Origin of the sequence: Saccharobesus litoralis (genome assembly GCF_003063625.1) — a bacterium.
GTDB classification, from domain to species: Bacteria; Pseudomonadota; Gammaproteobacteria; order Enterobacterales; family Alteromonadaceae; genus Saccharobesus; species Saccharobesus litoralis.
In genome coordinates this window covers 1-57,671 of the sequence record NZ_CP026605.1, presented here as the reverse complement: position 1 = coordinate 57,671, position 57,671 = coordinate 1, and the positions used below count along the sequence as shown (strand labels likewise).

The following is a 57,671-nucleotide window of genomic DNA, read 5'->3' as shown; positions in this document are numbered from 1 at the left end:
AATAAACTCAGGGTTGTTTATCAGATTGGCTATATTTTGAACAATTTTCTTGCGGGATAAGTGTCATTAGATCAACCGTTTTTTTCAAAAAAATCATCGAATTATTAAGTACTTATTTTACCATATTTTGGCTCCAAGCATTCACTTTTTCTTAAATTAACGTTGGTTAGCGCTGAGCTTGCGAAGCCCAACACAAGCCACGTTTTTGTTGGGCTTCATCCTTCAGCCCAACCTTCTATGAAGGACAGGAAGTCAATACCCAACCTTTAATTTATAAAAATCTCTTATGCTCTTTCTTCAAACCATAAGCTTTTTCCCATTTTTGAAGTTAATCAATTGCCCAGATTAATTTATTCGTGCTACTCAACATCAAGTGTGAGCGCAACCACCTTCTATCCGTTCCAGCCCTAAGCTGGCTACCTCAAACTGCATTCGTATGTGCAGTGAAATCTGGTTGAAGGTGCCCCTTCTACAAAAACGGTCAAGCTTGGCTTACCAAGGTTGGGCACGAGCACCTTCTCACAATCGTTAACGTTAATTCCTTATGTGTTTGTTGTCATTTGTGACTGCCTCTGTGCAATTAACCTTCCGTTAATTGTGCACCCTCGGGAATAACACCATGCTCAAGGTAACGCCACAGAGCCACTAATAATTTTCTCGCGAGCGCGACTATTCCCACTCTTCGCATCCGCTTGCTGCCTTTGTCAAAGCGCTCCTTAAACCATTGACTTAATTTGCTGCCTTTTTGGTAACGTAACCACAGCCAAGCAAACTCTATCATGACCTTGCGCACCCGCTTATTGCCTGCTTTACTTATTCCCTGTTCGCGTTGGCTGTCTCCGCTGTCATAAGGTGTTGGAGTTAATCCCGCACAACTCCCCACTTGCTTAGCGTTTTTGAAATCTCGCCAGCTAAAAAATTCTGCAACTAAGTACCAACTGGTTTGCCATCCTACGGCTTTGAGTTGCATCATTTGCTCTATCTGTTTTTCCATACTGCCGTCTTGGGCTTGGGTAACTCGCTCTTTTTGTAACGCTTCAAGTTCTTTCACTTGATTATCTACCATGACATAGCGCTCGTATTCGCGTTGTAATTCGTTCTTCGTATCAACTGGAATGTCATACCCCGTGACGGCGCCTTTAAGTTTAGGCAGTAATGTTTTTAAATCTTTTATGTTTGCTAGCCGTATGCCATGCAGAAAAAGTAAAGATTTTATCCTTGTTGAATGCGCCCCTCGCTCTTCGATTAATCGCCCTCGTTCGCGTTGTAATCGTCGTTTATCTTCTTGCTCAATAGTCGGGACTCTAACAGGCCTCATTGCCGTCAAATCACCTGAACAATAACGAATGAGTAGTCTGTTTAAGGCTTTTACGTCCACACCATCACTTTTGACTTGGCGTTGACGCCGATTCACTTCAATAGCGGCTGAGTCAATCACATAATTGGTGATATTTTCTTTTTCCAATGCTCTGTGTATCCAAAACCCATCTCGACCCGCTTCGTAACAGCTAAAAACCGGACAGTCTGGTGTGCATTTTAGTTTTTCTTTTGCCAGTTCAATTTCTGCAAGTAGGCTATTCCAATCACCAGCATCAATCGTTTTCTGTCTGAGCTTAACTTTATTACTAAATCCTAGCTTCCAGCTTTTTGCACTTAATTCAAAAGCAAGGTACAAAATATTTGAATTTGCGTTATCTTTATCTTGAAGGACAGTATTCATCTTTATTCACCTTTTTTGGTTTTGTCACCTTAAGGTTAGTCGATATACTGTCCTTCATAGTTTCTACCAAAAATCGTTAACTTAATGGCATTGGACTAAAGTCTCACCCACAAACCTAATCATCAAAATGAAACTGAAAGGCTTTCGCTTATTAATATTAAATTAGCGGGCTTCCTGCCCGCATTAAATAAGCTGTGCTATTTGGTTATTTAGTCCCCCAAACAGCTACCCCTTGGTTAGACAAAGCGCTAAAAGTCGGAACAAGCTGATTGCTCGTGGCGTTATATTGCCAACTGGCTACGCCATTAAAGCTGCCGAGCCCATTTAAGGAAATATGGAACTTGTTGCTGCTTTGCAACCACCAAGTGCCTGAGTGATTGCCTGACACAGTACCATCGGCATTGAGCTGTATATTGACCGATTGTTTTGCCGATGTATTGATATCCTTTTCATGATTAACAAATTTATAGCTGCCTACCATATCGTACAAATCAACGATATTTTCGCCGTTAAGTGCGGCGTATCTTTGTGGGGCGACAACAGGCCATCCATCTGAATTTATAAACATTTCGTGTACGCGGACTTGATGGAACTCGCCGCTATTTGGAAAACGAGTATGGAAAACTAAGAAATATTGACCAGTTTCTGGCTTGTAAACACTGGATTGGTGACCGGGTGCCAAATAGCCATAGTCACCAGCAAATTCAAAGCCACCCATTAATTTAACGCCATACGGGGCGATTGCAGAACGATCGCCTCGCACATTAGCCATGTTATTGCCTTGTGCGTCGTAATATGGGCCATTAGGCGATGTGGCGCGCGCAACACGAACGTTGTAACCGCCATCTGACGCTAAACCGCCAAAGGAAACAAACATATAATAATAGCCAGACTCAGGACTGTATTGGATAAACGCGCCTTCAATATGGCTATGATCACCGCCTAATAAGTGAGTTCCATACCCTTGGCCAGCATAAGGTTTACCTGTGGCCGGATTGGCTTCTAATATGAAAATACCCCCCGAATACGAGCCATAGACTAACCACATTTTGCCGTCTTTGTCATAAAAGGCATGAGGATCAACGGCATTAGGGTGAATGGTAGGATCGTAAATCTCTCCTGGGTTTTCACTTTCTTGGCCCCACATGCCAGATTTTAATATTAGGCCGGTATTGGAGTAGGCGCCTTCTATATTCCAACTGGTGGCGACACCCGTATAGCCGCGTGGTTCTGTCATTAAACTTTGGTTGTAATAGTAAGCAAATTGCCCCGTACTAAGCTGAACAACATCAGCGGCCCACAGTGCTGTGTTATCACCGGTCCAAGCAAAGCCTTCTGCGAGTTCATTAGTAATGTTGTAACCAAACAATGGGTTATTGTTATCCACCCCGTCAGATACTGATGTCCAATTCATCAGATCGTTAGATTTGGCAGATGCAGCAAAAGAGCCAAAAATATAATAGGTGGTTTGGCCATTAACATTATGTGCGAAGATTGACGGATCATGCACTGAGATGTCAGTAAATTGCGAGCTGGCTAACGTAGGATCAGCATAGCTTGCGGGCTCAAATGCCCATTGCTGTGGTGCACCAGCCCAATATGTCCACTGGCCAATGTTGGCTCCGTTATTGGCGTCAAAATTAAAGACTTCAGCTGCTTTACCTGAATATTGATTAATCAGGCCATAATAACCGTTATTCAAATCATCCAGTTGCCACAGTTGGGTGTCGCCACCCCAGTAAGCCCATTGCACAATATTGGCGCCGTCTGAGGCATCAAAATTAAATACCTCTAGTGCTTTGCCACTATGCACAGACACAATGGCGTAACGGTTGTTGCCGACATGGGTTACATCCCAAAGCTGGTTAGTACCGCCGGTTGGTTGATATTGAATAATATTGGCGCCATCTGCAGTTGAACGGCTAGCCACGTCCATCACTTTATTACTGAAGTTATTTTTTAGCACATAGGTACCATTACTCAGGGCTAAAGCAGTACTTGAGATTAAACCGCCACTGATCAGTGCTAGTTTAATTGATTGGCTTAAAAATGATCGCATAAAGACCTCTTTGAAATCTGTTAGTAATTTGTTGTTTTATTTGTGTTGAGTGATCCTAGATCACGCTTAAAGTCTATATAAAGTATTACTTTATGGTCAATTGCGATTTTTTAAATTATTTTTCACCTGACGGGATAATAGGGTTTGTTAATGAATGTAAGCAAAAGCTAGTATCTAATACGAGACTAGGTGTCAACTAATAAAAACCTTTAAAAACAGGTGTTTATGGTGTTTTTATGTTTTGTGGTGGTTAGTTTACGCTTATTTTTAGTTTGTTTTATTATTTAAAATTACAAAAATAGCCACAGCTAATAACATTTAATTTACTTTGGTTATTTTTTTGACATTATTTAAAAAGTATTATTAAATTACCGTATGCGTTAAATCAAAGTCTGGTTTATATGCAAAATTTCTTCTCAGCACTAAACTGTAAGTATTAAATTGCGAGGACACACATGAAGACAACAAAACTAGCGCTGGCTATATCAAGTTTGATTGCGTTAGCAAGCTGCGGTACGGGTGATGGCAACACACCTACCACCACCACAGCGCCTGAAATTACAAAAGAAGCCTCAACTCCAAGTGAAGTTAGCACCGTTGACTTTGCTAGCGTCGCCGATATTGGCGTTCATGATCCATCAGTCGTTAAAGATGGCGACACTTATTATATTTTCGGTTCACATTTAGCCGCGGCTAAATCAACCGATCTCATCAGCTGGGATTATATCTCTACGCTAAGTGCTAACCATTTAGTTGATGAAAGTAGCTTGTTTAATACCTATAGCAGTGAATTTGCAGAGGGTATTGCATGGACTGACGGCTTTACTGGTAACTGGGCTGCTAACGTTATTAAAGCGCCAAATGGTAAATATTGGTTTTATTACAACCATTGTGCGCAAGACAATCCAGATACGCCAGATGTAGTGGACGAAGTGTGTTGGAATCGCTCGTACTTAGGTTTAGCTGAAGCTGATAACATTGAAGGCCCTTATGTCGATAAAGGTGTGTTTTTACGTTCTGGTTATCGCAGTGAACAACAAAAAGTATTAGATGGTAACGGCGATCCAATTGCCATTGTTGATGCTGATGGTAACCCTGTGTTGGACGGCGACGGCCAACCGACTTATGAAATGCAAACGGTTTTCCCTGAATTTGCTGATTACCCATTAGATAACGGTCAAACTACTTGGCATGGTCATGTTGATCCTAATGCGATTGACCCTACGGCGTTTTATGATAAAGACGACAACTTATGGATGGTTTACGGTTCATACTCGGGCGGTATTTTTGTATTAGCCTTAGATGAAACCACAGGTAAGCCAGAGTCGGGACAAGGCTATGGTACTCACCTTGTTGGTGGCGATTTCCGTGCAATGGAAGGTGCTTTTGTTTTTTATAGCCCTGAAGCCGATTATTATTACCTAATGTGGTCAGTCGCCGGATTTGATGTTAACGGCGGCTACAACATGCGTGTCGCGCGTTCTAAAAATCCACAAGGGCCATACTATGATCCAGCAGGCGTTGATGTATCAACCGTAACTGGCACCTTAGAAGTGGGCGCAAAATTAATGGGCGGCTTTGAATATACTCAAGAATTAGGTGACGAGTTTGCCGCTTGGGGTTATCAAGCACCTGGCCATAACTCAGCAATGTATGACGAAGCTAGCGGCAAACATTTACTGGTTACCCATACGCGCTTCCCGCAAACTTCAACACCTTATGATCACCCTGAAGCGCATGCAGTGCGTACGCACGAAATGTTTATTACGCGTGACGGTTGGTTAGTGGCATCACCACAACGCTATGTGCCAACCACAGGTGACAATGTTGTGGCCAAGGATGATATTTATGGTTACTACAAATTTATTAACCAAGGTATCGGAGTTAACAATTTCGCAATACGCTCAACTCATATTGCGCTTAATACTGACCATACGGTAACCGGCAGCGATCCTGGGGCTTGGTATTTATTAGATCCAGAAAACATCAAACTAGAATTAGCTTCTGGCACCTATGTCGGTGTGGTTAAGTGGCAGTTTGATGGCGTGCGTAACAAAATGGTGCCTGTGATCAGTGCGATTGCTAACGACGGTGCAACAGTATTTGCAAGTCATGTTAACCCAATTACTGCAACGGCGACGACGTTGAGTGAAGTGCAAACAGCTCTGGTTTTACCTGCAGAACTGACAGTGTCTGATCTTGATTTTACATTGCCGGTGTTAGGTAAAGATGGTACGCAAATCAATTGGCAAAGCAGTGATGAATATTATATTGGCTCAGATGGTTCAGTATTTATTCCAACCCCCGATCGTGGTAACAAAACCATTAATTTAACGGCGACCTTGACGTTAAATGGCCAAAGTGTAACTAAAGATTTTGAGATCTTATTACAAGCTCGTCCTGCATTTAAAAATGCGGTAGCTCATTATCGTTTTGAAGATAACCTTAACGACAGTGTTGATAGCAGTAAAATGGCAACAGGCACTGGTGATCGTCCGTTTAATACCGGAACTGTTGGCTATGCTGATGGTAAAGCCGGTCGCGCCTTGTCGTTAGATGGTACAAATGGCATACGCTTCCCTAACAATTTGCTTAATAGTTACCAATATACGGTTTCATATTGGATGAAACCCAATGAGATCAATAACTTTACACCTTCATTCTTTGCGGCTGAAAACGATACCTATAATCGTTGGATTAATTTGTTGCCAGCAAACTGGGACGGACAAGTTCATTTTTGGAGCCACAATATTGTTCCTGAAGACAACATCGATGCTTGGTATGACGGCGCAACGGGTCGTACATTAACGCCAATGGAATGGGTACATGTTGCCTTTGCTGTGGATAATGGTGAAGTTGATGTGTACTTAAATGGTGAACAAGTTTCGAGTTTATCTGGATTACCAGATTATTTCTCTAACATCACTGATGAAGGCGTAATGGCATTTGGTGTTAACGCGTGGGATAAACCATTTATCGGGGAAGTGGATGAAGTATTGGTCTACGACTACGCCCTAACCGCATTAGATATTAACGCGGCGGCCATTAACAATTTGACCGATCCGGCGCAATTCTCAGCATTTGTTAAAGATGGCTTAATTTTACCAAACACAGATGCGGTAAGAGATAGCTTTGAACTACCACGTGTTGGTCCATTTGTGTCAGGCATTAGCTGGACATCCGATAACGAAGCTGTGATTAAAGTGGTTAATGGTATGGCTGAGGTCACTCAACCTGGCCCAACATCAGCAGATGCAACAGTGACTTTAACGGCAACTATCAACTTCCAAGGTAGTATTGATACAAAAACGTTTGAAGTGACAGTGAAATCAAAAGCACCGGCTGAATTTAGTTTTGATGGTGACTTAATGTCTGCCAACAACTTGTATGGCGAAGGCCAACCGACAGATGGCTTTATTGATGCATTAGGTGGCTCAGTTGAATATGTTGATGGTGTGATAGGGCAAGCGCTTAAATTAGATGGCACTAATGGTGTTCGTTTACCGGATAACCTAATCGGTACTTATCAATATTCTGTGTCTTTCTGGATCCGTCCGGATGCCTTCACTGGCTTTAGTACTTCATTCTTTGGTGCGGCTAATACGTCAAGTTGGGTCAGCTTTGTACCAGCATGGGGTGATGGCAATGTAACGCGCTTATGGTCTGGTACCGCTTGGTACGATGCGGATCCGGCTAGTGGCCAAATTCCAGCACAAGAATGGTCGCATATCACCTTTACGGTTGATAACGGAGCGGTCACGCTATACATCAATGGTCAAGTTGAGTTTAGCGGCGAAAACTATCCAAATGTATTTGGTGCAGGCCAAACAACCTACTTTGGTTTAGGTGTTAACCACTGGGATACACCGTTCAACGGTGCAATTGATGAACTTAAAATCTATAGCGATCCAATTGGCGCAGATTTAGTTCAAGCGTTATATGCCGCCGGTAGTGCGCAATAACCCTTAAGTGAGCGGGAGTGACTTAAGTCACTCCCAAACTTTGCCCAAATTTGGTTTAGCCCTGATAAGGCAACTTATCAGCGACAGAATTCAGGATCAAAATTATGTTTAAACGTTCATTAATTAATAGTGCCGTGGCGACGGCAATTGCTTTAGCCAGCCAACAAGCAATAGCAGCAGAAGCTGATGCTAGCGAGGCTGACGAAGAAGTCGAAGTGATTCAAATTTCAGGTATACGTGGCAGCTTAAACAAAGCCTTAAACAACAAGCGCTTTGCCGAGCAAATTGTCGATTCCATCGTGGCTGAAGATATAGGTAAGTTCCCAGATAACAACGTAGTTGAAGCACTACAACGGGTAACAGGTGTTCAGGTTACCGGTCGCGGCGGCGGTGAAATTAGCGAAATTTCAATTCGTGGTTTAAATGATGTTCATACCACAGTTAACGGTCGTGATGTATTTACAGGTTCAGGCCGAGCGGTTGCCTTACAAGACATTCCAGCCAGTTTATTGTCGACGGTTGATGTGTATAAAACCCGTTCAGCCAGTCAAAACGAGCGTGGTATTGCCGGTTCAATCGACGTTAAAACCCACAGACCCTTTAACTTTGATGGCTCTAAAGTGGTATTAGCCGCTCGTGGTACTTATGATGACCAAGCGGAAGATATCGACACCAATTTAAGTGCATTAACCAGTAACCGCTGGGAAACTGACTTTGGTGAATTTGGTGCCTTGGTTAACCTTTCTTATGTTGAAAAGGTTTTTCGAGATGACGATATTATTGCGGGTGCGGCATTTCCATTTTTTACGGCTAACCCACCATCAAATCATCAACCTTATAAAATTATGAACTTCGGTTCAGCATTAGGTTACTGGACCTCGGGTTTAACCGAAGGTTTACCTTCTGCTGCTGGCTCAACATTAACTGTGGGTGACGAGCAAGTTGAATATTTGTTAGGGCGCGATGCGGCTTTCGGTCGTGTTGGTGAAGCCACTCGTGAGCGTACCGGTGCCAGTGTGTCATTACAGTTTGCGCCAAGTGACGAGTTAGAGTTTTTACTTGAAGGTTTTTATACGGGTTATCGTCAAGAGCTTCAAAACTCAATGTGGTTTACCAACACTTTTGAAAGTGATGGTAACAACGGTAATGTGAAAATTGACACACCGACTGTATTTGCAGGCACTAACATTGTTAAAGAGCGTCAAGTGTACGCGCCAAATGGCTTCCAATCAGGTGATGCATCGACAGGTAAAACCGATAGCTATTTAGTGGCGTTTGGGACTAAATGGGCACCTAGTGATGAGTTAGTGGTTAAAGCTGAGTTGATCCATCAAACCAGTGAATTTCATAGCGAGTTTTTTGCACAACGCTTTGATCGCCAGGCTTATGGTTTAGATATTGATTTTAACGACAAAGATGGTGTGGTCGGTATTTCATTTTGGGATGACCCATCGACAAGTGTTGACGAATCTGACCTCGCTGAGTTTGCTAACTGGAATGCGGGTACGCTTTACGACAATAGCGGCGGTAATAAAGGTGATGCATTAACGTTTACGTTAGATACAGAGTGGACACCGGATTTCGATAATATTGAATATATTAAATTCGGTATTAAAGCAGAGCAACGTGGTGCGCAAAACTATGGCCGTGAGCAAAGTGCAACGCCAAGTGCGATGACAGCGGTTGAGTTTGCTGAAGCATTAGTTGATGCCGGTGCTAATGGCACAGTATCTGACTACTTTTATCGTGTAGACAATTATATGTTTGGTCGAGCCGATACGTTTGACAGCTTTGTTTCTGCGAATGGTTTATACATGTTGGATAATGCTGATCGTGTTCGCAATATTTTAGGTTATGAGCGTGAAGCTGAAATTACGACCATGGATATTGATGAAACGGCTTCAGCGGCCTATGCCACGGTTAAATACCGTTTGGGTGATGACATTACCGGTGAAATTGGCGCACGTTATGTGAGCTATGAGCAAGATATGCAATTCTGGAACTTCGAAGGTGAATATGCAACAGGTCAGGCAGAAGCGAAAGAGTTTATGCCTAGCTTCTCATTAAACTGGAATGTGACTGCCGATGTTCAAGCGCGTGTCGCTTATACCGAAACGTTACGTATGCCGAATTATGCTGACTTAAGCCCACTGCAGTTTTGGTTTGAGCCGTTAACTGAGGGTGTATCATACGGTACTGGTAATGGTGGTAACCCTGATCTACAACCGACGACATCGTCTAACTATGACGTATCCTTAGAGTGGTACTTTTCCGAGGGAAGTTCACTATACGGTGCGGTATTCAAACGTGAAGTTGAAGGCTTAGTTATTGGCGGTTCAAAAACGGTTCGCAGGTATAGTGAAACCCGTGAAGAAGAAATTGATTTCATCTTAGGTGCGCCAGTTAATGCATCAAATGGTGAGTTATCAGGTGTCGAGGTCGGGTTAATTTACTTCCCAACTGATTTACCCGATGTATTAGATGGGTTAGGCGTACAAGCTAGCTACACTGCATTAGAATCTTCGCAACAAACGAAAGACTTTAACGCAGATGGCTCTGTTGCACGCGTCATTGAAACCAATATGTCAGGTGTTTCAGATAGCTCGTACAGCGTTGTGGGTATTTACGATAAAGGTAACTTTGATGTGCGTTTATCTTATGTTTGGCGTGAAGAGTTTTTCTCTGGACTTGAAGGGGCATCGTTTGCTAACCCAAGACAGTTTTGGAAGCGACCTGAGCAAAGTTTAGATTTTCAATTTAACTATGATGTTAATGAAAACCTATCTATCTCAATTGATGCGCGAAACATATTAGACGACAAATACCAAGATTATTATGGTGAAGGTAACGAGAATACCTTTAACTTTGGTTCAGCTGTTTATTCACGCTTATTTGGTTTTGGTATGAAATACTCATTCTAATCCTGAGTAACATTTAAACCTGTTGAAAAAGCCGATCCTAGATCGGCTTTTTTGTGTTTAGCGTTTAACGATCAGTTATCACAGTTTGTGTTCGTATCTTGTAGGCAGGGTTTTACACCCGCAAATCGAGTGCCAGTTTAATACACAGGGTTAGCTAGCATGGAGTCATTTCTACAAGACAATCCATGAGTAACTAAATTGCTATCATTGTAGCAAAAGTGTCGATTTATAACCTTGATATGCTATTATTGTAGCAATTATATAGAGGTGGCTATGTTAGATATTTATACCCCTTTTGACTTACAACTAGAGCTAAGTCAGTTTATTCGGCAGATGCGTAAGCAAAAAAAATTGAGTGTGAAGGCTTTGGTCGACAAGTCTGGCGTACCAGATAGCACCATCCGTAAGTTTGAAGCGACAGGCGAAATATCTCTTAGGCAGTTTCTCATGTTATATGCGGCAGTGGCGCAACTCAAAAAAGTGAAATTGCTCACTGAATTGGAAGTATCACCCAAGAGTATTGATGAGGTTTTAAAGTCACATGCTAAACCATAAGCTTTTAGTAAAACGACGTCTATCTGATGGCTCATCGATTAATATTGGTGAGCTCGCAGAAAATAACCAAGGTATCTTTTTTCAATACAATGAACATTACCTTGAGCACTATGCCACTTCTATTGCGCCTTTTACTCTTGAATTTAATGACGGCCTTCAAAAAGCACCACTAACACCGCATAAGAAATTACATGGCGTGTTTGCCGATAGCTTACCCGACGGCTGGGGCTTGTACTTGATGGATCGGATTTTTCGTAAAAACGACATCAATCCGAAGACTGTGTCTCAGTTGGAGCGTTTGTCATACATTGGAAGTAATTGTTTAGGCGCGCTTTACTATGAGCCTGAACTTCATCTTACAGAGCAAGAGTTTGAACAAAGTTATACGATCCAAAAACTCGGTCAACAAGCGGTAGAAGAATTTGAAGGTGTTGAAACGGAATTTGTTGAGCATCTAATGAATGCCGGTGGCTCTGGTGGTGCCAGACCAAAAATAAACGCGACAATACTGGCGGATGGAACTTATACCACTAAAAGAGACGCTGTTGGCAAGCATTGCATTATCAAGCTGACTTCTGAAAAATTCGATTTGAAGCACGAGGAAAGCCTTGTTGAATTCTGTTGCATGCAATTAGCCAATGCCTGTGGCATCGAAACACCTGTATTTGACTTGTTTGATGCAGGGAGCGGCCGATATTGGTTGCGTCAAGATAGGTTTGATTGTGTTGGAAGTAATAGCAATGGCCGACTTCACATGATTTCTGCAAGTGGCCTGTTAGATGCACCTTTTCGAGAACCTTCGCTCGACTATGTCGACTTGGTAAAAGCGACACAAGTGATGTGCGGCGCTAAAGAGGCTGAAAAGTTAATTAAACGTGCGCTATTTAATTACCTTATTAGTAACCAAGATGATCACGCAAAGAATTTTGCGTTTTTATGTTCAGACAACGGCGATTGGACACTATCTCCATTTTATGACGTTATCTATTCACCTTCACCATATGGACAACATATGACTTCGTTTGACGGTAACGGTGTAGTACCTTCGAAAAACAGCTTGGATGTCATGGCAAGACATGCCGGAATTAAATTAAAAGCTGTGCGACAAATGGCTGATGAGATATTAGCTGTTCTGAGCAATGCTCAGGCAATTTTTTCTAATGCTGGGCTTACAAAATCGACAGCAAACGAGATATTGAAGGTATTTGAGCAACGTAAAAAGCAGCTTGATATCTAAAGCTGTGTACTTTGTAGGGAAGGTTTTATACCCGTAATTCGAGCGCTAATTTAATACACTGGATTAGCTAGCATAAAGCCAGCCCTATTATACAACCCTATTTTGGTGGCAGGGTTTTACATCCGCAAATCGAGTGTAAGTTTAATAGATTATGTTAACGGGTGAGCGGTTGCTAATTAAAACAAAGGTATTTAAATTGCCTTTTAGGGTAATTTTGTTACCCTGTGTTTTTGTTATCGATGGGTGTTGATATGTTAACCAAGTTGCTGCGTATTATTTTACGGTTTCATTTTTTATTGATTATTGGATCTTGTCCTTTGCTGGCAAGCCAACCGCTTAATGTCGATTGGCGTTTTCAACTCGGCGATAATCCGGCATTTGCTTTAGCTAATTTTGACGACAGTCAATGGCGACAATTATCTATTCCTCATGATTGGTCGATTGAAGACATACCCGGTACGACCAGCCCATTCTCAGCGCAATCACAAGATAAATACGATACGGGTTACAGTGTTGGGGGAGTTGGTTGGTACCGTAAGCACCTGCCACCATTGAATGCCGAACAGCAGTATTTTGTGCACTTTGATGGGGTGTATATGCAACCGCAAGTGTTTGTGAATGGTCAATTAGCTTATCAACAAACCTATGGTTATACGGGGTTTTCTGTCGATATTACGCCTTATATTGTTGCAAATAAAAACAATGTGTTGGCGGTAAGGGTGCATAACCCAGAGAAAAATAGCCGTTGGTATAGTGGTTCAGGGATCTATCGCCAAGTGACATTAAGCCAACATGGTCATGTTTATTTTGTACCGAATACGGCTACCGTGGTTACTCAACAAGCTGATAGTCATCGAGCAACATTGCACATAGCTAACGAGTTGGCGTGGTCAAGGCAGGCTGAAGCGCATTTTCGTCATAATAATGATCTAGCCAAATCGATAAGCTTGAAAAGTCAGATTTACATTGGTGAACGGTTAATAGCGAGCGAGCAGCGCAATATTGCGTTAGATAAAGCAAAAACGACTCAACTGACCAAGACTGTGCAGATTGATAAACCGCAGCGCTGGCAGCCAAGTGATCCTCATCTGTACCAATTAAAGCAAACGCTATACTTAGGCAAGAAGCCAGTTGACAGCTTAACCACGACCTTCGGTATTCGGACTTTAGACTTTAATAGCCAAACAGGCTTTTTGTTAAACAAGCAGCCCATGCTGCTAAAAGGTATGAATATTCATCATGATAATTATCTACTTGGCGCAGCCGCGCATCCTGTGGCGGAAGAACGCAAGGTTAAGCGTATATTAGCTGCAGGTTACAATGCAGTTCGCAGTGCGCATAACCCGCCGTCTAGTGCTTTTCTTGATGCGGCGGATCGGCATGGATTGTTAGTGATCAATGAGGTATTTGATAGCTGGAATGAAAAAAAGTGGGATCACGTAAATGGCTATGCTGCCGTGTTCCAACAAGAATGGCAGCACGATCTTAAACGCTTTGTGCAGCGTGATCGTAATCATCCGAGTGTCATCATGTGGAGTTTAGGTAATGAAATTCCCGAGCAGTGGAATGAGTTAGGGCGTGATACCGCCGCTAAATTGATTGCCTATGCTAAACGTTTCGATACGTCGCGTCCTTTTACGATTGGCGCTAATATTTCGGGTGATGCGGGTAAAATGTTATTGCCGCAGTTTGATGTGGTTGGCTACAACTATCAGCCACATAATTATCAACATGATTTTGCTAAAGGTTATAGTCAAATCATGTATGGCTCTGAAACTTATCCTAATCAAGCTTATGAATACTGGCAGTTTGTTAAAGATAAGCCATTTGTAATTGGCGACTTTGTCTGGACAGGCTGGGATTATTTAGGGGAAGCTTCTATCGGCTGGACAGGTTACGCGCCCGAATGGCAAGGGCTAGCAGATTACCCTTGGACACTGGCATATTGCGGTGATATTGATGCGCTAGGCAACAAACGCCCCGCCGCATACTATCGAGATGTGTTGTGGCAAACCGGTCAACATTCTATATCAATGTTTGTTGAGTCGCCGACCTTATCTTTACAGCCTGAGCCTAAAGCGGATTGGTACTTAAATTGGACCTATGCCGATATTCATCCAAATTGGACATGGCCTGGTTTTGAGGGCAAAAAGCTTAACGTGTCAGTTTTTACACAGCATCCGTACGTTGAATTAGTGTTGAATAATCAAGTGATAGCGTCAAAATATTTAACTGAACACGATCAGCTAACAGCAAAATTCGCTGTTACTTATCAACCTGGGCAATTAGTGGCGAAAGGGTACGACAAGGATAAAAAACTGCAGGCAACTTGGACGTTAACCAGCAGTGAAAAGCCACAACAAATTGCCATTTCACCTGAACCTAAAGCATTAAAGGCGGATGGCTATGATATTAGCTATGTGCCAATTCAATTGTTAGATCAGTCGGGCAATCCTGTCTATTTTTGGCAATATGACCAAACATTGACGGTAAGTGTAACTGGCGGAGCTAAGTTACTGGCATTAGGCAATGCCGATCCCCGTTCGAATGAGAGTTTTAAGCAAAATAAACGCCGGACTTTTCGTGGTAAATTACTGGCTGTTATCCAATCGAACCAATCCAGTTCTGCCGTCAACATTCGTGTAACCGGCCAAGGGTTAAAGCCAGCAACATTGAGTTATTATCCAATTACTGAATAACATAATAATAACAAAGTAATCACAGACTAAAAAAACAGGGGCGTGAGATCGCCCCTGTTTAATATCAAACGGTTTGTTTACTGGCGGGTTAATTCAAACATTTGATTTTCTGCGCCTGAAATACAAGTCCATTGATGCAAGTTAGCACCGGCATTGGCTGAGTTTCCAGCAACATCTAAACATAACTCACTATTGCGGTTGATGATGCGCCATTTACCTGAACCCGCGCTTTGGAATCTAAATTGTTGATTCGCGCCGCCCCAGTAGTCCCAAAGCATAATGTTCGCGCCGGCACTAGTCGATAACGAGTCAACATCAAAGCCTAAAGTTGGTGCTACAACGGGTGAAATACGGTGCCATATACCATCCACAGATGAGATATTGAATTTTTGACAATCGTTATTTAACCAACCCCACTGGTGAATGTTGGTGCCGTTGGTATTGCCACAATAATCCACGTCTAGCGCGCTGCCACTGTGCACAGGGGTGATACGGTAAGTGCCATTCACTGTACCATTGTTTGAACTGCCTGAACCGTCGTTACCGCCACCAGTAGTACCGCAACTACCGTCAGATGTTAATAGTCCCTTGTTAGCGCCCGCTGTGGCGGCAACAATGTTAGGTACGCAGGATGCGTTATCTAAACTATAGCTGTAAGGAATGCTAACCGAAGTGGTTGAAGTTGGGTTAGGGCCTGCTGGGTGATTTTTGCTAGCGTCGTCTGTCCATGTAATATTGTCCCAAATATTGCCTGAAACTTGCCAGTAGCCCATATCATTGGTGTAAAACGTACCTAGCACGTCTTTAGAATCTTCAAAGTAATTATTTTCGGCACGCATCTCGCCGCCAATTCTAGGGTTCATGCCAGACTCATTAATACTGACATAATGGTTGTTATAAGCATGAGCGGTGGCATGACGCAGTAATGGGGTACGAGAGTCAATGTTCTGATATAAGTTGTGGTGGAAAGTCACTGGGCCATTGCTGTCGTCGCTGTCGCTAGAGCCGACTAAACCGCCGCGTCCTGAATTACGTAAAATACTGTAAGACAGGGTTACGTATTTTGTATTGGCTTTCATGTCAAATAGGGCATCGTAGCCAGCGCTTTCACCACCACTGGCTTCCAACGTTGCGTGATCAACCCATACATTAAAAACATCGCTTTCCATACCGATAGCATCGCCGCCATTAGAAATAGGCGAACCGGATTTTTTGACGTTTCGAACATGTACGTTTTGAATAATAATATTAGATGCTGCGCGTAAATGAATACCTAACTGATCGAATAAAGCACCGTTGCCCACCCCAATAATCGAAATATTACTGACTTCTTTAATTTCAATTTTATCGGCTGCGGTATTACAGCTATCGCCAGATACCTTGCTGGTATTGCCGTGGTTGATTGTGCCTTCAACGTGAATAATGATAGGTGTGTCACTCGAAGCGCGGTTACATAAGGCTTCATGGATTTGAGTACCGGTTGTGGCATAAACCACTTGGCCACCAGCGCCACCTGTTGTGCCACCATTTTGCGTGTGAAAGCCGCTAGCCATGGTAGAACTAGCGTAAAGTGCCGACATCATAACGCCGCTGAGTGTGGCTAACTTAAATAAATTTCTGGTTTTCATTATTGTTTCCTTTGAAATATTTATTGGTTTTTGATTGTGTTTTATTCGCTTTTTACTTTGTCTATGTTTCTATTTTTTTTATATTGCTATCGGTGGCAAATTTGTTTGATTTGTACCTTAAGTAACAACAAGGATGCTGATCGCTTTGACTATTGTTTAACAGCAATAAGCGTTGACATCGCAAATAAGTATATTTGTCTTTGCCAACTCGTCAATCCAATTAAACACTCATTTTTGTTGTTAATTAGCGATGACGAGTGGCAAACAGCCGTAATATCTGGGCTGGCGATAAAATAGCTTTTATTGTTATATGGTATGTATATTTATTGTTAAATTAGTTTTAAATCGCCTAATATAAGTCGTTTTACTTTATTTAGTAATACGATAATATCGCAAATGATCATCTCTGATTATTAAGCTGATCATTAGGTAAATAGCTTGGCTTTTGCTAGTGACGATCAAAAAGATGGGCGTCTTGTCCATTACATAACATGAAAGAAAAATAACTTATTTCAAAGGGAAAACTATGTTTAAAAAATTCATTACGCTGTTTCTAATTTTATATAGCTGTCAATCATTGGCGGCGCTATCGTCTGGGCGCTACGTTATTGTTTCTAAACACAATGGTAATGCGCTGGATGTTGAAAACTTCAGTACAGAAAATGGTGCTAATGTCATGACTTGGAATACCTTAGGTTATGGCAATCAACAATTTGATGTAACGGCGTTAGGTGACGGCACTTACTCAATTGTTAATGTAAACAGCGGTAAATCTCTGGATGTATGGGAGTGGAACGCTGGCGATGGCGCAGAGTTACGCCAATGGGATTACCTAGGTGGTGATAATCAAAGATGGTGGATCGATGATCGTGGTGACGGCCATTTTTCTATGATCTCTAAATTCAGTGGTAAAGCGATTGATCTATGGGGCATGAGTATGTATGCCGGAGCCGATGCTCGCCTGTATTCGTATTGGGGTGGGGCTGGTCAGCTTTGGTCTTTTTTACGGGTAGGCGATAGCAGCGAATGTTATGCGGGCGCATCGTTGCTGCATACTTTTGTTGATTGTGGTGGTAAGACTATAGGTTTGAGTTGTAGTGGAGATGACGAAAGCCAAGGCGCTGTGATCAGTTTGTATAATTCGTCAGTGCGTAATGTTAAGCTTTCTGCGTCAGGTGGTGCGGATGGTATTCATTGTAACGGTGGCAACTGCACATTAGCAGATGTGACATGGAATGATATATGTGAAGATGCTGCGACTAACAAGTCTGAAGGCGGAACGATGACCATAGTGGGCGGCTCGGCGTATAACTCGACCTCAGGTTATGGTGGCAACCCTGACAAAATTTTTCAGCACAACTCTAAAAATAGCACCACAATAGTGACTGGCGGTTTTACCGCTTATGGTCAACATGGCAAGCTATGGCGCTCATGCGGAAATTGCACAAATAACGGAGGCCCGCGCAATTTGATTATTGAAAACGTGAATATAGACGCAGATATAGGCTCAATTGCTGGAGTGAACAGTAACTATGGCGATAAAGCGACCATACGTAACTTACGTATTAAAAATTACGGTTCAGGTAATCCGCCGGTATGTGAAGAGTATCAAGGCGTGCAAAAAGGCAGTTCTTCAACTAAATATGGTGAAGCTTGGAATAGCCCAAGTTGCGATGTTTCGACAAGTGATGTGAGTGGGCTTTAAACACTCATAAAAAAGCCGTGCCGGTGGTGCAAATTTGCCACCGGTGGCTTTGGTTTTATTTCTAGTCATGAGGAGACAATAAAGCGGTTTTACTATCTCGAAAACTATTTTATAGTATTAAAATAATATTAAAAAGAGCTTTGTGTTACGGTAATCTTTTTTGTGAGGTGCATACCTGTACTTTAACCAGTAATGGCTGGCACCTTTCAAAATGGCAATTATGAGTAATACTTAAAAGACGATTAAAAGCTCAGTTCTTAAAGAGATACGCATGCACAACACAAACTGGCATCAGCTAGCGGCTGATTTTAACCCCAATACCACGGCTGTTATTGATGGCCATGCCTACCCTGTGACGTCTGCACGTCAAATTGAAAAAGTGAGTCCAGTCGATGGCCGTGCTTTGCCAAGTGTTGGTATAGGCAGCCAAGCGGATGTTGATCACGCGGTGAGTGTTGCCCGTGCTGCGTTTGAAGATAAGCGCTGGAGTGGTTTGGATTTTAGCCAGCGGCGTAAAATACTGTTGAAGTTTGCTGACTTAATTGATGCTGCGACCACCGAGCTTGCGCTGATGGACTGCTTAGAAATGGGCAAGTGCATTGAAAACTTAGTGAATGACGATATTCCAGTTTGTGCGGAAAGTATACGTTGGTACGCCCAAGCGTTAGATAAGGTGTTTGATTACAGCTCACCGGCACGCGATGGCGCTATGGGAACTGTGACGCATGAGCCATTGGGAGTGGTTACTTGTATTGTGCCGTTTAATTACCCCATGATAATGGCCGCGTGGAAAATTGGCCCCGCGTTGGCAATGGGTAATTCGGTGATATTAAAGCCAGGAGATCGTTCTTGTTACTCGGCGATTAAATTGGCTGAATTAGCGATTGAGGCAGGTATTCCACCTGGTGTGTTTAATGTGTTACCGGGTGACGGTAGTACAGGCCAAGCGTTGGCATTACATATGGATATTGATGGGATCTTTTTTACTGGCTCAACAGAAACCGGTAAAAAAATCATGCAGTACGCAGGCCAATCGAATATGAAACGTCTTGCTTTAGAGTGTGGCGGTAAAAGCCCATTTGTTGTGCTGAAAAGCTGTCGCCAGTTACCTTTTGCGGCGCAAACGTTGGCAAGGCATTTGTTTTTTAATCAAGGACAAATTTGCTCTGCGGCGTCGCGTTTGATTATTGATAGCGAAATTGCTGATGAGTTTATTCCACTGCTTCTTGAGCAAGCACAGATTTATCAACCGGCAGATCCATTAGATATTACCAGCCGAGTGGGTGCCTCACATAGCATTGCACACTTATCTCGGGTGCAAGCTTATGTGGATCAGGCAATAGAGCAAGGCGCAGAGTTACTGGTCGGCGGCAAAGTGTTAAATACCGTATCAGGTGGCGCTTATTATGCACCGACTATTCTGACCAATGTTAGCAATGATATGACAATTGCCCGCGAAGAAGTTTTCGGTCCGGTACTGTCCATTATTAAAGTGGCATCGGAACAGGAAGCAGTAGCTGTGGCTAACGATACAATATTTGGTTTAGCTGCGGGTGTCTGGAGCGATGATTTTTCAAGCGCGCATCGGGTTGCGCATCAACTCAAAGCCGGCAGCGTGCATGTTAATTCTTGGGGTGAAGATGATGCAACCGCCCCATTTGGCGGTATTAAACAGTCAGGTATGGGCAAAGACAAATCGATACTTGCTTTGCATCAATATGCCAACGTTAAGAATACTTGGTTTAAGTATTAGTTAAAAATGGTTTAGAGATAAAGGGTATTCACGTTAAAATTTTAATGTTTACTCTTATTAGGGCGTCAACACGCCCTAGACTTTCTTAAACCAAGGATTTGGCCTGATAGGGTCGAAGTACCCTACAATACAATTGGGATTAACAACACAAAGCTGAATGTGATTGCTATCTCTAAAACCAGCGCCAGAATACAATTCACCACCCTCAGGAAACATTCCACGAACTGAATCTATAAATTCTGGGTGATTTTGTACCTTTCTTAGGTTTTGGCCTTTTATGTCGGGTAGTTCAAGGTCTGATGCAATCGCTTCATTGTTTAGCTGTTGTAGCCTAAGAATAACTTTGCAATCTAGTTCCCTGACAAAACTAATATCACCCACGCGAACTTTGTTTTTCGGTAACTTTTGGCCAAGAGCATCGAATTCAAGGCAAAGAATTTCATAAGTATCTTTAACTTTTGATAAGTCTTCTGTATCTAGCAGGTCAATACAGTTGCCAAGCTTAATAAATGCCCCTATTACGGCAGGGTCTTGTATTTTGTCGCTTGATTTTGCCCAAGTAAGCGCTCGTTCGTAACTTCCTTCCCAGAAATACTTACCATGTCCGAGGCAATCATAGGTATTCTCGCTGGATTCTAGATGACCACCTTCTTTGACAACAGAGTTAAAGATCTTTCTGTCACAGCCGTGAAAACCTACGACAAGATTCGGTGAAACATACATTCAGGTTTCAAGCAACTTTAACTAAAGTTACAACTTGCCCTTTTGCATTTAGAATGCCAGCAGATTTTAGAGAAGTTCTAATTGAATCTTTTGTAATTTCAGGCTGCTGGATAGAACCTGACTTTAGTTTTGATTTCTTTAATGCAATTTTACGAGCAGTTAATGTAGCTTTGATATCAACCATAATGACTCCAAAACGTCTTAGGACGTGATAATTGTTATTTTATGCACTAATAATCTTAAGGTCAATTTTGAGAAGTGGTGTCGTAAAAGAATGTAAAGTCATACCAATAATTACCTCTGTAGGTGCAGATTTATCTGCATAACACCGATGTTTGCGCTAACACGGACTTAACCAGCGCAAACCTTTGTTGGAATGTTACACGGGTTGTTCTTGTCTGTTTATCTCACAGGCTTGAACATGACGTAATAATAGGCAAATACCAACCCAACAATTGATACGCCCGATAAGGCAGGTTTAGCTGTGTTGTTTAGCGTACCCATTGGCCTAAAGGCGCAACCTACAAAGGTTTTTATTGTGGTTTTGTTAAACAGGCATAGGGGCAGCTTTATCCCTGTAGGTGCTGATTTATCTGCATAACACCGATGTTTGCGCTAACACGGACTTAACCAGCGCAAACCTTGATTCGAATGTAACGCGGGTTGTATTTGTCTGTGTATCTTTAAGGTGTTTGAAACATGAGGTAATAATAGGCAAATACCAACCCAACAATTGATACGCCCGATAAGGCAAGTTTAACTGAGTCGTATAGCGTACCCATTGGCCTAAAGGCGCAACCTACAAAGGTTTTTATTGGGGTTCAGATGAAGTGCTGAGGAGAAACTAGCTATACCAAATATTAGCTTTACGAATTAAAAAAGGCTTGCATCAAATTACATGCAAGCCTTGTTGGTCAGGTTACCAGTAAAAAATTATTTTGCTGGCTCGGTTACGCCTTCGGTAGTCATATGAATGCGCTGAATTGACCCGTCTGGGTTGTAGTGCATTTCTTCTACTGCAACAGAGCGGCGGAAACGGCCGCCGGCTTCTTGGCCAGGTTTAGGGGGTAATGAGCCAGTGTGGTAGAAAAAGTAGTCTTTTCCTTTAAAGCTAATGACCGATTGGTGATTAGTTTCACTGTTGCCAGCTAATTCGTTCAATATTCCTTTATACACCCATGGGCCATGAATGCTTTTACTCATTGAATAACAGATTTTTTCTGGGAATTCACAAGCATAGGTTACATAGTAGTTATCGTCTTTTTTATGTACCCATAATGCTTCGGTAAAGTTTGGTAGGTCGATAGTTTTTATTTCACCATCTAGCTCAATCATATTGTCTTTAAGCTTGACGTATTTCGGCATTAAGTTACCAAAAAACATATAAACGTCGCCATTCTCTTCAATATGGATCGCCGGATCAATATCATCCCAGTCGTTTGGCGTGTGCTTGGTCATATCATCTGTAATTAACGCGCTGCCTCGGGCGTCTTTAAACGGGCCATATGGGGTATCAGCAACCGCTACACCAACCGCAAAGCCAGGTTTGTCGTCTTTATGGCGCACTGTCGTGTAAAAGTAAAATTTGCCATTGCGCTCAACCATATGCGCTGCCCAAGCATCGCCTTTGGCCCATTTAAAATCATCGGCGCGCATAATAGGGCCATGCTGTTGCCAGTTGACCATGTCTTCACTGGTGAATAGTAGCCAGTCATGCATTTGGAAAAATACATTGTTGCTAGGCGATTCGTCGTGACCGGTATAAAGGTAAACTTTGCCATCGTGCACCATGGCTGCGGGATCGGCCGTAAAGACATTGTCAAATAATGGATTTTTGGCACTGACGACACTAGTAAATGCGAGTGCAGCTATTAGGGATGCTTTTTTAAGTAGTTTCATAATCAAACTCAACTGTTTTGCTAAAAATATCGGTTATTAGTAATACTATATGTATTTATAGATTCGGAGTTTGCATATGTAAACTATTTTTTCTAAAAAACCGCTATTTTTAAACAAATAATTTAAAAAGTATTACGATATGTTTAAATTGTTAAAAGGGTATGTTATCTTAATCAATATGGCGATCTGTCAATTTTAGATTAGTTTTAAAAGTGGTGGTTTCTTCTTAAGGACAATCATCGTGTGTGCTGATGGCAAGGACGCATTTTTTAGGTGAAAAGAGAGTAATAATGAGCTCAATTAAATTAACCAAGTTAGAAAAAATCGGCTTTGGTGCCGGAGACATGTCGGTCAATGTGGTGATTTCGTCCATGTTTTTGATCATGACCTTTTTCTACACAGATGTATTTGGCTTAAAGCCTGAAGACTTAGCCACCATGCTATTAGTGGTGCGATTGCTTGATGCGGTTACTGATCCTTTAATGGGGCTGGCTACCGATCATACTAAAACCCGTTGGGGGCGCTATCGTCCGTATTTCTTATTTTTGTCGGTGCCATTTGGCCTGTCAGTATTTTTGACTTTTAGCACACCAGATTTCGATTACAACATGAAATTAGTCTGGGCTTATGCGACCTATATTTTCGTTACCATTATGTTTACTGGGGTCACAATTCCTTATATTTCATTAATTGGCGTGTTAACGGATGATCCGAAAGAGCGCCTGTCGGCCAATGGCTATCGTTTGTTTTGTGCGAAAATTGCTGCCTTTTTAGTGACCATTGTTGTGCCGCTATTAGCCAATGCTGAGTTTTGGCAGGGTGATACCGCAGCCGGTTATCAAGCCGCTATGGGGTTAATGGCCTTTATTGGTACGGCGCTGTTGTTGTTTTGTTTTGCAACGACTAAAGAGCGTATTGCTCATCAGGTTGATAACCGTAGCTTGTTGCAACAAATCAAAATACTTATGCGCAATGATCAGTGGCTGATTTTAGCCAGTGTTTGTTTGTTAGGCACCATAGGTTACGCGGTACGCTCGGCCGTTGCCTTGTATTACGCCAAGTATTATTTAGGTGGCGATGCGCAATTCCAGTCGTTGTTTTTATCTATTTCAGTTGGGGCAGCTATTTTAGCTATGGTTGCTTCTACCTATATTACTAAGTCTTACTGCAAGGTTAAATTGTTCCGCTTTAGCCAAATAGCCGTTGGCGCAATCAGTGTGCTGATGTTTTTTGCCGTGCAACCTGGAGACTTTGTTTTAGCGCTTATTTTGTATTTTGCTTTGTCGTTTGTGGTTGATTTACATGCCCCTGTGTTTTGGTCGGCTATCGCCGAAGCGGTTGACTATGGCGAGGTCAAAAATAACAACCGAGTTTCAGGTATTGCCTATGGCGGTATTACGTTTTTTCAAAAAGCCGGAATGGGGATCGCAGGTTGGTTAGTTGGCACTTTATTAGCTTTTTATGGCTACCAAGCTGACCAACAACAAACCGCGCAAGCCTTGTATGGCATTGCCTTAATGTTGTGTGTGATCCCAGGTGCTTTCCATACTTTGGTTGGTTTCATTATGTATAAATATGTGATCACAGATGACTACTATGAAGGCTTAAAGCCGGAATTAAAAACTTTATCGAATCAATCACCAGCTTAACAAGCGCGAGATTATTTAGTTTATCGCGTGATTTTTGGAGTATTTATGAGTTTAGTTAAGCCACTTATCGAACAACGTGCTGATCCTTTCATTTTCAAGCACAGTGATGGCTATTATTATTTTACGGCGTCTGTGCCTGCTTATGATTGTATTGAGATCCGCAAAGCGCGCTCAATTGCTGAATTAAAACACGCCGAGCCGAGTATTGCTTGGTGTAAGCCAGATACAGGTGAGTATTCAGAGTTGATCTGGGCGCCTGAATTACATTTTGTTGACGGCAGTTGGTACGTTTATTTTGCAGCAGCTCCTAGCCGCGAGATTGTCGATGGCTTGTTCCAACATCGTATGTATGTGTTGCGTTGCGACGATGCAGATCCGACAACTGGCGATTGGCAGTTTGTTGGAAAAATCGATACAGGTATCGATTCTTTCTGCTTAGATGCCACGGTTTTTTATCATAAAGGTATACTATATTACTTATGGGCGCAAAAAGAGAACGAGATCACAGGTAATTCAAACTTGTATATTGCACCTATGGCTTCGCCTACTGAAATTAGCGGTAAACCTGTTTTGATCAGTAAACCTGAATTCGATTGGGAAATCCGTGGTTTTTGGGTGAATGAAGGGCCTGCAGTACTGAAAGGCAATGGTAAAATTTTTGTTAGCTACTCCGCCAGCGCGACAGATGAAAACTACTGCATGGGTTTATTGAGCATAGATGAGAATGCCGATTTACTTGAACCCGCTAACTGGGTAAAAACTGAGTCGCCTGTATTTAAAACGGTTAGCGAGGCGAAAATGTTCGGTCCTGGGCATAACAGTTTTACTAAATCTGAATGTGGTCAGCACGATATGTTGGTGTTTCATGCGCGTAATTACACCGAAATTGAAGGTGATCCGCTATGGAATCCAGATCGTCATACTTTTGTTAAAAAGATCACTTGGAATGCCCAAGGTGAGCCTGTATTTGGCACACCGGCTGATCTTGAAGATTTAGTGAGCGGGTAGGTTAATATGAAGCAAGTCAGTTTATTGTGTTTGCTGATCGTCGCGCTTGCTATCACGCCAGCGTGGGCAAGTCGTTTAACGACGTTACCTTTGCATAAAGTACAGCTAACCGGCGGTGATTTTCATCATGCGCAAACCACTAACCTCGATTACTTATTGGCGTTAGAGCCCGATAAACTACTTGCGCCTTATTTACGCGAAGCCGGGTTACCCATTAAAACGGCTAGTTACGGTAATTGGGAAAACACAGGTTTAGATGGCCATATTGGTGGCCATTATTTAACGGCCTTAAGTTTGGCTTATGCCGCGACAAGTGATGCGCGTATGCTTGAGCGCTTGCATTATATGCTGCAGCAATTAGAGCGCGCGCAACGTGCTAATGGCAACGGTTATTTGGGCGGTATTCCTGACGGCGCAGCCATGTGGCAACAAGTGGCAAAAGGCGATATTCAAGCCGACTTGTTCTCCATGAACAAACGCTGGGTTCCTTGGTATAACTTGCACAAAATGTTTGCCGGTTTACGCGATGCCTATCAAATTGCGGGTTTGGCAAAAGCGAAAACCTTGTTGATTAATTATGGCCAGTGGTTAAAAGATTTAACCCAAAACTTGTCAGAAGCGCAAATTCAAACCATGTTGATCACCGAATACGGCGGCATGAACGAGGTGCTAGTCGATATGTATGCGATCAGTGGTGATAAGGCTTACTTGCGTTTAGCTAAATCCTTTTCGCAGCGCAGTATTTTAGATCCTTTACTCAAACAACAAGACAAGTTGTCGGGCTTACATGCCAACACGCAAATCCCGAAAATTATTGGTTTTCAACGCGTGGCAGAAATGACCGGAAATACAGAGTGGCAGCAAGCTGCTGAGTTTTTTTGGGATAGGGTTGTTAATCACAGAAGTACCGCCATTGGCGGTAATAGTGTTAAAGAGCACTTCCATGGCTTGGATGATTTTCATGCCATGGTAACGGATGCCGAAGGTCCTGAAACCTGCAATACTTACAACATGCTTAAGCTTTCTAAAATGTTGTTTTTACAAACCCAAGAACAACGTTATTTAGACTACTACGAGCGGGCAATGTATAACCATATTTTGGCTTCGCAACACCCTGAACATGGTGGCTTGGTGTATTTTACCTCTATGCGCCCTGGCCACTATCGAGTTTATTCTGACGTGCATCAAGCTATGTGGTGCTGTGTTGGGTCGGGTATCGAAAATCACAGTAAATATGCTGAACTAGTATTCGCGCTAGGTAGTAACAATGATGTGTTGGTTAACTTGTTTGTGCCAGCAAAAGCACAGTTTGATACGCTAGGGGTGAGTATTGAACAGATCACGGCGTTTCCTCAGCAAGATTCATCGTCATTAAAAATTAACGGTAGTGGGCAATTTACCTTAAAAATTCGCCAGCCAACGTGGTTAAAAGGCAATCTTTTACAAGTTAAGGTTAATGGCAAAAGTGTTCAGTCAATTGCGCTAACTAAAGGTTATGTGACAATTGAGCGCCATTGGCATAATGGCGATGTAGTTGATTTTGCTTTGCCTATGCAAACCAAAGCTGAGCCAATGCCGGGCAATGTTGACCATTACGCTATTGTTCATGGCCCTTTGGTGTTAGCTGCTAAGGTTAATCCGTTCCCTAATGAGCAATTAAACTTTGTGGCTGATGACAGTCGCATGGGGCATATCGCCAATGGCCAAATGTGTCCGCCTGAGGCGTTACCTGTTATTTTGGATGATGCTCAAGGTTTTGTAGAACAATTAAAACCGGTAGCGGGGCAACCATTGACCTTTTTAGCGGAACAGCAATTATCTAATCCGCTAAATGATCCTTTGTATTTAATCCCTTTTTATCAATTGCATGATGCGCGCTATCAAGTGTATTGGCCAAATACCAGCAAGCAAGACTTAGCCTTGTTTAGGGATCGTGCCGCACGTGAAGCGGCAAAGCAAGCCCAGCTTGATGCCATCACTATTGATAAAGTTGCACCGGGTGAACAGCAACCAGAATCAGACCACTTTTATCAAGGTGAACATTCAGAAGCGGGTGTGCATATGGGGCGTCATTGGCGACATGCGCACAAATGGTTTAGCTATTTACTTAATGATAAACAGCAACAAGCAAAAGTATTACGAATTAGTTATTTTGGTTTAGACAATCATCGTAATTTCTCGATTTGGTTGAACGATATCAAAATTGCCAGCGTCGCGCTTAAGGGTGACAAGGGCAATAAATTTGTTGATGTTGATTACCCTATTCCAAGTGCTTTAGTGGCGAATAGCCAAGGGCAGTACCGGTTAATGTTTAAAGCCGATGCCGGTTCAGTGGCCGGTGGAATTTATGGTGTGCGCTTGTTACGCCAATAGCGGTTTATTGCCTTTTTGTGTGGGTGTGGGGTTTACCCCCACCAAAGCGCTGTTCCTATGTTGTAGGGTGGGGTTTATCCCCACTAACTCGATCTCATTTGATATACCCATTGGGCAGTATAAAACCGCCCCGCAATTTTTATCATTATTATAAAAATTAATTCGTAAAAATTACGTGACTGTTTATACTTTAAAAAGTAATATCATTTTATTATTGTGATTTGTAATATCAGGAGGCGCAGCGAAAATATGAAAGTCGAACACGGCTCGTCTGCTGGCGAATTGCAAACCCGCGAAAAAATCGGCTATGGGGCTGGCGATTTTGCTATTAATGTCGCATACGCCTCCATGATGTTGTTGATCACCTACTTTTATACGGATATCTATCAACTTGATCCTGTCGATTTAGGCTTTATGTTTGTTGCAGTGCGAATTGTTGACGCCTTGCTAACACCTATTATGGGTTTTTTAACTGATAACTGGCAAACGCGTTGGGGACGTTATCGTCATTACTTTGTACTGTTAGCCATTCCGTTTGCTATATCTATTGTCCTGACCTTTACCACGCCTGATTTGTCTTACACGGGTAAGCTGATTTGGGCTTACGCGAGTTATGGCTTTTTCTCGTTAATGTTTACCGCGATCACGATTCCTTATATTTCCATTTTAGGTGTGATGACAGCAGATAGAAACGAGCGCTTATCAGCCAGTGGCTTTCGTTTATTTTTAGCGAAATTAGCGGCATTAATTGTTGTGATATGTGTGCCCATTATTACCACGTCTAGTTGGATGCAGGGTAATTTACAGTCCGGTTATCAGTGGGTGATGGCGTTTATGGCGTGTGTCGCCGCTTTGTGTTTATGTTTTTGCTTTGCAACGGTTAAAGAGCGCATTAGCTTTGCCAATATTCAAATTAATCTTTTGCAGCAGTTTAAACTTGTCGTACGTAACCGTTTATTAATGTTACTGGCAATGAGCTGTGTGGTTAGCACCATGGGCTTTATGATGCGCGGTGCTATGGCAATTTATTTTGCTAAATACTATTTAGATTTATCTTCTTTAGGCCAATCTTTGTTTTTGGTGACCAATGTGAGTGCGTCCATTTTGGCTATGATGGCGTCAACTTGGATCACTAAACGTTATTCAAAAATTAAACTGTTTTATAAAAGTCAGCTGTTAGCCGGTTTGGTGAGTTTAGCCATGTTCGTTTTAGTATCACCTGAATGGGTGTGGTTGGCATTTGTTCTGTTTTTTATCTTGAGTTTTGTGGTGGATCTACATGCTCCGGTTTTTTGGGCTGCAATAGCCGATGCGGTTGATTATGGCGAACAAGTGCAAGGCACACGCATTGTTGGTGCGTCGTATTGTTTAATTTCCATGAGTCAGAAGATAGCCATTGGCTTATCAGGTGCCTTAGTGGGTTTAGGATTAGGCTATTTTGGTTATCAATCGGCTGATGTTGGATTGCAACCGGCAACGACCCAAGGCATTTTAATTCTATTTGCCATAGTACCTGCGGTATTTCATATTATGGTAGGCATGATCATGAAGCGTTATCGCCTATTACAAAGGCACGAAAGTCGCTTAGCTAAGGCGCTAGTTAAAAAGCGCCTTGTCGTTTGAAACGTTAATTGAGTCTTAATTAAAACGTTTGTTTCGCCCCTTCATCTGTCACGTTTAACAGTGACATCATTTCAAAATGTGCGCGTTCAGGGCTGCGGGCTTTAATACCAAGATAAACCGCTTTGTGCATAGGCAACGATGCTTGCCAGTATTCTTCACCACGGTGCGTGGTTATATCAAATGAACGATATAAGGCTTCCGCTAACATAGTGCCAAACGAATCCATTAGTGTATTACCAGATGCCGTTAGAATCGATTGATGAAATTCAACGTCGGACAGTAAGGTTTCATTTGTGCCGTATTGTGCTTTTTCCATGCGATTGTAAGCGGCTTCAATTTTATCAATGGCTTCTTGCGAACCATTTTTAGCAGCTAGCATGGCGGCACGCGGCTCAATGGCTTGGCGTAATTGGAATAAGTCTTCTAATACTTGTTTGCCACCACTGGTTTCAAAACACCAATTTAGTACATCGGCATCCAGCATGTTCCAGTATTTTTTTAAACTGACTTTAGTACCGGTTTTCGGTTTAGATTCGATTAGGCCTTTAGCTGAAAGCAGTTTAAACGCTTCACGCAAAGCGGTGCGCGAAATACTGAACTCTTCCATTATTTTGGCTTCTTGTGGTAGATTGGTGCCTTGGGCGTAATGTCCGCTGACAATCCGCTCGCCTAAGGTAACTGCTACCTGACCGTATAAACTGCGCTTATTGACTGTTCTTTTATTGTCTAACATAGATGTCGAAAACCCTGACTTGATTTTCTCTTATGATAGTATTTTTTTAGATACGAAGCAAAGAATGCGTATGAGTGCAGCGGGGTATTTTGAATGTGGCTGGGATCCACTCCCAGCAAAAATGTATATTTGTCTGTAGGGTGGGGTTCACCCTCACCAAAACGTATATTTATTTGTAGGGTGGGGTTCACCCCCACCAAATACGTATATTTGTTTGTAGGGTGGGGTTCACCCCCACCAAAATGTAAATTTGTTTGTAGGGTGGGGTTCACCCCCACCAAATACGTATATTTGTTTGTAGGGTGGGGTTCATCCCCAGCAAAACGTATATCTGTTTATAGGGTGGGGTTCATCCCCAGCAAATACGTATATTTGTTTGTAGGGTGGGGTTCACCCCCACCAAAACGTAAATTTGTCTGTAGGGTGGGGTTCACCCCCACCAAAACGTAAATTTGCCTGTAGGGTGGGGTTCACCCCCACCAAAACGTAAATTTGTCTGTAGGGTGGGGTTCACCCCCACCAAAACGTAAATTTGTTTGTAGGGTGGAGTCCACCCCCAGCAAAATCATTATTTAATCGTCTAAATCCTGACCAAAATCAGGGAATCCATTTTCATCCCACGTGATTTTTCTGATACGTGCATGACGGTTAGGATCAGACAAAGGATCACCAATTAAGTCACGATACGAACGCGCATGGTAAATTAATAAATCTGTTTTGCCATCTTCAGCAACCGTAAAGCCATTATGGCCTGGGCCATAGCGTTTTAATGACTCGTTGGTGCTAAACACAGGTTTTGGTGATTTATTCCACGAAGCTGGATCCATTAAATCCGCATTTTCATCGGCCCATAATAACCCTATTGCGTAATTATGATCGGTGGCACTGGCAGAATAAGTGACAAATACTTTGCCATTGCGAATAAGCACCGCAGGGCCTTCATTTACTTTATAGCCAATGGTTTCCCAGTCTAGCTCTGGCTCAGTTAATACAATAACGTTAGATGTATCAATTGAAGTTGGGCTGGTCATTTCAGCCATCCATAATGCCGTGTTATAAGTGCGCTCTTTATTTGATTGCGCCCAAATCATATAGCGCTTGCCATTGTGGGCAAATTGAGTTGCATCCAGTGCGAAATTTTCCCAGCCGCTGTCAACTTGACCTTCTTCTTTCCATTCGCCTTCAAGCGGATTGGCTGAATCGTTTGATAATGCATACATGCTGATGTGCCAAATGTCTTCGGCGCGCGATGCGGCAAAATACACATACCATTTACCATCGATTTTATGTATTTCTGGTGCCCAAATATGCTTACTCATTGGGCCTGACTCATGCTTAGTCCAAATTACTTTTTCTGGTGCGCTGCTTAAACCGTTAATGCTGTCCGCGCCGCGCAGTACAATGCGATCAAACTCAGGTGCACTGCCAATAAAGTAATACATGTTGTCTGTATCTTTATGGATCCAAGGATCGGCTCGTTGTTCCACAAGCGGGTTATTGTACGTCATGCTGATTGCTTCCTCTTGTGTTTGATTATTGTTCATCATGTTACACCCTGCAAGTGTAGTGCTTAAGCCTAAAATGGCTATTCTGCTAGTGTGATAAAAACGCTGAAATAATGACTGAACACATCTCATAGTTGGCCTCGCTATTACCTTTGTTAAAAAAACTTTAAAAGTTATATCGTAATACTATAGCATTTCTTTCGAGTTGTGCTATTATTTTTAACAACAGATTAATACTTGCTGTTTGTTCACATACAAACAGGCGCTATAAACCGGCGTAGATAAAGAGTTGATGCGGAGTTTACGATGAAAACCAGTATGCAGTTTAGATGGCTATGGTCACTGTTATTGATTACTTTAGTCAGTGTGACAGCTCAGTCACAAGCGCAAGAAGTGATCGCTCATGATCCTGTGATGACGCAAGTGGGTGATAAGTATTATTTATTTACCACAGGCCCAGGTGTTAGCTTTTACGAATCAACTGATATGGTTAATTGGCAATCACACGGCGCCGTGTTTAAAACGGTGCCGACATGGACAAACCAAATGGTGCCTGAGTTTGATGGTCATATGTGGGCGCCGGACATTTATCAAGCCAATGGTCAATTTTATCTTTACTACTCTATCTCTGCGTTTGGCAAAAACACCTCAGCGATAGGTGTGGTGACCAACAAAACATTGGATCCTGCCTCGCAAGATTTTAAATGGGTTGATCACGGGCCGATTGTGCAATCAGTCCCGCACCGTGATTTATGGAACGCCATCGATCCCGCCATTATTGCCGATGAGCAAGGGGATACTTGGATGTCGTTCGGCTCTTTTTGGTCTGGTATTAAGTTAGTGAAGTTAGATGCTTCGTTAACTAAATTGGCAGAGCCGCAAATTTGGCACAGCACTGCTAAGCGCGATCGTTCTATTTATGTGGATGATGCCTTGGCCTACCCAGGTGCAATTGAAGCGCCATTCATTATTAAACGCGGTCAATATTACTACCAGTTTGTCTCATGGGACTTCTGTTGCCGTGGTGTTGAGAGTACTTACAAAGTGGTTGTTGGCCGCTCTAAAACACTAACCGGCCCTTATCTGGACAAATCCGGTAAATCCATGGCCGAAGGTGGCGGTAGCATAGTGTTACAAGGCGACGAAAATTGGTTTGGCTTGGGCCACAACAGCATTTATGAATTTGATGGTAAAACTAAGTTAGTTTTTCACGCTTACGACGCCAAAGATAACGGCGCGCCAAAACTGAAAATTGTTGATGTCACATGGAGTGACAAGGCATGGCCAGAGGTCGATAGCGCTGACATTGTTAAGTACAAAAGTCGGCTTAAATAACCTGTTGGTTTATTCAATAAATTAAACACACACTCTTACTCTTTTACCTGAATTAAAGGTGATTATATGTTTTCTATTTTCCAAAACTCGTATCAAGCAGTCGCTTGGCGTTGTCTAAAACAAGTTAAGCGAGTTAGCTTGCTAGCGCTAGTTTTAGCCTTTGTTGCTGGCTGTAATATGACCGCAAAACAAGCTAGCGTTGATGATAAATCGTTACAGATCGCGGCAGATACCTTTGCCAACCCACTTTTTAGAAATGGTGCCGATCCATGGATGCACTATTTTGAAGGTAACTATTACTTAACCACGACAACTTGGACATCGCAGCTAGTGATGCGTAAATCGCCGACTATCGCCGGTTTGGTTGATGCGCCAGCCCACTATATTTGGTCTGGCTCTGATCCATCGCGCGCGTTTAATTTTTGGGCGTTCGAATTTCATCCGCTGCAACGTCCGGAAGGTTTACGGTGGTACGTGATTATTACCTCAGGTGTTAAAGAACACTTTGGTGGCCAGCGTAACCATATACTAGAGAGCGAAGGCTCAGATCCTATGGGGCCTTATATTTATAAAGGCACGCCAATGCCGGACCATTGGAATATTGACGGTAGCTATTTTGAGCACAATGGCGAGCTATATTTTACTTGGTCTGAATGGGACGGCCCAGAGCAAGTTAACCTAGTGTCGAAAATGACTAACCCGTGGACGTTAGTTGGTGAGCGCAACATTATTACTCGTCCTAAATATGACTGGGAACGTTCAGGCTTGCCGGTTAATGAAGGTCCAGAAATTATTAAGCACAAAGGTCGAGTGTTTTTAACTCACTCTGCTAGCTTCTGTAATACTGAAGATTACAAACTGGCCGTGGTTGAATTGGTTGGCGATGATCCGGTTAAACCAGAATCGTGGAAAAAGTTTGATAAACCATTTTTTGAAAAAGCCAACGGCGTTTATGGCCCAGGTCACCATGGCTTCTTTACCTCGCCAGACGGCAGTGAAGAATGGTTGATTTACCACGGTAACTCATCGCCAACTGATGGCTGCAGCGGCACGCGTTCAGCTCGCGCTCAACCTTTCACTTGGACAGACGACGGATTACCTAATTTTGGTGAACCGCTTATGGACAGACAACAACTCCCCGTGCCAAGCGGTGAGCAAGGACCTTTAACTGCCAATGTTCAAGGCGTTAAATATAAAATTGTTAATCGCCAAGCTAACCTGTGTTTAGTGGCCAATGAAGCGGGTGAAGTCAGCGTTGCTGATTGTGATACTGCTAATAATACAGCAAATAACGAGTGGGTGGTTGACCCAGCCAATGACGGTACTTACCGTTTTGTAAACAGTGCATTTGGTACTTTTGTTTCTCAACAAAATTGTGCAACGGATTCACTCGCGGTTAAAACAGGGCCTTGGATCTCGTCTAATTGTCAGCGTTGGTTTGTTGATGCATCCGAGTTAGGTTGGTTCCGTTTTGCTAATGCCGAGTCGTTATCTCATTTACAAATTGCTGATTGTGGTAAAGAGGCAGGCAATGCCGTTACTACAGGTGGTGATCGTTTTAGCCAATGTACTGATTGGCGCTTAGAGCCGGTATCAACCTTAGCCATTGTCAATGCTAATAGTGGTCGCGTAGTGTCAGTTGATGACTGTTCTAAACAAGCTGATGCCAACCTAAGCCAACACGAATACCAAGATTTAGCCTGTCAAAAATGGCAAGCCAAACCAACCGAAAATGGCTTTTATACATTCCGTTCATTAAATACCGACAATCTATGTTTAGCGGTTAATGGTGTCAGTGACGGCTTGCAAGATATTGCCGACAACTTAGTACAAGCACCTTGTAACGAAAAAGACAGCGAATGGCGTTTTGAATTATTAGAAAACGGCGCGTTGCGTATGGTTTCGCACTATGGTCTTGCCATGAAAGTTGAAGGTTGTAGCTTGCAGAACGGCGACAATATGATGCAGTTAGTATGGAAAGATACTATTTGCCAGCACTTCTACTTTAGAGAAGTCGACTAAAAGTTTTCACCTATGTTGTGTGCATTTGCCCGCGTTAGCGGGCTTTTTTTCGCATTATAGTCTTCTCGCTCAGATTTTATGGTTCATTGTCAGCGCTTACTCGCCCCAATCACATAATAGAGCATATGCTCATGGGGTCTCGAAGCTTGACAGCTTCCCCTAAAACCCGATCGCTTTGACTATTTTAATCTCAACTCTGGTTAATAGTTGAGGTTTATTACTCAATTAACATGAGGAATGACCATGGCGTCACGTCAAGAACGCGCAAATGCAATTCGTGCTTTAAGCATGGATGGTGTGCAAAAAGCTAAATCAGGCCATCCAGGTGCCCCAATGGGTATGGCAGATATCGCCGAAGTATTATGGGGCGATTTTTTACAACACAACCCAGCAAATCCAGACTTTGTTAACCGCGACCGTTTTGTGTTATCAAATGGCCACGGTTCAATGCTTATTTACTCACTCCTTCACTTATCGGGTTACGACTTACCGATTGAAGAATTAAAGCAATTCCGTCAATTACATTCACAAACGCCAGGTCACCCAGAGTACGGTTACACCAAAGGTGTTGAGACAACCACAGGTCCATTAGGCGCGGGTATCTCAAACGCTGTGGGTATGGCGATTGCAGAAAAAACCTTAGCGGCGCAATTTAACCGTGACGGCCACGACATTGTTGACCATTTCACATACTGTTTCTTAGGCGACGGTTGTTTAATGGAAGGTATTTCGCACGAAGCTTGTTCATTAGCCGGTACGTTAGGCCTAGGCAAGTTAGTGGCGTTTTGGGATGACAACGGTATCTCAATCGACGGTCACGTAGAAGGTTGGTTCACTGAGAACGTACCAGCACGTTTTGAATCTTACGGCTGGCACGTGATTGCTGATGTAGATGGTCACAACCCAGAAGCGATTGCCGCAGCTATTGAAGAAGCTAAAGGCGTAACAGACAAGCCAACCATGATTTGTACTAAAACCATTATCGGTTTTGGTTCACCTAACAAATCAGGTAGCCATGATTGTCACGGCGCACCACTAGGTGATGAAGAAATCGCCGCGGCACGTGAATTCTTAAACTGGCCACATGCGCCGTTTGAAATCCCAGCAGACGTCTATGCCGAGTGGGATGGCAAGCCAAAAGGGGCAGAATTAGAAGCGGCGTGGAATGCTAAGTTTGACGCTTACGCAGCAGCTTACCCAGAATTAGCGGCTGAGTTTAAACGTCGTGTTATCGAAAAAGCCTTACCAGAAAACTTCTCAGCGCAAGCGGACGCCTTCATTGCTGCGACGCAAGAAAAAGCGGAAAACATTGCTTCACGTAAAGCCTCACAAAACACCATTGAAGCTTTCGGCGCGTTATTACCTGAAATGCTAGGTGGCTCAGCTGACTTAGCGGGTTCAAACCTAACTTTATGGTCTGGCTCAAAAGGTATTCAAGACGACGCTGCCGGTAACTACATCTTCTACGGTGTACGTGAATTTGGTATGAGCGGTATCATGAATGGTATCTCGTTACACGGTGGTTTCATCAACTACGGTGCCACTTTCATGATGTTCATGGAATACGCCCGTAACGCAGTGCGTATGTCAGCGTTAATGGGTATTCAAAACATCTTTGTTTACACCCATGATTCAATTGGCCAAGGTGAAGATGGTCCAACTCACCAACCGGTAGAGCAATTGGCTAACTTACGTATGACACCAAACATGTCGACATGGCGTCCGGCGGACGGTACTGAAGCAGCGACGGCTTGGAAACACGCAGTCGAACGTCGTAACGGTCCAACGTCGTTAATCTTCTCGCGTCAAGGTTTACCCGCGCAACCACGCAGTGCAGAGCAAGTACAAAACATCAAAAAAGGTGCGTACATCTTAGTTGATTGTGGTGACACACCAGAAGTGATTTTAATCGCGACAGGCTCAGAAGTGGCACTTGCAGTTGAATCAGCTAAAGCATTAGCAGCCGATGGCGTAAAAGTTAACGTGGTATCTATGCCTTCTACCGATGTGTTTGATGCACAAGATGCTGAATACAAAGAATCAGTCTTACCAAGTTCTGTGACTAAGCGCGTAGCGATTGAAGCGGCACACGTTGATTACTGGGCTAAGTATGTTGGTTTTGCCGGTGATGTTGTTGGTATGTCGACATTCGGTGAATCAGCACCAGGTGGTGAGTTATTTAAACACTTTGGTTTCACGGTTGACAATGTTGTAGCTAAAGTTAAGGCGCTATAGTGCAATTAAACAAGGTTAGCCGATAGTGGTTTACACACTATCGGCATATTTTTAGTACCCGTAATTTATCGCTATTCAATTTAATCTGCTTGTAATTGAATAGCGCCTCTGTAGGCCTCAAAGGATGCAACTCAATAAGGATTTCATTATGCAAAATTGTCGTAACTTTTTACTCTGCTTATTTATATTGCTTGGCGTTTGCCAATCGTGTTTTGCGGCGTTAAAAATACCGGATTTGGCTAGCTATGCCGCGCTGCCAGAAAACACCTTGGTGCGTTTATCGCCTAACGGCAAACAGATAGCGTTTCGTTACTACAATGGTGAGCGAGATATGTTAATTGTGCAAGATCTGCAAACTGGTGACATGGTGGCCGGTGCTGACTTGCAAAACATTGATGTCGAAAATATCTATTTTTTAGATGAAACGCGACTCATTATGGTGGCCGGCTCGGAGCAAAAGCTAGCTGGTTATCGTGGTCGTCATCAGGTTAGTAAAGCGTTCATTTTTAATCTAACCAATAAAAAAATGCGCCTACTTTTGAGCCCAGGTGAAGGTATTGATATTGGGCAAACAGATGTTGGCCGTATCGTTGGCTTATCAGCCGATGGTCAATATGCTTATATGCCTGCTTATAAGGGACGAGAAGAAATACGAGACAGTGATTCTCCTTTTGCCTTGGTTAAAGTCAAACTCGATAATAACCGTGATCCGCGGCGGGTAAAAAATGGCAAAGGCACAGCAGATACCATAGATTATTTTGTTAATGATAAAGATCAAATCATTGCGCGCGAGCGTTATAACAACACGACAAACGAGCATAGAGTACAAAGCCTACAAGATGGTAAGTGGGTGGACATTTTTAAACACACCACAGACTTTATGACCCACAGCTTTGTTGGGATCACTGCGGATTATCAATCGTTAGTGATGACAGCGCTCGGTGACAATGACAGACGTAATTACTATACACTATCGCTTAAAGACGGCAGCATACAAGACACGCAACTGAGTCGTGATGATGCAGATATAGAAGCTGTGATCACCAATATAAACCGCGTGGTATTTGGTGTGCAATATTCGGGTTTTAAACCCAGCTATCGTTTTTTTGATAGCAAAGTAGATAAAACAATGGCAGCCATTATTAAAGCCTTACCGAATGATGTTGTCGAGATCCATGATTGGTCAGCAGATTGGTCGAGTTTAATTTTACTATTAGAAGGTGAGAGTTCGACAGGCGACTATGTTTTATTTAAAAATGGTCAATTTCAGCCGATTGCTAGTCAGCGCCCTGCCATTAGTGTTGCACAAACCTATCCGGTTGAGATCAGCCAATTTTCTGCGCGTGATGGCTTAACTATTCCAACGTTAGTCACTTACCCTCATCAAGCCAAACAACAATTGCCAGCTATTGTTTTGCCACACGGCGGTCCAGAATCTTACGACAGGTTTGGCTTTGATTGGTTGAGCCAGTATTTTGCCAGCAAAGGCTTGTTAGTGATCCAACCGCAATTTCGTGGCTCGAAAGGCTTTGGTGCCGAGTTTTTGGTGAAAGGCCGTGGAGAGTGGGGGCGTAAAAGCCAGCAAGATATATCCGATGCCGTGCAGTACTATATTAAGCAAGGTTTAGTGGATAAAGATAAAGTGTGTATTGTCGGCGGTAGTTATGGCGGCTATGCAGCCTTGGCAGGTGTTACCCTAACGCCTGAATTGTATCAGTGTGCGGTATCGATAAATGGTTTATCTGATTTAAATGAAATGCTACAAAATGAGCGGGATGATCACGGCAGTAAAAGCCAAACTTATGCCTATTGGCAAAAAGTGATCCGTAACAATACGCTTAGCTCTCATGAATTAGAAGCGGTATCGCCGATTAAACAGCTGGCTAAGCTAAAAGTACCAGTGCTGCTGATCCATGCTAAAGATGACAAGCGAGTGCCATATGCACAATCAGAAGATTTTTACCAAGCGGCGCAAAAAGCGGGTAAAAACGTGCAATATATTGAGCTTAAACAAGCAGGCCATGTTATTGATAACAATGCCGCGCGTTTACAAACACTAACGGCTATTGATAAGTTTATTGAGCAATATTTATTGCAATAGTGGATAGAGAGAGTACACGTTTGAAAAGGTGGGTATACCCTTTGGAACACATCAATTAAATTAATTGTTATTTAAAAGTAATACGATATTAACAAAATACTTAACTTGATGTAGACTGCAGATAAACATTGGCAACGTCGTCATTTCATTTCGCTACTTGCCAATTGTAAAAGCTAAGCCTGAATGTCTGATGCTCAATAGCACAGAGTGGGATTAGCGTTTGTATCGCAGTTGAGTCCGGCACAATTATGCCGGCTTGTAACCGGAGTTATATGATGAAACTAGCAACACTCGATTTTTTCGTCTTTATTGGCTACGCCATAGGCCTGTTGTGTTTGGCACTTTGGATCTCCAGAAATGACAAGAAAGAGGGCACCAATACTGAAGATTACTTTTTAGCCAGCAAAGCCCTGCCATGGTGGGCGATTGGCGCGTCTTTGATCGCTTCAAATATCTCGGCAGAACAGATTATTGGTATGTCGGGTTCTGGCTTTGCTTTAGGTATGGGTATCGCCTCTTACGAGTTAATGGCGGCAATCACCTTAGTATTGGTTGGTAAATACTTATTACCTATCTTCTTAAAAAATAATATTTATACCATGCCGCAATACCTAGAGCAGCGTTTTGACAATAGAGTTAAAACCGTCATGGCGATATTTTGGTTGCTGGTTTACGTATTTGTAAACTTAACCTCGGTATTATGGTTAGGTGGTCTTGCCTTTGAAGCCGTAGCGGGTGTTGATGCCATGTTTGGCATGATCTTTTTAGCTATCTTCTCAATTGCCTATTCACTTTACGGTGGTCTTAAAGCCGTAGCTTACACAGATATTGTACAAGTGGTGCTATTGGTGTTTGGTGGTTTGTTGCTTACCTATTTAGCGCTAGATGCAGTGTCGGACGGTAATGGATTTTTTGCCGGTTTCAGCATTTTAACCCAAGAGTTACCGGGTCATTTCGATATGATTTTATCCAAAGATAACCCGCAATATATCAACTTACCGGGGATCTCAGTTTTAGTGGGTGGCTTATGGGTGACTAATATCGCGTACTGGGGCTTTAACCAATACATTATTCAACGTGCGTTAGCGGCTAAAGATTTAGGTGAAGCGCAAAAAGGTATTGTCTTTGCGGCTTATCTTAAATTATTAATGCCTATTATTGTGGTGTTACCCGGTATTGCTGCGGTTATTCTTTATCCGGAGATCCCGAAGAACGATTTAGCCTATCCGACGTTAATGGACTTAATGCCGGTTGGTATTAAAGGCTTAATTTTTGCGGCACTAGTGGCGGCGGTTGTTTCTTCATTAGCTTCGATGACCAATAGTATTTCAACCATCTTCACTATGGACATATACAGCCGAGCCGTTAAAGGTAAAAGCCAGCGTCATTATGTACACATTGGCCGTATAACTTCATTGGTGGCGCTGAGCATAGGTTTGATCACCGCCGAGCCACTTTTAGGTAAGTTTGATCAGGCTTTCCAATACATTCAGGAATTCACAGGCTTATTTACCCCAGGTATTGTGGTGATCTTTATTACCGGTATGTTCTGGCAACGCACTACCGCTAATGCCGCGTTACTAGCGGGTGTTGGCTCTGCGGTATTCTCAGTATTAATTAAAGTCCTGTTCCCTGAGTTCCCATTTATGGATCGCATGGGCGTAGTATTACTGTTGTGTTTTGGTCTGGCTATTGTTGTGTCTTTACTTAGCAAACAAGAGCAAACCAACACCAGTGCAAACTTAGATGACATCACCTTTAAAACCAGCAAAAGCTTTAACTTAGCGTCGCTAGGTGTGGTGATTATTCTTTGTGTAATTTACACCGTTTGGTGGTAATCGAGTTCGTTCAAACACCTTGAGGTGTCAAGGCGCTAACTGTCGTGTCGGTTAGCGCCTTTTTTGTTGATAAGGATAAAGGTTTAGCAAATAGGACAGCCATGTTTGTTCCATTTGTAGGTCGGGCCTTTAGGCCGATGGGTAAACCAAGTAACGCTTTTTAAAAAGACCCGCCATGGGCGAAAAATAATTTTTGTTCGCCTGTTAAACATAAAACCAACCAGAACCGAATAAACCTAATACCTCGTTTAGTTGCCATTACCTGTTATTTAAACCCGACAACGAGCGTATCCATTGGCCTTCTCCAAAGTTGATTTTATGCGACTATATATAGTTGCAGGTGTGCTGGTTGAAATATATACTTGTTTTATCTGGGTCTAAGAAGGCGAAATAATAGGAAAGCAAGAGAAGCTGCTGATCAAGCTTAGTGACGCAAGAAAGGTTTTTCCTTGGAATGAACTCGTCACACTGCTCTCTCAACTTGGATATGAGAAAAAGGAAATGGCAGGCTCAAGAGTCCGCTTTTATCACTATGGTAATGATGCGTTATTATTGTTGCATAAGCCTCATCCAGAAAATGAGCTTAAAGGTGGAGCTTTAAAATCAGTAAAATCTCACCTTAAACAAGAGGGTTGGTTATGACTTATCTACGTTATAAAAACTATTTAGGCACTATTGAACCAGAACTGGAAAGTAATACTCTTTTTGGTAAGTTAGCATTTATCCGAGACGTGGTTACTTATGAGGCAACAACCTTGCAGGAGCTAGAGCAAGAGTTTCAACGTTCAGTAGATGAGTATCTTATATCTTGTGAGGAGCTTGGGCGTACGCCTCAAATACCTTGTAAAGGCTCGTTCAATATTCGTACCGGTGAAGACTTGCATCGAGAGGCCGTGCTTGCAGCAGAAGGTCAAAGTTTAAATGCATTTGTGTGTGATGCGATCCGTGAAAAGATTGCAAGATCTCGCTCACAGTCATTAGCTTAACATTGGCTCAGTTTATGAAACGTTATTTAGGCAGCCACTTGTAGGTCGCCGTGCGCAGTTCCAGACGCTTAACGGTATTTCCTACATCCATGTAGGTCGTGCCTTTAGGCCGATGGGTAAACAAAGCAACGCTTTTTAAAAGGCCAGCCACGGGCGTAAAATAATTTTTGTTCGCCTGTTAAACATTAAAATTAACCTGCACCGCATAAGCCCAATAGATAAAAAAGACACCCAGCGATAAATTGCAATTCAAGACGCAACAGTGGAATTCTGGTTCCGAAATTGGTGGGAGTCGTACGACTCCAGCCACCCTACAAGAATGCATCAGACGTTACACGGACATCCACCTTTTCACGGCTTCCTTCTTTTCACGGCTAGATTTCACCTCTGACAAACTGCCTAACGTGCTGCATATAAAAGTCATTGAGCGCTTGATGTAATTCATTACTTAAAGGCGGTAAATCGGCAGCTGCCGCATTTTGTATAACTTGTTGCGCTGAGCTTGCGCCGGCGATCACTGTGGTGACTTGTGGGTGATCTAAAATCCAGCGTAAGGCCAATTGTGCAAGCGGCGCTGACGTTGGCATTATTTGCTTTAATTCGTTAACCAGTTTCAGTGCTTTATCAAAAGGCAAGCCAGAGAAGGTTTCACCGACATTAAACAAGGCACCGTCTTTATTGTAGTTACGGTGATCACTTGGGCTAAATTGACTATTACTGGAAAACTTGCCGCTTAATAAGCCACTGGCTAATGGCAAGCGTACAATTATTCCTACATCTTTGTTTGCGGCTTGTTGTAATAGAGCTTGCTTAGCATCTTGGCGGAATAAGTTAAATATTATTTGCAGTGAAGTCAGCCCAGGTTTATCCAAGCACAATTGCGCTTGTTCAATGGTTTCAACACTGGCACCGTAATGCTTAATTAAGCCTTCTGTACGAAAGTCTTCTAATATCTGCCATACCTCATCTTGTGCCATGTATGCTGGTGGAATACAGTGCAGTTGTGCTAAATCTAAACTAGACACCCGTAAGCGTGTGAGTGAAGCCTCAATACTGGCGCGCATAGTGTCGTAGTTATAGGTATTAGGATATAAACTGGCGTTGCGGCCAAGTTTGGTGGCTATTACCCTTGTTTGTTGATGGGCTTGTTGCCAGTCGCCAATACTTTGTTCGCTTTGGCCGTTACCGTAAACATCTGCCGTGTCCCAAAATTGAATTTGAGCGTTATCTGCTGCGTTTAGTATGTTTTGCCTATTATCGACACCTTGTTGGCCAAAATCGCCACCTAACTGCCAACAACCCAAACCAATGACTGAGGCGCTTAGGCCACTTTTACCTAATCTGCGTGTTTCCATAATCGTTTCCTATATTTAGTTGTGGTTATTGTATTCATCACGCGACTATTTATCTTTAGGTAAACAATGAATAAACTGTTTAAAAATACTTAACAATATTCTTATGATCAATTCTGATTTATTGGCTTTTATTACAGTGGTACAAACTGGCAGCTTTACGGCGGCGGCCGATAAATTGCAAAGCTCTAAAGCAAGAGTATCGCAGCAGGTGTCGAGTTTAGAAAAGCAACTTAATTGCCGTTTATTAAACCGCACGACACGCAAAATAGGATTAACCCAGGTAGGGGAAACATATTATCAAGAGTGTTGTCGGGCTTATCATATATTGCATAATGCGAAGCAGCAGATCAGCGAACAACAAGATAGCTTGGCTGGCCATATTCGGCTTAATTCGGTTGGCGGGATCTTTGCTGAACAATTACTCGGCCCAGCGTTAAGCCAATTTATGGCTCAATATCCGCAGATCAGTATTGAGCTGGATTTATCTAGCCAAAAGGTTGATGTGGTTAGTGAAAATTTTGATTTAGTGATACGTATGGGGCAGTTGGCCAATGCTTCTTTTGTGGCACGTCCCCTGATGACAATGGCAACGCATATTGTCGCCAGCCCAGCTTATTTAGCTCAGCCGTTAACTCACCCTAAGCAGTTAGTTAATTACAATTGTTTACATGGCAGCATTAAGTTGTGGCGTTTAGTTCATGCCTCAGGAGTTGAAGAGGAGGTCAGTGTTAATGGGCAATTACAGGTATCTAATGGCCATATGATTTGCCAAATGGTTGAGCAAGGGTTGGGGATAGCACGGCTTAATAGTTTATATACACTGCCTTTGTTAAAACAAGGGCGCTTGGTGCAGGTGTTTAAAGATTGGCAAGTACCGCAGCAACCAGTGTCGTTAATTTACCCGCAAGCGCGTTATCAGTCACGCCGCTTTAAGTTGTTAGTTGATTTTTTAGTCTCCTATTTTGAGGCAATGACTCGTGATGAAAAGTATGCAATACAGCCAAGCTAACTACTCAGGTGTATTGCATTGATATAGTCTTCTCGCTCAGGCCTTATGGTTCATTGTCAGCGCTTACTCGCCCCAATCACATAGTAGAGCATATGTTCATGGGGACTCGAAGCTTGACGGCTTCCCCTAAAACCTGATCGCTTTGACTATATTATCTATAGCCGTACATCAGTTTATGGTGATCACTTTAACGGCATCATTTACCGCACTTTTATCGACATAGCCGATAGCGTGTTCGCTAGCGAGAATAAACTTAAGTACATCAATATCGCCATTCAGCTCTTTGGGCGGTGTCGCATTACCAGAGAATAATTGCTTACTCCAATAAGCGGTCATTTGCTTGGTGGTTCTGCCTAGCATGTCAGAATCGAATGATTGCCTAGCTTCACTGGGTGGAATTTGATTAACCGGAATGGCTTTTTTCCCCGTGGCAAATTTATCTTGTTTACCTTGAAAAATCCGGATTAATTCAGCTTTGCTGAGTGAAGTAATACTGTTGTTGGCGTTGACCACCACAACAACTTCAGCCATTACGTTGGTTGAAAATAAGCCTGTGAGTAAGACTAGGGTCAGAATTTTAATTTTGTTCATGTCATAGTCCCTCTATTGGCCAAAAATATAGGAAATGTCTAAACGGATCTCAGAATACGATTCGTCTTTGCCATTAAATTTTTGGAAGTGAGTACTGGTGTCGAATTTAAAGGCGACAGCTGGGGTTGGGCGATAGATAACACCTAGTGTCGATTTAGAAAACTTACCGTCGTCAGCTAAACCGGCTTCGGCATCGCCACCCCATTTTTTGGATTCAATGGTTTCTGGGTTTTCATAAAAATCCCATTGTCCATACGGAACCCATTCGCCATTGTCAGTCGAAAAAGAATAGCCAGCTCGAACATACCAAGTGGTGACATCATAGTCGCCATTCAGGTTAACGTTGGCGGTATTCACTGCACCGTTAGGGTCGATCAGAAAACGTGCGCGTTGGGCGTCGTTTATGCCCGCGTTATTGACCACTTCTACCACAGCGTTAGGATCACGCACAGCATTATGTGATGCTGTCCAATAAGCAAATTGTAATGTCCAGTCATCGATTAAAAACTCACCATAGCCACCAAAAACACTAAAATCGTCGGCGGCCATCCAAGGTAATACACCACTGCGCGGTGAACCTTGTCCTACGCCAACATCTGAGGTGGTATCCCCATTCGATGAATAGCCGCTAATACCGATAGTTGAGCTACCAAAGTTAAAGCTGTAACGTAAATCAAAGCCAATTGGAATGTTGTCTTCGGCAGTTGGTCCGCCCTCGCCATTGTCTATGCTGAAACTGTATCTTAATTCGTTATCACCGAGCTCTGTCCAACCGTGCAACATTAGTAACGTGGTGCGCGACAAAATTAAGTGATCTTTATCAAACAATTCTGGTGGTTCAATGCCTATGTAAGTTGGTACTGCATCGAGTATTTCATTGTATAAACCAAAGCGTCGGTACGATTTACCTACTCGTAGATTAACGTATTGGCTAAATTTATATTCTCCCCAAATATTATTAACTTCAACGCCTTCACCATCTGCGCCACTGAGGTTAAAAAACACTTTGGCGTTATCGTCTATTTTATCTAACGCCATAATATTGAAAGAAGGGATCGCGATTTCCCTTGGCGCGTCTTCAGTAACAGTATTGTTATTACTGTCCTTAGCTAATTCGTCCCATACTTTTTCAACACGCCAAGAAAAGTAGCCATATAAGCGTAAGTTATCTGTTGTGTATCCGGCCAACGCCATTTGTGGTGTGAAAGAAAGCCCAAGTATCATCAACAACCCAAGTCTGATACCGGAGCGATAATAGTTATTAAGTATTCTCATGTAGTTTCTCCGACTGACTGTCGAAACAAGCCTAGTCAAAATAGCGAACTTTACTTAGTGCATTGCGAAATTAAATCAGGGGTGAATGTGCGTGTTTTGTACAAAATTCTTTACAGTTTACAAATTAGAGCTGAGGCGAGTTAAAAAGGGCAAGGTAAAAAGCAAGGTAAAAAGACACCCAGCGATAAATTGCAATTCAAGACGCAACAGCGGAATTCTGGTTCCGAAATTGGTGGGAGCCGTACGACTCCAGCCACCCTGCAAGAATGCACAAAGATACATAAGTATGTTCATTTATTAAACGATTGTAGGGTGCCCCGAGTCGCACCTGTCTAGGTATCAGTTTCATCCAATGCAGCTTACGATACAGCCATGTTAGCGCCTTTGCTCCCTACAGAGCATCAAATCCTCGACCAAAGCAATATAAGTGTGATGAACATTAGCAATACTTGGTCGTGATTTGTTGCAAAGATTGCATCAGGACACTGTATTTTATCATTTAGTATGATTTAAATTGTTTTTTAAACCATAAATAGCAAAATTACGGCTTGGTAAAACTAAAAAATAATACTAATTGTATTGATATTGTTAAATAGTAATACTATATTGGTGTTTAGTTGGTTGAATGTGAGTTCCAATTGGTTTTTGTTCGCTAACCTTGGCTCACTTAAAAAGTTATGGTGAATTTATGACAACCTATACCTTAGGTTTAGATTATGGTTCAGACTCAGTTCGCGCTTTGTTAGTTGACACAGCTAGCGGTCAAGAGGTGGCGACTCATGTGGTTTATTATCCACGTTGGCGTGAAGGCTTATATTGTGAGCCGAGCAAAGATCAATTCCGTCAACATCCCTTAGATTACGTTGAAAGCTTAGTTGAAGTCGTTAATGGCCTGTGGCAGCAAGTGCCTGCTGAAACAGCCAAATCGGTTGTCGGCATGAGCTTTGACACCACGGGGTCAACACCCGTTGCGCTTGATGCTCAAGGTACCGCTTTAGCGCTTAAGCCTGAGTTTGCTGAAAACCCTCACGCTATGTTCGTGTTGTGGAAAGACCACACCGCAGTCAAAGAGGCGTTAGAAATTACCGCTGCTGCGCAACACGCAGAGGTTAACTATGTGCAATACGAAGGCGGTATTTACTCATCTGAATGGTATTGGGCTAAGGTTTTACATAATTTACGTGCAGATACCGCCGTACGTGAAGCCACTTACATGTGGGTTGAACACTGCGATTGGATGTCGGCGTTAGTCACTGGCACAACTCATCCTGAAGCTTTCCGCGCTAGTCGCTGTGCTGCTGGTCACAAACTCATGTGGCACGAAAGCTGGGGTGGTTACCCACCTAATGAATTTTTTAAAGACATTGATCCATTACTCGATGGCTTAAGTACTCGTTTACCGGCTGACACATTTACGGCTGATCAAGTGTGCGGATATTTGTCTTCCGAGTGGGCAACTAAGCTTGGCTTATCAACCGATGTTGCTGTTACTTTTAGTGCGTTTGACTGCCACGCCGGTGCTGTGGGCGCCAATGTAAAACCGGGTGTTTTAACCAAGGTAATGGGCACATCAACTTGCGACATTACGGTTGCAACAGCAGAGGCCATTGCAGGCAAAGCTATTCGTGGTATTTGTGGCCAAGTTAACGGCTCGGTTATGCCAGGTTTAGTCGGGTTAGAAGCAGGGCAGTCTGCTTTTGGTGATTTATATGCGTGGTTTAAAAACCTGATTAATTGGCCGCTTAACCATGTTGATTTAAGCGACAGTTTTGATGCAGCGACTAAAGCCAAACTCATTGATGCCATTGAAAGCAAAACCCTATTCGAATTAGATAAAGCCGCATCCCAAATCGCACCCGGTCAAACTGGCATTACTGCGTTGGATTGGGTTAATGGTCGCCGTACACCCGATGCGGATCAAACCGTTGCTATGGCAATCACGGGTTTGAAAATGGGTAGTGATGCTCCTGCCATTTACCGCGCCTTAATTGAAGCGACCGTGTTTGGCGCTAAAGCCATTATCGACCGTTTTGTTGAAGAAGGCGTTGAGATCAACTCAGTCGTTACCATTGGTGGTATTTCCAAAAAATCTGACCTGATCATGCAAATTTGTGCCGATGTTTGGAACTGTGAAATTGCTGTTTTAGAAAGCGACCAAAGCTGTGCCCTCGGCGGTGCTATTTATGCAGCGGCGGCTGCAGGTATTTACCCTGATGTCGCCAGTGCACAACAAGTTATGGCTTCACCTGTATGTAAAACCTTTACTCCGCAAGCGGATCAAGTCGCCATTTATCAATCTTTATATCAAAAATATTTGGCGTTAGCCGCTTATGTTGACGGAGGCAAACAATAATGAGTTTTAAAGAACTTAAACGCGAAGTTTACGAAGCTAACATGGAGTTAGTGACGCGTGATTTAGTGATTTACACCTTTGGTAACGTATCGCAAATTGACCGTGATAAAGGCGTGGTTGCGATCAAGCCAAGCGGTGTTGCATATGAAAACCTAACAGCCGATGACATCGTTATTGTTGATTTAGAAAACAATATTGTTGAAGGCACAATGCGCCCATCGTCTGATACCAAAACCCATACTTATTTGTATCGTCAATGGCAGCATATCGGTGGTATTACTCATACCCACTCAACCTACGCGACGGCATGGGCACAAGCGCAACAGCCAATACCTTGTTTAGGTACGACTCATGCTGATTACGTGTTTGACACCATTCCTTGTACTGCGGTTATTCGTAATGACCAAATTGAACGCGATTACGAAGAAGAAACCGGTGTGCAGATCACCGATTGTTTTATCGACCGAGACGTTAACGAATCACCTATGGTGATCGTGGCCGGTCACGCGCCATTCACTTGGGGTAAAGACGCAGCTAAGTCAGTCTATCACGCAGCATTATTAGAAGAGATCGCCCGCATGGCGTATCTCACTAAAACCTTAAACCCACAAATTGGCGATCTTAAACAAGAGATCATGGACAAGCATTATCAGCGTAAAAACGGCAAAAACGCCTACTACGGCCAAAGCTAAACGAATACATTAGAGGTAAACAACATGACTTATTCAAACAAACAAGTTTGGTTTGTAACAGGCTCTCAGCACCTTTACGGCCCTAAAGTATTAGAGCAAGTGGCGGCTGATAGCGAATTAATTGTCGCCGGTTTTAACCAGTCAGAACACATAGGTGTAGACGTCGTATGTAAGCCTACAGTGAAAACGCCAGGTGAGATCCACGCCGTGTGTCAGCAAGCCAATGCCGATAAAAACTGTGTCGGTTTAATTTTATGGATGCACACTTTTTCGCCTGCGAAAATGTGGATCTCTGGCTTAAATGAATTACGCAAACCTTTTATGCATTTACATACCCAATTCAATGCGGAATTGCCTTGGGGTGAAATTGACATGAACTACATGAACACCCACCAAAGTGCGCATGGTTGTCGTGAATTTGGCTTTATTGGTACACGCTTACGCAAAGAGCGTAAAGTGGTTGTTGGCCATTGGGCTAAACAAAACGTACAAACCGAGATTGACGATTGGTGTCGTGCGGCTGTTGGCTGGAACGAAAGCCAAAACCTCAAAGTGGCACGCTTTGGTGACAATATGCGCCAAGTTGCAGTTACCGAAGGGGATAAAGTCAGTGCGCAAATCCAATTTGGTTACGAAGTACATGCCTACGGTTTGGGCGAGTTAGCCGAGTTAGTTAATCAAGTGTCTGATCAAGACGTAGCCAGTCAAATTGACTGCTATGCCTCTGAATACCAAATCAGTGATGAATTGTTTAAAGACGACTACCAAGTTGAAATGCTGAAAAACGAAGCACGCTTAGAGCTCGGCATGACTAAGTTTTTGGTTGACGGCGAATTTGGTGCATTTACCAACTGTTTTGAAAACTTAGCGGGTTTAACTGGCTTACCTGGTTTAGCGACGCAGCGTTTAATGCAAAATGGTTTTGGTTACGGTGGCGAAGGTGATTGGAAAACCTCGGCTATGGTTCGTATCATGAAAGTGATGGGACAAGGCCGTACCGGCGGTACTTCATTTATGGAAGATTACACCTATAACTTTGGTGCGCGTGACCAAGTACTGGGTGCCCATATGTTAGAAGTGTGCCCATCTATTGCAGCGGCTAAACCTAAGCTTGAAATTCATCGTCATTATATTGGGGTTAAGTGTGATACCGCGCGTTTATTGTTTACTGGTGCAACAGGGCCTGCGATTAACGTATCGCCAATTGATTTAGGTAACCGTTTCCGCATTATTGTTAATGAAGTCGAAGCGGTTAAACCACCAGCCGAATTACCTAAATTACCGGTAGCCAACGCGTTGTGGGAACCTAAACCAAATCTATCAATTGCCGCTGCGGCATGGATCCACGCCGGTGGTGCACACCACACGGCATATAGCCAATCAGTGACAACCGACATGATTGCCGATTATGCTGAAATGGCTGGCGTTGAGCTTGTGGTAATTGATGAAGATACCAAAATCCGTTCGTTTAAAAATGAGCTTCGCAATAGCGCAGCTTATTACGGATTAGCCAACGTTTTATAACTTTCTCTAGTTGGTTTTAACCAAACCAATTGACACCTCCCAAAGCAAAATACCGCGTTTATCGCGGTATTTTTATAGCTGCTTACCAAAAGTAAACTGGCTAACACTAATAAGTATTTGTGGGCGAGCATTTATGCTTGCAGAGCCTGCAAACCTTTCTTTCTAAATTGCAGGCACCAAAAAGTAAAAGGCGCGAAGCCAGGTCTCGCAAACAACAATAAGGTTAATTATACACTGCATACGTATTCAAAACTTAAACGTTTAAGTTTGATTTTACTTTTGTTGTATTCTGACTAGATTAAATTATAAACAATCAAAGGTGGAACCTGTTATGCGGTATTGGCTAATTCTTTTAACTAGCTTAAGTTTGAATGCGTTGGCGACAGACTTAAGTGTGTACTCTCCAGACAAACAAATTAAATTTACATTTAGTGATCATGAAAATCTCGCTAAATACCGAGTCGATTATAAAGGTCAAGCGGTTATTAGCCCGAGTAAATTAGGGTTTACGTTTAAGACAGCAAAGCCTATGTATCGCGATTTTACCTTGAATGAAGTATCGCGAGAAAAGCAAGATACTCGTTGGCAGCAACCTTGGGGTGAAGACAGAGTCATTCGCGACCACTATAACCAGCTAACCGTAAAATACACAGATATCAACGATGCAACTAATCAGTTTAGCGTGACAGCGCGTGTATACAATGACGGGATCGGTTTTAGGTATAGCGTACCTAGCAAAGCACCACGCGCGATCACCCGCGAGCTAACCGAATTTACTGTCGTTAACTCACACACAGCCACGGCTTATTGGATCCCCGGCCAAGGTTACGATCGCTATGAATACTTGTATAACGAAACGCCGCTTCAGCAAGTTAGTAAAGCCAATACGCCAATGACAATTAAAATGGGTTCAGGTGTACATGTCGCCATTCATGAAGCTGCGTTGGTTGACTATGCTGGCATGAGTTTAAATCGTGATGTGCTAGGGCGTTTAGTTGCCGATTTATCACCACGTTCAGATGGGGTAAAAGTCGTCAAACAAGGCAGTTTTACAACGCCTTGGCGCACCATTCAAATTGGCGAAAACGCAGTTGATTTAATTAACTCGCATTTAATTTTAAATTTAAACGAGCCTAATAAATTAGGAGATGTTAGTGATTGGATCAACCCCGGTAAATACGTCGGTATTTGGTGGGGCATGCATATTCAACAATACACGTGGGGATCTGGCCAAAAGCACGGCGCTACTACCGAAAATACCATTAAATACATGAATTTTGCGGCCAAACATGGCTTTGATGGTGTGTTAGTTGAAGGCTGGAATACAGGTTGGGATGGCAACTGGATTGCTAATTCTGAGCTATTTTCATTTACCCAAAGTTATCCTGACTTTGATATCAAAAAAGTCAGTGAACACGGGAAAAAAGTAGGTGTAAAACTGATAGGTCATCATGAAACATCTGGCGGTATTACTAACTACGAGCAACAAATGGTTGATGGTTTTAAATTGTATCAGGACATGGGAGTCGAGCAGATTAAAACCGGTTATGTTGCCCATGGTCAAAACCTAAAACGCCGAGACAGCAAAGGTATTATGCGCTATGAATTTACCGATAGTCAGGATGTCGTTAATCACTTTATTCATAACGTATCGACGGCTGCCAAATATCAACTTTCTATTAATACGCATGAATCAGTAAAAGATACAGGCTTGCGCCGGACATACCCTAATTGGATTTCACGAGAAAGTGCGCGTGGGCAAGAATATAATGCAGGATGGGCGGCACCAAACCCTCCATCGCATATACCATACCTCGCATTTACCCGCATGTTATCTGGGCCTATGGATTTTACCCCAGGTATTTTTGACCTAGATTATCCGCGTTTTCAAGGAGGCACAGCGGAACATGGCATAAGTGAGTATATGCGCCCACATACCACGCTGGCTAAACAATTAGCTGAGTATGTGGTGATTTACAGTCCAATCCAAATGGCGGCAGATTTACCAGAAAATTACGAAGCTAAGCCTAAGCCCTTCCAGTTTATAAAAGACGTTCCTACCGATTGGGAAAAGTCGATTGCATTGCAGGGGGAAGTGGGCGACTACATAGTGATCGCCCGTAAAGAGAAAAAGCATCGCCACTACACGGGTAATGACTGGTATCTTGGCGCCATCACCAATGAAGACTCACGCACAGTCACCTTAGATTTGGACTTTTTAGATAAAGGTGTGCAATACGAAGCGCAAATTTACCAAGATGGTAAACAAGCCGATTGGCGTACGAACCCCTATGATATTGAAATAACCAAACAGCGCGTTAATCACAAAGGTCAGTTAACGCTAAAACTCGCTGCTGCAGGTGGTACGGCTATTCGCTTTAAAGCCTTGTGATCTAGGTTGGAAATAGGCGAGGTGATGATTGTCACCTCGTCTTGTATTTCGACTTTTGTGGCTACGCGTGTTATTGGTTTAAATGCCAGTTAATAGTAAGTAAACGAGATATTGGCTTTGTTCTGTTCAGGTTAGTTTCAGTGTTTAACAGGCTAACTGAAAATTATTTTATGCCCTTGGCTGTGTTTTTTAAAAAGACTAGCTTGTTTACCTATCGGCCTAAAGGCACGACCTACAAACGACACTAACATGGCTGTCCTGTTAGCACTATTTACCATGTTTCACCTTCGTCGAATATAGAATCGTGAACCAAACCACTGATAAATTCCTCGAAGGTATCGGCCAGTGGTGTAATCTTATAGTCGCTTTCTTGGTCTACGTGAACAACCTTAGGAATTCCAAACCTCCCGCACACTCGGTAATCCAAACAAATCATGTCGTGCCCCGCCGAAGGGCAATCCCCGAAATAAACTCCTATTTCAGGATAACCCCACTCATCAATCATAAATTTACTGCCGAGTTCTCCACACAGGCTATAAGCTTTCTCTGAACCTAAAGCAAATATTCCGGAGATTGCAACGTGATCTTCTGCCCACGAGGTTCGCTGATCAGTTGGATAACATTGATTTACAGGAATTCCGCCATTCTGATTCGTCATAAGTTCAATATATGAATCGGGTAATTTATACCCCAATTCCTTCTCGGTAAGTTCGATTATTTTCCTCGTAATTGGGCTATTCACGTACTCTTTCTTCGAGTATTCACAATCTTCCCAAAAACTATCTAAATTTAGATCTTTAAAGTAACTTTCCATATTTACAACTTACTCAGAACCCAATGAGCATAACACCTTGCTCACCGGAAAATTGCGAGCGCAGCGAGTAATTTTTCCGAGTGCAGCAACTTGTTAGAAGCCATTAGCCACCAACTTTGTTATATGCCATTGCTATAAAATCTTTTACTGGCTCAAACTCTGCTTCCGAAGATACGGTAAACTCTACATCACCAGTACCGTAATGGCCTATTGATGTTACATCTCGATAGTTTTTGGTGTCCTCTGGAATATCTGACGGCTTAAGCTTTAAGAACAGTTTGATATTTCTACCTTTAACTTCCATACAGGCGATGTTCTGTGAGATTTTGTAAGCAACGTAGAATTTTTTTGGCACCTCTTCAATTGATTCATCTAAACCGATGATGAACTCTCGTATGGTTGCTGTTAACTCTTGGATTTCATCGCTTTTCCCTTCAAGCCTTTCATCAAATGTATAGGTTGCCGTGGCGCGGGTTAGCGCGGCTTTTTTGCCAGCCTCAACCATAACGGGTTTTTGTATCCAGTATCAGTGGTAGCCGAAGACGTTGTTACTGTTGAGGATTTTGCAGTATGAAAAACCTCTTCGAGATAAAGTGAGTTGTTTGAAAATAAGCGGTATTTCCAGAGCTCAATATTCGCGCCCATTACCTGTACTGCATGCAAATCATACTTCTTATAGTTTGGAGCAATGCAGATAACCCTAACATCAGACCAATCTACCTTTACACCATTTCCCAACTTTTTTTGTACTGCGATTTCAAAATCACCTTTGTGATCCTGAATCCAGTGCAAGTAAAAAAGGCTTTGATTAATAAGCTCCGAAGATTCGACTTTTTTATATTCGATTATTACCGGATTATCTTCTTCTGATAACGCAAGACTATCAATTCTACCTGCGTGCTGAGCCCCAGTTGAAAACTCACTTGCAATGAATCGGCAATTGAAAACCGTTTCCAGATTTTTCTCTATCAAGGACTGCAAATCCTTCTCAAGAGCAAAGTTTTTTTGCTCGACGGAAGATAACTTATCTCCTGAAATATCGAAAATCGGCACTTGATGATTACTCCATTGTCTCTTGGGCTTCTAACGCCGCAATATGGGGCGCGAAAAAGCTTGGCTAAAATAGGAGCGAAGTGACGCAGCCAAGCTTTTTGCGTCCCATTCATTATTGCTTTGTTATGCCTGTATTTGGCTTCGGGCTCTCTGAACATAGTAAGCTGCTTTTTATATTTATTAATATCTATATGCTTACCAGCTTTTATTGATTCATAGATTTCAATAAGAATTTCAGGATCAGTACCCTTTTCAATGAACCTAAACGCAGACGCCGCAACATAATCCAACTCCATATCGAAGGAGTACCAGTTTCTCCGTTCGGTTTCAGCAACATAACCTGTTGTGTTTGACCCCCAAAATATCAACAACGATATCTTCTGGTTCGGTCAAAAATTTTATAAAAACTCAGGTAACTTTGCAGGGAATCTTGCAGGATGACTTTTGACACCAATATTTTTGCAGCAGATAAATATCCACCATTAGATTCTGAATTTGGAATCTGGAGTAAATTTGAAGGTATTGCGCCATTGTTATTTTTACCAAAGCTTTTACCTATGTCATGTCCTGAAGGTCTCTTTTTGGGATCATAATATTTATCTGGATCTTCCAAAAGTTTCTTCATTCGATCACTATATTCAGTAAGTACATTTGACACATTAGCTTTAGGGAATTCGGTTTTGCTAAACCACAAACAGTGTTAACAGAATCTTTTGCTCTTATTTTGCGTTTATTCACCCATTCTATAGGGCTTGGTAGTTTTGATGGATTAAACCAATAAAAATCTTCAGCAAGAAAAAAACCAAGATCGTCACAAAAATGAATTGGATGCGAAAATTGTAAAGACTTCTAGCAGGTACACCTTTTTGGTACGCCCCACCCAAGTCGAGAACAAAGCTGCCATCTGGAGTCAGTTTCCTTAAAACCAGCTTCGCAAATTCAGAAAGCCACTCAATATATTCGTGCTGATCTTTATTGCCATATTCTTTTTTACGCAACAAGGCAAATGGTGGACTTGTCATTACCAAGTTCACACTGTCATCTGGAAATTGAGCTAACAATTCTAGTGAATCACCACAATAGGCGCTACCCCATTCCGTAGTATAAGCAGGTAAGTTTTTTTAGGGTAGGTAATTGTTTCATTAAAGGTATCTCTCTTTGGTGCTACTTATAGTCTGTAGACTGATAGTCATCATGACTGAGATTATAACGGAATGAAGACAAAAATTCCACCTTAAATGCCAGAAAGATATTTGCCCGAAACCTCAAAGAGTTACGTAGCAGGGTTAATCTTTCCCAAGAAGAGCTTGCTGATTTAGCTGGGCTTCATCGAACTTATGTAGGTTCAGTGGAGCGCGGTGAAAGAAACATATCTATAGATAATATGGAGCGTTTATCACGAGCTTTGGCTGTTGATATCACGAACTTATTAAAGAATGAATAATCATCCAGATTTAGAATTATTTGAAACAATTTATCCAAAGTATTAAAACTACAGGAGCTAGCAGAAAAACATGGGTATTAATGATATTTTCCAAGACAATGGCGGAAAATTATTGCAAGTTTTATTAATTACAGGTTTAGAAGTTCTACCAGGAAGAGAGGGGAATGACGCAAAAGACGCAAATGGGAATGAGTATGAATTGAAATCAGTCAACTCGCTCCTTACAAAAAGTTTTTCGACACATCACCACATGAATCCTGTAATAATTGAAAAATATCGACAAGTCGACTGGATTTTTGCAGTTTATGCAGGTATTAAATTACTTTCAATACACCAACTTACGCCAACCGATTTAGAGCCTTATTATTCAAAATGGAGCGATAAATGGCATGCCGATGGAGGGAAGGATATTAACAACCCTAAAATTCCACTTAAATTTGTTTTAGAGCATGGTCGGACGATATACAGGGCATAACAGCTTATTGATCGGAATTCACAGTTTCTAGAATTCATTCCGAACCGTAAATCCCTTAATAAAAAACTTTAATTTCATCAACTTAGTTAATTTAAAATTAAAGTCAACCCCAAAATATTATTGTAGAAAGCGAGACTTGAATTAATTGAGAATCGATTGGCCTATTATGTAAATTATTAAGCATTTAAAAATCATAAGCTTAGCGTTAATTCTGCACAAACCAAGCCATTAAATAATTGGAAAAAGCGAGAATAAATTATAAGAATATTGACTCCAGAATGATTAACGGGTTGTTTATACAGTTTTGGTTATAGGGTGTGAAACACCTCTAAGTCACTATTTTTAGATATGTTAAGACTGAAATTGACAAACCAGCGTTGTTACTGAAACAAGCCCTTCAAGCTTATTGCAACAACACTAACATG

At 42.5% G+C, this 57,671-nt stretch carries 38 protein-coding genes and 2 pseudogenes (1 of these 40 running past the window's edge); 25 read left to right on the top strand and 15 right to left on the bottom strand.

What is annotated here, in order from left to right; all coding sequences use genetic code 11:
- From C2869_RS21890 to C2869_RS21880, 3 genes are all read right to left on the bottom strand, one after another.
- Nucleotides 1-21: the 5' portion of an IS4 family transposase gene (locus C2869_RS21890; RefSeq protein WP_228710862.1), read on the bottom strand. It extends 1,218 nt beyond the left edge of the window; only the first 21 of its 1,239 coding nucleotides appear in the window; it begins with the start codon at nucleotides 19-21; its stop codon lies off the left edge, out of view.
- A 559-nt stretch (nucleotides 22-580) separates the two neighbouring features.
- Entirely contained in the window at nucleotides 581-1,720 is a 1,140-nt protein-coding gene (locus C2869_RS21885) for an IS110 family RNA-guided transposase (RefSeq protein WP_108601389.1), read from the bottom strand.
- Nucleotides 1,721-1,925: 205 nt separating this feature from the next.
- Nucleotides 1,926-3,779, bottom strand: a complete 1,854-nt coding sequence (locus tag C2869_RS21880) for an RICIN domain-containing protein (RefSeq protein ID WP_108605194.1) — start codon at nucleotides 3,777-3,779, stop codon at nucleotides 1,926-1,928.
- A gap of 455 nt (nucleotides 3,780-4,234) precedes the next feature.
- On the opposite strand from C2869_RS21880, the gene C2869_RS21875 reads away from it, so the two are divergent.
- The 5 genes from C2869_RS21875 to C2869_RS21855 all read left to right on the top strand — a co-directional run bounded on the left by C2869_RS21875 (nucleotide 4,235) and on the right by C2869_RS21855 (nucleotide 15,153).
- Nucleotides 4,235-7,741, top strand: coding sequence for a LamG-like jellyroll fold domain-containing protein (locus C2869_RS21875; protein ID WP_108605193.1), 3,507 nt, complete (start codon nucleotides 4,235-4,237; stop codon nucleotides 7,739-7,741).
- Nucleotides 7,742-7,845: 104 nt separating this feature from the next.
- Nucleotides 7,846-10,662: a TonB-dependent receptor gene (locus C2869_RS21870; protein ID WP_108605192.1), complete on the top strand. Its 2,817-nt coding sequence runs from the start codon at nucleotides 7,846-7,848 to the stop codon at nucleotides 10,660-10,662.
- Nucleotides 10,663-10,935: 273 nt separating this feature from the next.
- Nucleotides 10,936-11,217 (top strand): helix-turn-helix domain-containing protein, encoded by a 282-nt coding sequence (locus tag C2869_RS21865; RefSeq protein WP_108605191.1) that lies wholly within the window; start codon nucleotides 10,936-10,938, stop codon nucleotides 11,215-11,217.
- Nucleotides 11,204-12,454, top strand: coding sequence for a type II toxin-antitoxin system HipA family toxin (locus tag C2869_RS21860; protein ID WP_108605190.1), 1,251 nt, complete (start codon nucleotides 11,204-11,206; stop codon nucleotides 12,452-12,454). The genes C2869_RS21865 and C2869_RS21860 overlap by 14 nt, the downstream gene beginning before the upstream one ends.
- Before the next feature lie 251 nt (nucleotides 12,455-12,705).
- Nucleotides 12,706-15,153 carry a glycoside hydrolase family 2 TIM barrel-domain containing protein gene (locus tag C2869_RS21855; RefSeq protein ID WP_159084282.1) on the top strand — a complete coding sequence of 816 codons (2,448 nt, stop codon included), beginning with the start codon at nucleotides 12,706-12,708 and terminating at the stop codon, nucleotides 15,151-15,153.
- 77 nt (nucleotides 15,154-15,230) lie between these two features.
- Here the strand turns inward: C2869_RS21855 and C2869_RS21850 are convergent, their stop codons facing one another.
- Nucleotides 15,231-16,736 (bottom strand): pectate lyase family protein, encoded by a 1,506-nt coding sequence (locus C2869_RS21850; RefSeq protein ID WP_456238817.1) that lies wholly within the window; start codon nucleotides 16,734-16,736, stop codon nucleotides 15,231-15,233.
- Between the two features lie 571 nt (nucleotides 16,737-17,307).
- On the opposite strand from C2869_RS21850, the gene C2869_RS21845 reads away from it, so the two are divergent.
- Nucleotides 17,308-18,486, top strand: coding sequence for a pectate lyase (locus C2869_RS21845; RefSeq protein WP_108605187.1), 1,179 nt, complete (start codon nucleotides 17,308-17,310; stop codon nucleotides 18,484-18,486).
- Nucleotides 18,487-18,757: 271 nt separating this feature from the next.
- A complete protein-coding gene (locus C2869_RS21840) occupies nucleotides 18,758-20,239 on the top strand; it encodes an aldehyde dehydrogenase family protein (protein WP_108605186.1) in 1,482 nt (493 codons plus the stop codon).
- 75 nt (nucleotides 20,240-20,314) lie between these two features.
- On the opposite strand, the gene C2869_RS21835 is transcribed toward C2869_RS21840, so the two are convergent.
- The 3 genes from C2869_RS21835 to C2869_RS21830 all read right to left on the bottom strand — a co-directional run bounded on the left by C2869_RS21835 (nucleotide 20,315) and on the right by C2869_RS21830 (nucleotide 22,861).
- On the bottom strand, nucleotides 20,315-20,962 hold the full coding sequence (locus tag C2869_RS21835; RefSeq protein WP_108605185.1) for a hypothetical protein: 648 nt from the start codon (nucleotides 20,960-20,962) through the stop codon (nucleotides 20,315-20,317).
- A 7-nt stretch (nucleotides 20,963-20,969) separates the two neighbouring features.
- The gene (locus C2869_RS22530; RefSeq protein ID WP_159084281.1) at nucleotides 20,970-21,146 is read right to left on the bottom strand and encodes a hypothetical protein; all 177 of its coding nucleotides are present in this window, start codon (nucleotides 21,144-21,146) and stop codon (nucleotides 20,970-20,972) included.
- A gap of 749 nt (nucleotides 21,147-21,895) precedes the next feature.
- Nucleotides 21,896-22,861, bottom strand: coding sequence for a glycoside hydrolase family 43 protein (locus C2869_RS21830; protein WP_108605184.1), 966 nt, complete (start codon nucleotides 22,859-22,861; stop codon nucleotides 21,896-21,898).
- 290 nt (nucleotides 22,862-23,151) lie between these two features.
- Here C2869_RS21830 and C2869_RS21825 point away from each other — a divergent pair, with 290 nt between their 5' ends.
- From C2869_RS21825 to C2869_RS21810, 4 genes are all read left to right on the top strand, one after another.
- Nucleotides 23,152-24,510: an MFS transporter gene (locus tag C2869_RS21825; RefSeq protein ID WP_108605183.1), complete on the top strand. Its 1,359-nt coding sequence runs from the start codon at nucleotides 23,152-23,154 to the stop codon at nucleotides 24,508-24,510.
- A 45-nt stretch (nucleotides 24,511-24,555) separates the two neighbouring features.
- Complete coding sequence (locus C2869_RS21820; protein ID WP_108605182.1) at nucleotides 24,556-25,518, top strand: glycoside hydrolase family 43 protein; 963 nt, start codon at nucleotides 24,556-24,558, stop codon at nucleotides 25,516-25,518.
- Between the two features lie 6 nt (nucleotides 25,519-25,524).
- Nucleotides 25,525-27,891, top strand: coding sequence for a glycoside hydrolase family 127 protein (locus C2869_RS21815; RefSeq protein ID WP_108605181.1), 2,367 nt, complete (start codon nucleotides 25,525-25,527; stop codon nucleotides 27,889-27,891).
- Nucleotides 27,892-28,140: 249 nt separating this feature from the next.
- Entirely contained in the window at nucleotides 28,141-29,514 is a 1,374-nt protein-coding gene (locus tag C2869_RS21810; protein WP_108605180.1) for an MFS transporter, read from the top strand.
- Between the two features lie 19 nt (nucleotides 29,515-29,533).
- Here C2869_RS21810 and C2869_RS21805 read toward each other — a convergent pair whose 3' ends face one another.
- On the bottom strand, nucleotides 29,534-30,247 hold the full coding sequence (locus C2869_RS21805; protein ID WP_108605179.1) for a FadR/GntR family transcriptional regulator: 714 nt from the start codon (nucleotides 30,245-30,247) through the stop codon (nucleotides 29,534-29,536).
- Between the two features lie 572 nt (nucleotides 30,248-30,819).
- Nucleotides 30,820-31,794 (bottom strand): glycoside hydrolase family 43 protein, encoded by a 975-nt coding sequence (locus tag C2869_RS21800; protein ID WP_228710859.1) that lies wholly within the window; start codon nucleotides 31,792-31,794, stop codon nucleotides 30,820-30,822.
- 264 nt (nucleotides 31,795-32,058) lie between these two features.
- Here C2869_RS21800 and C2869_RS21795 point away from each other — a divergent pair, with 264 nt between their 5' ends.
- The 7 genes from C2869_RS21795 to C2869_RS21765 all read left to right on the top strand — a co-directional run bounded on the left by C2869_RS21795 (nucleotide 32,059) and on the right by C2869_RS21765 (nucleotide 42,269).
- The gene (locus C2869_RS21795; RefSeq protein WP_108605177.1) at nucleotides 32,059-33,087 is read left to right on the top strand and encodes an arabinan endo-1,5-alpha-L-arabinosidase; all 1,029 of its coding nucleotides are present in this window, start codon (nucleotides 32,059-32,061) and stop codon (nucleotides 33,085-33,087) included.
- Nucleotides 33,088-33,153: 66 nt separating this feature from the next.
- A complete protein-coding gene (locus tag C2869_RS21790; RefSeq protein ID WP_228710858.1) occupies nucleotides 33,154-35,109 on the top strand; it encodes a family 43 glycosylhydrolase in 1,956 nt (651 codons plus the stop codon).
- Nucleotides 35,110-35,352: 243 nt separating this feature from the next.
- Nucleotides 35,353-37,344, top strand: a complete 1,992-nt coding sequence (gene tkt, locus C2869_RS21785) for a transketolase (protein WP_108605176.1) — start codon at nucleotides 35,353-35,355, stop codon at nucleotides 37,342-37,344.
- Between the two features lie 148 nt (nucleotides 37,345-37,492).
- Nucleotides 37,493-39,445, top strand: a complete 1,953-nt coding sequence (locus C2869_RS21780; protein ID WP_159084280.1) for a prolyl oligopeptidase family serine peptidase — start codon at nucleotides 37,493-37,495, stop codon at nucleotides 39,443-39,445.
- Nucleotides 39,446-39,720: 275 nt separating this feature from the next.
- Nucleotides 39,721-41,283: a sodium/sugar symporter gene (locus C2869_RS21775; RefSeq protein ID WP_108605174.1), complete on the top strand. Its 1,563-nt coding sequence runs from the start codon at nucleotides 39,721-39,723 to the stop codon at nucleotides 41,281-41,283.
- Between the two features lie 393 nt (nucleotides 41,284-41,676).
- The gene (locus C2869_RS21770; RefSeq protein WP_108605173.1) at nucleotides 41,677-41,925 is read left to right on the top strand and encodes a type II toxin-antitoxin system HicA family toxin; all 249 of its coding nucleotides are present in this window, start codon (nucleotides 41,677-41,679) and stop codon (nucleotides 41,923-41,925) included.
- Complete coding sequence (locus C2869_RS21765) at nucleotides 41,922-42,269, top strand: type II toxin-antitoxin system HicB family antitoxin (protein WP_108605172.1); 348 nt, start codon at nucleotides 41,922-41,924, stop codon at nucleotides 42,267-42,269. The genes C2869_RS21770 and C2869_RS21765 overlap by 4 nt, the downstream gene beginning before the upstream one ends.
- Before the next feature lie 374 nt (nucleotides 42,270-42,643).
- Here C2869_RS21765 and C2869_RS21760 read toward each other — a convergent pair whose 3' ends face one another.
- Nucleotides 42,644-43,624 (bottom strand): aldo/keto reductase, encoded by a 981-nt coding sequence (locus C2869_RS21760; RefSeq protein WP_108605171.1) that lies wholly within the window; start codon nucleotides 43,622-43,624, stop codon nucleotides 42,644-42,646.
- Nucleotides 43,625-43,727: 103 nt separating this feature from the next.
- On the opposite strand from C2869_RS21760, the gene C2869_RS21755 reads away from it, so the two are divergent.
- On the top strand, nucleotides 43,728-44,633 hold the full coding sequence (locus C2869_RS21755) for a LysR family transcriptional regulator (protein WP_108605170.1): 906 nt from the start codon (nucleotides 43,728-43,730) through the stop codon (nucleotides 44,631-44,633).
- 168 nt (nucleotides 44,634-44,801) lie between these two features.
- Here the strand turns inward: C2869_RS21755 and C2869_RS21750 are convergent, their stop codons facing one another.
- Together C2869_RS21750 and C2869_RS21745 are read right to left on the bottom strand one after the other, a co-directional pair.
- On the bottom strand, nucleotides 44,802-45,224 hold the full coding sequence (locus C2869_RS21750) for a phosphate ABC transporter substrate-binding protein (protein WP_108605169.1): 423 nt from the start codon (nucleotides 45,222-45,224) through the stop codon (nucleotides 44,802-44,804).
- Between the two features lie 12 nt (nucleotides 45,225-45,236).
- A complete protein-coding gene (locus C2869_RS21745; protein WP_159084279.1) occupies nucleotides 45,237-46,499 on the bottom strand; it encodes a hypothetical protein in 1,263 nt (420 codons plus the stop codon).
- A 688-nt stretch (nucleotides 46,500-47,187) separates the two neighbouring features.
- Here C2869_RS21745 and C2869_RS21740 point away from each other — a divergent pair.
- The 4 genes from C2869_RS21740 (at nucleotide 47,188) to C2869_RS21725 (ending at nucleotide 53,460) form a co-directional block, all read left to right on the top strand.
- Nucleotides 47,188-48,852, top strand: coding sequence for a ribulokinase (locus C2869_RS21740; RefSeq protein ID WP_108605287.1), 1,665 nt, complete (start codon nucleotides 47,188-47,190; stop codon nucleotides 48,850-48,852).
- Nucleotides 48,852-49,544, top strand: coding sequence for an L-ribulose-5-phosphate 4-epimerase (locus C2869_RS21735; protein ID WP_108605167.1), 693 nt, complete (start codon nucleotides 48,852-48,854; stop codon nucleotides 49,542-49,544). The genes C2869_RS21740 and C2869_RS21735 overlap by 1 nt, the downstream gene beginning before the upstream one ends.
- Before the next feature lie 24 nt (nucleotides 49,545-49,568).
- On the top strand, nucleotides 49,569-51,068 hold the full coding sequence (araA, locus tag C2869_RS21730; RefSeq protein ID WP_108605166.1) for an L-arabinose isomerase: 1,500 nt from the start codon (nucleotides 49,569-49,571) through the stop codon (nucleotides 51,066-51,068).
- A 331-nt stretch (nucleotides 51,069-51,399) separates the two neighbouring features.
- Complete coding sequence (locus tag C2869_RS21725; RefSeq protein ID WP_108605165.1) at nucleotides 51,400-53,460, top strand: glycoside hydrolase family 97 protein; 2,061 nt, start codon at nucleotides 51,400-51,402, stop codon at nucleotides 53,458-53,460.
- A 271-nt stretch (nucleotides 53,461-53,731) separates the two neighbouring features.
- Here C2869_RS21725 and C2869_RS21720 read toward each other — a convergent pair whose 3' ends face one another.
- The 3 genes and pseudogenes from C2869_RS21720 to C2869_RS23175 all read right to left on the bottom strand — a co-directional run.
- Nucleotides 53,732-54,274 carry an SMI1/KNR4 family protein gene (locus C2869_RS21720; RefSeq protein ID WP_108605164.1) on the bottom strand — a complete coding sequence of 181 codons (543 nt, stop codon included), beginning with the start codon at nucleotides 54,272-54,274 and terminating at the stop codon, nucleotides 53,732-53,734.
- Between the two features lie 103 nt (nucleotides 54,275-54,377).
- Nucleotides 54,378-55,327: pseudogene (locus C2869_RS21715) on the bottom strand (DUF5655 domain-containing protein).
- Between the two features lie 176 nt (nucleotides 55,328-55,503).
- Nucleotides 55,504-56,388: pseudogene (locus C2869_RS23175) on the bottom strand (DNA-methyltransferase); the annotation flags it as partial.
- Nucleotides 56,389-56,576: 188 nt separating this feature from the next.
- Here C2869_RS23175 and C2869_RS21705 point away from each other — a divergent pair.
- Both C2869_RS21705 and C2869_RS21700 read left to right on the top strand, forming a co-directional pair.
- Nucleotides 56,577-56,771 carry a helix-turn-helix transcriptional regulator gene (locus C2869_RS21705; RefSeq protein WP_108605163.1) on the top strand — a complete coding sequence of 65 codons (195 nt, stop codon included), beginning with the start codon at nucleotides 56,577-56,579 and terminating at the stop codon, nucleotides 56,769-56,771.
- 70 nt (nucleotides 56,772-56,841) lie between these two features.
- Nucleotides 56,842-57,246, top strand: a complete 405-nt coding sequence (locus tag C2869_RS21700) for a PDDEXK family nuclease (RefSeq protein WP_108605162.1) — start codon at nucleotides 56,842-56,844, stop codon at nucleotides 57,244-57,246.
- Nucleotides 57,247-57,671: the final 425 nt, after the last annotated feature.

What these genes read in the sequence shown, in the direction of transcription:
- C2869_RS21885 (WP_108601389.1), bottom strand. Translation starts at nt 1,720, where the DNA reads ATGAATACTGTCCTTCAAGATAAAGATAACGCAAATTCAAATATTTTG.
- C2869_RS21880 (WP_108605194.1), bottom strand. Translation starts at nt 3,779, where the DNA reads ATGCGATCATTTTTAAGCCAATCAATTAAACTAGCACTGATCAGTGGC.
- C2869_RS21875 (WP_108605193.1), top strand. Translation starts at nt 4,235, where the DNA reads ATGAAGACAACAAAACTAGCGCTGGCTATATCAAGTTTGATTGCGTTA.
- C2869_RS21870 (WP_108605192.1), top strand. Translation starts at nt 7,846, where the DNA reads ATGTTTAAACGTTCATTAATTAATAGTGCCGTGGCGACGGCAATTGCT.
- C2869_RS21865 (WP_108605191.1), top strand. Translation starts at nt 10,936, where the DNA reads ATGTTAGATATTTATACCCCTTTTGACTTACAACTAGAGCTAAGTCAG.
- C2869_RS21860 (WP_108605190.1), top strand. Translation starts at nt 11,204, where the DNA reads ATGCTAAACCATAAGCTTTTAGTAAAACGACGTCTATCTGATGGCTCA.
- C2869_RS21855 (WP_159084282.1), top strand. Translation starts at nt 12,706, where the DNA reads ATGTTAACCAAGTTGCTGCGTATTATTTTACGGTTTCATTTTTTATTG.
- C2869_RS21850 (WP_456238817.1), bottom strand. Translation starts at nt 16,736, where the DNA reads ATGATGTCGGCACTTTACGCTAGTTCTACCATGGCTAGCGGCTTTCAC.
- C2869_RS21845 (WP_108605187.1), top strand. Translation starts at nt 17,308, where the DNA reads ATGTTTAAAAAATTCATTACGCTGTTTCTAATTTTATATAGCTGTCAA.
- C2869_RS21840 (WP_108605186.1), top strand. Translation starts at nt 18,758, where the DNA reads ATGCACAACACAAACTGGCATCAGCTAGCGGCTGATTTTAACCCCAAT.
- C2869_RS21835 (WP_108605185.1), bottom strand. Translation starts at nt 20,962, where the DNA reads ATGTATGTTTCACCGAATCTTGTCGTAGGTTTTCACGGCTGTGACAGA.
- C2869_RS22530 (WP_159084281.1), bottom strand. Translation starts at nt 21,146, where the DNA reads ATGGTTGATATCAAAGCTACATTAACTGCTCGTAAAATTGCATTAAAG.
- C2869_RS21830 (WP_108605184.1), bottom strand. Translation starts at nt 22,861, where the DNA reads ATGAAACTACTTAAAAAAGCATCCCTAATAGCTGCACTCGCATTTACT.
- C2869_RS21825 (WP_108605183.1), top strand. Translation starts at nt 23,152, where the DNA reads ATGAGCTCAATTAAATTAACCAAGTTAGAAAAAATCGGCTTTGGTGCC.
- C2869_RS21820 (WP_108605182.1), top strand. Translation starts at nt 24,556, where the DNA reads ATGAGTTTAGTTAAGCCACTTATCGAACAACGTGCTGATCCTTTCATT.
- C2869_RS21815 (WP_108605181.1), top strand. Translation starts at nt 25,525, where the DNA reads ATGAAGCAAGTCAGTTTATTGTGTTTGCTGATCGTCGCGCTTGCTATC.
- C2869_RS21810 (WP_108605180.1), top strand. Translation starts at nt 28,141, where the DNA reads ATGAAAGTCGAACACGGCTCGTCTGCTGGCGAATTGCAAACCCGCGAA.
- C2869_RS21805 (WP_108605179.1), bottom strand. Translation starts at nt 30,247, where the DNA reads ATGTTAGACAATAAAAGAACAGTCAATAAGCGCAGTTTATACGGTCAG.
- C2869_RS21800 (WP_228710859.1), bottom strand. Translation starts at nt 31,794, where the DNA reads ATGATGAACAATAATCAAACACAAGAGGAAGCAATCAGCATGACGTAC.
- C2869_RS21795 (WP_108605177.1), top strand. Translation starts at nt 32,059, where the DNA reads ATGAAAACCAGTATGCAGTTTAGATGGCTATGGTCACTGTTATTGATT.
- C2869_RS21790 (WP_228710858.1), top strand. Translation starts at nt 33,154, where the DNA reads ATGTTTTCTATTTTCCAAAACTCGTATCAAGCAGTCGCTTGGCGTTGT.
- tkt (WP_108605176.1), top strand. Translation starts at nt 35,353, where the DNA reads ATGGCGTCACGTCAAGAACGCGCAAATGCAATTCGTGCTTTAAGCATG.
- C2869_RS21780 (WP_159084280.1), top strand. Translation starts at nt 37,493, where the DNA reads ATGCAAAATTGTCGTAACTTTTTACTCTGCTTATTTATATTGCTTGGC.
- C2869_RS21775 (WP_108605174.1), top strand. Translation starts at nt 39,721, where the DNA reads ATGAAACTAGCAACACTCGATTTTTTCGTCTTTATTGGCTACGCCATA.
- C2869_RS21765 (WP_108605172.1), top strand. Translation starts at nt 41,922, where the DNA reads ATGACTTATCTACGTTATAAAAACTATTTAGGCACTATTGAACCAGAA.
- C2869_RS21760 (WP_108605171.1), bottom strand. Translation starts at nt 43,624, where the DNA reads ATGGAAACACGCAGATTAGGTAAAAGTGGCCTAAGCGCCTCAGTCATT.
- C2869_RS21755 (WP_108605170.1), top strand. Translation starts at nt 43,728, where the DNA reads ATGATCAATTCTGATTTATTGGCTTTTATTACAGTGGTACAAACTGGC.
- C2869_RS21750 (WP_108605169.1), bottom strand. Translation starts at nt 45,224, where the DNA reads ATGAACAAAATTAAAATTCTGACCCTAGTCTTACTCACAGGCTTATTT.
- C2869_RS21745 (WP_159084279.1), bottom strand. Translation starts at nt 46,499, where the DNA reads ATGAGAATACTTAATAACTATTATCGCTCCGGTATCAGACTTGGGTTG.
- C2869_RS21740 (WP_108605287.1), top strand. Translation starts at nt 47,188, where the DNA reads ATGACAACCTATACCTTAGGTTTAGATTATGGTTCAGACTCAGTTCGC.
- C2869_RS21735 (WP_108605167.1), top strand. Translation starts at nt 48,852, where the DNA reads ATGAGTTTTAAAGAACTTAAACGCGAAGTTTACGAAGCTAACATGGAG.
- araA (WP_108605166.1), top strand. Translation starts at nt 49,569, where the DNA reads ATGACTTATTCAAACAAACAAGTTTGGTTTGTAACAGGCTCTCAGCAC.
- C2869_RS21725 (WP_108605165.1), top strand. Translation starts at nt 51,400, where the DNA reads ATGCGGTATTGGCTAATTCTTTTAACTAGCTTAAGTTTGAATGCGTTG.
- C2869_RS21720 (WP_108605164.1), bottom strand. Translation starts at nt 54,274, where the DNA reads ATGGAAAGTTACTTTAAAGATCTAAATTTAGATAGTTTTTGGGAAGAT.
- C2869_RS21700 (WP_108605162.1), top strand. Translation starts at nt 56,842, where the DNA reads ATGGGTATTAATGATATTTTCCAAGACAATGGCGGAAAATTATTGCAA.